The 57671-nt window shown below is 38.9% G+C and carries 61 protein-coding genes and 3 pseudogenes; 14 read left to right on the forward strand and 50 right to left on the reverse strand.

The genetic code is table 11. The features are described 5' to 3' along the window. Window positions 1-175: 175 nt before the first annotated feature. From recD2 to LI091_RS10830, 6 genes and pseudogenes are all read right to left on the reverse strand, one after another. Window positions 176-2806 (reverse strand): SF1B family DNA helicase RecD2, encoded by a 2631-nt coding sequence (recD2, locus tag LI091_RS10805; RefSeq protein WP_021652512.1) that lies wholly within the window; start codon window positions 2804-2806, stop codon window positions 176-178. A 15-nt stretch (window positions 2807-2821) separates the two neighbouring features. Beyond that, a complete protein-coding gene (locus LI091_RS10810) occupies window positions 2822-3511 on the reverse strand; it encodes an MBL fold metallo-hydrolase (RefSeq protein WP_021652513.1) in 690 nt (229 codons plus the stop codon). A gap of 258 nt (window positions 3512-3769) precedes the next feature. Further along, window positions 3770-4438, reverse strand: coding sequence for a deoxyribose-phosphate aldolase (gene deoC, locus LI091_RS10815; RefSeq protein ID WP_021652514.1), 669 nt, complete (start codon window positions 4436-4438; stop codon window positions 3770-3772). A gap of 12 nt (window positions 4439-4450) precedes the next feature. Continuing rightward, window positions 4451-5641 carry a phosphopentomutase gene (locus LI091_RS10820; protein ID WP_015526454.1) on the reverse strand — a complete coding sequence of 397 codons (1191 nt, stop codon included), beginning with the start codon at window positions 5639-5641 and terminating at the stop codon, window positions 4451-4453. A 37-nt stretch (window positions 5642-5678) separates the two neighbouring features. After that, entirely contained in the window at window positions 5679-6491 is an 813-nt protein-coding gene (locus LI091_RS10825; protein WP_022427082.1) for a purine-nucleoside phosphorylase, read from the reverse strand. Window positions 6492-6651: 160 nt separating this feature from the next. Beyond that, a pseudogene (locus tag LI091_RS10830) lies at window positions 6652-6975 on the reverse strand (GNAT family N-acetyltransferase); the annotation flags it as partial. Between the two features lie 479 nt (window positions 6976-7454). Between LI091_RS10830 and LI091_RS10835 the strand changes: the two are divergent. The 3 genes from LI091_RS10835 to LI091_RS10845 all read left to right on the forward strand — a co-directional run bounded on the left by LI091_RS10835 (window position 7455) and on the right by LI091_RS10845 (window position 8774). Then, the gene (locus LI091_RS10835) at window positions 7455-7970 is read left to right on the forward strand and encodes a helix-turn-helix domain-containing protein (protein ID WP_015526458.1); all 516 of its coding nucleotides are present in this window, start codon (window positions 7455-7457) and stop codon (window positions 7968-7970) included. A 137-nt stretch (window positions 7971-8107) separates the two neighbouring features. Then, window positions 8108-8389 carry a nucleotidyltransferase family protein gene (locus LI091_RS10840; RefSeq protein ID WP_021652517.1) on the forward strand — a complete coding sequence of 94 codons (282 nt, stop codon included), beginning with the start codon at window positions 8108-8110 and terminating at the stop codon, window positions 8387-8389. Then, window positions 8370-8774: an HI0074 family nucleotidyltransferase substrate-binding subunit gene (locus tag LI091_RS10845; protein WP_021652518.1), complete on the forward strand. Its 405-nt coding sequence runs from the start codon at window positions 8370-8372 to the stop codon at window positions 8772-8774. The genes LI091_RS10840 and LI091_RS10845 overlap by 20 nt, the downstream gene beginning before the upstream one ends. 96 nt (window positions 8775-8870) lie before the next feature. On the opposite strand, the gene LI091_RS10850 is transcribed toward LI091_RS10845, so the two are convergent. The 10 genes from LI091_RS10850 to LI091_RS10895 form a co-directional block, all read right to left on the reverse strand. After that, on the reverse strand, window positions 8871-9068 hold the full coding sequence (locus LI091_RS10850) for a ThiF family adenylyltransferase (RefSeq protein WP_227588502.1): 198 nt from the start codon (window positions 9066-9068) through the stop codon (window positions 8871-8873). 463 nt (window positions 9069-9531) lie between these two features. After that, window positions 9532-10614: a Gfo/Idh/MocA family protein gene (locus LI091_RS10855; RefSeq protein ID WP_021652523.1), complete on the reverse strand. Its 1083-nt coding sequence runs from the start codon at window positions 10612-10614 to the stop codon at window positions 9532-9534. Between the two features lie 4 nt (window positions 10615-10618). Continuing rightward, entirely contained in the window at window positions 10619-11470 is an 852-nt protein-coding gene (locus LI091_RS10860; RefSeq protein WP_021652524.1) for a carbohydrate ABC transporter permease, read from the reverse strand. A gap of 13 nt (window positions 11471-11483) precedes the next feature. Beyond that, complete coding sequence (locus LI091_RS10865) at window positions 11484-12365, reverse strand: carbohydrate ABC transporter permease (RefSeq protein ID WP_021652525.1); 882 nt, start codon at window positions 12363-12365, stop codon at window positions 11484-11486. A gap of 2 nt (window positions 12366-12367) precedes the next feature. Next, window positions 12368-13642 (reverse strand): ABC transporter substrate-binding protein, encoded by a 1275-nt coding sequence (locus tag LI091_RS10870; RefSeq protein WP_021652526.1) that lies wholly within the window; start codon window positions 13640-13642, stop codon window positions 12368-12370. Between the two features lie 229 nt (window positions 13643-13871). Further along, window positions 13872-15461, reverse strand: a complete 1590-nt coding sequence (locus tag LI091_RS10875; protein ID WP_021652527.1) for a response regulator transcription factor — start codon at window positions 15459-15461, stop codon at window positions 13872-13874. 2 nt (window positions 15462-15463) lie between these two features. Beyond that, window positions 15464-17227 (reverse strand): cache domain-containing sensor histidine kinase, encoded by a 1764-nt coding sequence (locus LI091_RS10880; protein ID WP_129975847.1) that lies wholly within the window; start codon window positions 17225-17227, stop codon window positions 15464-15466. Between the two features lie 6 nt (window positions 17228-17233). Then, window positions 17234-17980 (reverse strand): amidohydrolase family protein, encoded by a 747-nt coding sequence (locus tag LI091_RS10885; RefSeq protein WP_021650083.1) that lies wholly within the window; start codon window positions 17978-17980, stop codon window positions 17234-17236. Between the two features lie 27 nt (window positions 17981-18007). Further along, window positions 18008-19105: a sugar kinase gene (locus LI091_RS10890; protein ID WP_044960363.1), complete on the reverse strand. Its 1098-nt coding sequence runs from the start codon at window positions 19103-19105 to the stop codon at window positions 18008-18010. Between the two features lie 7 nt (window positions 19106-19112). After that, the gene (locus LI091_RS10895; protein ID WP_044960365.1) at window positions 19113-19775 is read right to left on the reverse strand and encodes a bifunctional 4-hydroxy-2-oxoglutarate aldolase/2-dehydro-3-deoxy-phosphogluconate aldolase; all 663 of its coding nucleotides are present in this window, start codon (window positions 19773-19775) and stop codon (window positions 19113-19115) included. A gap of 294 nt (window positions 19776-20069) precedes the next feature. On the opposite strand from LI091_RS10895, the pseudogene LI091_RS10900 reads away from it, so the two are divergent. Then, a pseudogene (locus LI091_RS10900) lies at window positions 20070-21188 on the forward strand (IS110 family transposase). Between the two features lie 143 nt (window positions 21189-21331). On the opposite strand, the gene ilvD reads toward LI091_RS10900, so the two are convergent. The 5 genes from ilvD to LI091_RS10925 form a co-directional block, all read right to left on the reverse strand. Further along, the gene (gene ilvD / locus LI091_RS10905; protein WP_265191162.1) at window positions 21332-23014 is read right to left on the reverse strand and encodes a dihydroxy-acid dehydratase; all 1683 of its coding nucleotides are present in this window, start codon (window positions 23012-23014) and stop codon (window positions 21332-21334) included. A 129-nt stretch (window positions 23015-23143) separates the two neighbouring features. Next, window positions 23144-25708 carry an alpha-L-rhamnosidase gene (locus LI091_RS10910; RefSeq protein ID WP_044960367.1) on the reverse strand — a complete coding sequence of 855 codons (2565 nt, stop codon included), beginning with the start codon at window positions 25706-25708 and terminating at the stop codon, window positions 23144-23146. 1 nt (window position 25709) lies between these two features. Further along, a complete protein-coding gene (locus LI091_RS10915) occupies window positions 25710-26714 on the reverse strand; it encodes a zinc-binding dehydrogenase (RefSeq protein ID WP_161206385.1) in 1005 nt (334 codons plus the stop codon). 595 nt (window positions 26715-27309) lie between these two features. Beyond that, the gene (locus LI091_RS10920) at window positions 27310-27939 is read right to left on the reverse strand and encodes a sugar O-acetyltransferase (RefSeq protein WP_021650092.1); all 630 of its coding nucleotides are present in this window, start codon (window positions 27937-27939) and stop codon (window positions 27310-27312) included. A 3-nt stretch (window positions 27940-27942) separates the two neighbouring features. Then, the gene (locus LI091_RS10925; RefSeq protein WP_144093841.1) at window positions 27943-29286 is read right to left on the reverse strand and encodes an MATE family efflux transporter; all 1344 of its coding nucleotides are present in this window, start codon (window positions 29284-29286) and stop codon (window positions 27943-27945) included. Between the two features lie 110 nt (window positions 29287-29396). Between LI091_RS10925 and LI091_RS10930 the strand changes: the two genes are divergently transcribed. Continuing rightward, window positions 29397-30278: an AraC family transcriptional regulator gene (locus LI091_RS10930; RefSeq protein ID WP_021650094.1), complete on the forward strand. Its 882-nt coding sequence runs from the start codon at window positions 29397-29399 to the stop codon at window positions 30276-30278. A 116-nt stretch (window positions 30279-30394) separates the two neighbouring features. Here LI091_RS10930 and LI091_RS10935 read toward each other — a convergent pair whose 3' ends face one another. The 10 genes from LI091_RS10935 to LI091_RS10980 all read right to left on the reverse strand — a co-directional run bounded on the left by LI091_RS10935 (window position 30395) and on the right by LI091_RS10980 (window position 36059). Next, window positions 30395-30814 (reverse strand): hypothetical protein, encoded by a 420-nt coding sequence (locus tag LI091_RS10935; RefSeq protein ID WP_021650095.1) that lies wholly within the window; start codon window positions 30812-30814, stop codon window positions 30395-30397. 15 nt (window positions 30815-30829) lie between these two features. Continuing rightward, window positions 30830-32356 carry a Y-family DNA polymerase gene (locus LI091_RS10940; RefSeq protein ID WP_044960399.1) on the reverse strand — a complete coding sequence of 509 codons (1527 nt, stop codon included), beginning with the start codon at window positions 32354-32356 and terminating at the stop codon, window positions 30830-30832. Between the two features lie 42 nt (window positions 32357-32398). Continuing rightward, entirely contained in the window at window positions 32399-32608 is a 210-nt protein-coding gene (locus LI091_RS10945; RefSeq protein ID WP_021650097.1) for a DHHA1 domain-containing protein, read from the reverse strand. Window positions 32609-32626: 18 nt separating this feature from the next. Next, window positions 32627-32968, reverse strand: a complete 342-nt coding sequence (locus tag LI091_RS10950) for an arsenate reductase family protein (protein WP_021650098.1) — start codon at window positions 32966-32968, stop codon at window positions 32627-32629. Between the two features lies 1 nt (window position 32969). After that, entirely contained in the window at window positions 32970-33425 is a 456-nt protein-coding gene (locus LI091_RS10955) for a YaiI/YqxD family protein (RefSeq protein WP_173746534.1), read from the reverse strand. A gap of 10 nt (window positions 33426-33435) precedes the next feature. Continuing rightward, window positions 33436-33804, reverse strand: coding sequence for a VOC family protein (locus tag LI091_RS10960; RefSeq protein ID WP_021650100.1), 369 nt, complete (start codon window positions 33802-33804; stop codon window positions 33436-33438). A 56-nt stretch (window positions 33805-33860) separates the two neighbouring features. After that, entirely contained in the window at window positions 33861-34271 is a 411-nt protein-coding gene (locus LI091_RS10965) for a peptide deformylase (protein ID WP_015526465.1), read from the reverse strand. A gap of 967 nt (window positions 34272-35238) precedes the next feature. Next, a complete protein-coding gene (locus tag LI091_RS10970; protein ID WP_021650102.1) occupies window positions 35239-35655 on the reverse strand; it encodes a hypothetical protein in 417 nt (138 codons plus the stop codon). Window positions 35656-35676: 21 nt separating this feature from the next. Then, window positions 35677-35892, reverse strand: coding sequence for a hypothetical protein (locus LI091_RS10975; RefSeq protein WP_015526469.1), 216 nt, complete (start codon window positions 35890-35892; stop codon window positions 35677-35679). Between the two features lie 38 nt (window positions 35893-35930). Further along, window positions 35931-36059 (reverse strand): hypothetical protein, encoded by a 129-nt coding sequence (locus tag LI091_RS10980; RefSeq protein WP_021650104.1) that lies wholly within the window; start codon window positions 36057-36059, stop codon window positions 35931-35933. A gap of 227 nt (window positions 36060-36286) precedes the next feature. Between LI091_RS10980 and LI091_RS10985 the strand changes: the two genes are divergently transcribed. Continuing rightward, on the forward strand, window positions 36287-37123 hold the full coding sequence (locus tag LI091_RS10985; RefSeq protein WP_021650106.1) for an AIM24 family protein: 837 nt from the start codon (window positions 36287-36289) through the stop codon (window positions 37121-37123). A 129-nt stretch (window positions 37124-37252) separates the two neighbouring features. On the opposite strand, the gene LI091_RS10990 is transcribed toward LI091_RS10985, so the two are convergent. The 3 genes from LI091_RS10990 to LI091_RS11000 form a co-directional block, all read right to left on the reverse strand. Further along, window positions 37253-37870 carry a sugar O-acetyltransferase gene (locus LI091_RS10990; protein WP_173775582.1) on the reverse strand — a complete coding sequence of 206 codons (618 nt, stop codon included), beginning with the start codon at window positions 37868-37870 and terminating at the stop codon, window positions 37253-37255. Window positions 37871-37937: 67 nt separating this feature from the next. Continuing rightward, window positions 37938-38207, reverse strand: a complete 270-nt coding sequence (locus LI091_RS10995; protein WP_173775583.1) for an AAA family ATPase — start codon at window positions 38205-38207, stop codon at window positions 37938-37940. 18 nt (window positions 38208-38225) lie between these two features. After that, window positions 38226-38597: a TetR-like C-terminal domain-containing protein gene (locus LI091_RS11000; RefSeq protein WP_173775584.1), complete on the reverse strand. Its 372-nt coding sequence runs from the start codon at window positions 38595-38597 to the stop codon at window positions 38226-38228. Window positions 38598-38779: 182 nt separating this feature from the next. Here LI091_RS11000 and LI091_RS11005 point away from each other — a divergent pair, with 182 nt between their 5' ends. Next, the gene (locus tag LI091_RS11005) at window positions 38780-39169 is read left to right on the forward strand and encodes a TSUP family transporter (RefSeq protein WP_173775585.1); all 390 of its coding nucleotides are present in this window, start codon (window positions 38780-38782) and stop codon (window positions 39167-39169) included. Here LI091_RS11005 and LI091_RS11010 read toward each other — a convergent pair. From LI091_RS11010 to LI091_RS11020, 3 genes are all read right to left on the reverse strand, one after another. After that, window positions 39161-40240, reverse strand: coding sequence for a hypothetical protein (locus LI091_RS11010; RefSeq protein WP_173775586.1), 1080 nt, complete (start codon window positions 40238-40240; stop codon window positions 39161-39163). The two genes, LI091_RS11005 and LI091_RS11010, sit on opposite strands and share 9 nt — an antisense overlap. Window positions 40241-40390: 150 nt before the next feature. Beyond that, complete coding sequence (locus LI091_RS11015) at window positions 40391-40864, reverse strand: transposase (protein WP_173775587.1); 474 nt, start codon at window positions 40862-40864, stop codon at window positions 40391-40393. Continuing rightward, on the reverse strand, window positions 40791-41228 hold the full coding sequence (locus LI091_RS11020; RefSeq protein ID WP_173775588.1) for an IS630 transposase-related protein: 438 nt from the start codon (window positions 41226-41228) through the stop codon (window positions 40791-40793). Before LI091_RS11020 ends, LI091_RS11015 begins: the two co-directional genes overlap by 74 nt. A 125-nt stretch (window positions 41229-41353) precedes the next feature. Here LI091_RS11020 and LI091_RS11025 point away from each other — a divergent pair, with 125 nt between their 5' ends. Both LI091_RS11025 and LI091_RS11030 read left to right on the forward strand, forming a co-directional pair. Then, window positions 41354-41878: an ImmA/IrrE family metallo-endopeptidase gene (locus tag LI091_RS11025; protein ID WP_265191163.1), complete on the forward strand. Its 525-nt coding sequence runs from the start codon at window positions 41354-41356 to the stop codon at window positions 41876-41878. 65 nt (window positions 41879-41943) lie between these two features. Further along, a complete protein-coding gene (locus LI091_RS11030) occupies window positions 41944-42591 on the forward strand; it encodes a CpXC domain-containing protein (RefSeq protein ID WP_173775589.1) in 648 nt (215 codons plus the stop codon). A 105-nt stretch (window positions 42592-42696) separates the two neighbouring features. Here LI091_RS11030 and LI091_RS11035 read toward each other — a convergent pair whose 3' ends face one another. The 6 genes from LI091_RS11035 to LI091_RS11060 all read right to left on the reverse strand — a co-directional run bounded on the left by LI091_RS11035 (window position 42697) and on the right by LI091_RS11060 (window position 47242). Next, entirely contained in the window at window positions 42697-42906 is a 210-nt protein-coding gene (locus LI091_RS11035) for a DUF6219 family protein (RefSeq protein ID WP_008392833.1), read from the reverse strand. A 63-nt stretch (window positions 42907-42969) separates the two neighbouring features. Further along, window positions 42970-43878, reverse strand: a complete 909-nt coding sequence (locus tag LI091_RS11040; RefSeq protein WP_256163884.1) for a radical SAM mobile pair protein B — start codon at window positions 43876-43878, stop codon at window positions 42970-42972. Then, a complete protein-coding gene (locus tag LI091_RS11045) occupies window positions 43866-44555 on the reverse strand; it encodes a radical SAM mobile pair protein A (RefSeq protein ID WP_265191164.1) in 690 nt (229 codons plus the stop codon). The genes LI091_RS11040 and LI091_RS11045 overlap by 13 nt, the downstream gene beginning before the upstream one ends. Continuing rightward, entirely contained in the window at window positions 44552-44989 is a 438-nt protein-coding gene (locus LI091_RS11050; RefSeq protein ID WP_005608550.1) for a radical SAM mobile pair system MarR family transcriptional regulator, read from the reverse strand. Before LI091_RS11050 ends, LI091_RS11045 begins: the two co-directional genes overlap by 4 nt. A 241-nt stretch (window positions 44990-45230) precedes the next feature. Beyond that, complete coding sequence (locus LI091_RS11055; RefSeq protein ID WP_265191165.1) at window positions 45231-46526, reverse strand: tyrosine-type recombinase/integrase; 1296 nt, start codon at window positions 46524-46526, stop codon at window positions 45231-45233. Window positions 46527-46612: 86 nt separating this feature from the next. Beyond that, window positions 46613-47242, reverse strand: a complete 630-nt coding sequence (locus LI091_RS11060; protein WP_015530715.1) for a helix-turn-helix domain-containing protein — start codon at window positions 47240-47242, stop codon at window positions 46613-46615. A gap of 171 nt (window positions 47243-47413) precedes the next feature. On the opposite strand from LI091_RS11060, the gene LI091_RS11065 reads away from it, so the two are divergent. The 4 genes from LI091_RS11065 (at window position 47414) to LI091_RS11085 (ending at window position 50833) form a co-directional block, all read left to right on the forward strand. Then, window positions 47414-47644 (forward strand): helix-turn-helix domain-containing protein, encoded by a 231-nt coding sequence (locus LI091_RS11065; RefSeq protein WP_004843519.1) that lies wholly within the window; start codon window positions 47414-47416, stop codon window positions 47642-47644. A 140-nt stretch (window positions 47645-47784) separates the two neighbouring features. Further along, the gene (locus tag LI091_RS11070) at window positions 47785-48099 is read left to right on the forward strand and encodes a hypothetical protein (protein WP_008394181.1); all 315 of its coding nucleotides are present in this window, start codon (window positions 47785-47787) and stop codon (window positions 48097-48099) included. A 327-nt stretch (window positions 48100-48426) separates the two neighbouring features. Next, window positions 48427-50148, forward strand: a complete 1722-nt coding sequence (locus LI091_RS11080) for a MobA/MobL family protein (RefSeq protein WP_156724234.1) — start codon at window positions 48427-48429, stop codon at window positions 50146-50148. Further along, window positions 50126-50833, forward strand: a complete 708-nt coding sequence (locus LI091_RS11085; RefSeq protein WP_008394183.1) for a DUF6040 family protein — start codon at window positions 50126-50128, stop codon at window positions 50831-50833. Before LI091_RS11080 ends, LI091_RS11085 begins: the two co-directional genes overlap by 23 nt. 195 nt (window positions 50834-51028) lie before the next feature. On the opposite strand, the gene LI091_RS11090 is transcribed toward LI091_RS11085, so the two are convergent. The 6 genes and pseudogenes from LI091_RS11090 to LI091_RS18640 all read right to left on the reverse strand — a co-directional run. Continuing rightward, on the reverse strand, window positions 51029-53356 hold the full coding sequence (locus tag LI091_RS11090; RefSeq protein ID WP_006859032.1) for an ABC transporter permease: 2328 nt from the start codon (window positions 53354-53356) through the stop codon (window positions 51029-51031). A 14-nt stretch (window positions 53357-53370) separates the two neighbouring features. Continuing rightward, on the reverse strand, window positions 53371-54036 hold the full coding sequence (locus LI091_RS11095) for an ABC transporter ATP-binding protein (RefSeq protein WP_006859033.1): 666 nt from the start codon (window positions 54034-54036) through the stop codon (window positions 53371-53373). A gap of 151 nt (window positions 54037-54187) precedes the next feature. Further along, window positions 54188-55219: a sensor histidine kinase gene (locus tag LI091_RS11100; protein WP_006859034.1), complete on the reverse strand. Its 1032-nt coding sequence runs from the start codon at window positions 55217-55219 to the stop codon at window positions 54188-54190. After that, window positions 55216-55905, reverse strand: a complete 690-nt coding sequence (locus LI091_RS11105; protein WP_009265522.1) for a response regulator transcription factor — start codon at window positions 55903-55905, stop codon at window positions 55216-55218. Before LI091_RS11105 ends, LI091_RS11100 begins: the two co-directional genes overlap by 4 nt. Window positions 55906-56154: 249 nt before the next feature. Next, on the reverse strand, window positions 56155-56394 hold the full coding sequence (locus LI091_RS11110; RefSeq protein WP_006859036.1) for a DUF6061 family protein: 240 nt from the start codon (window positions 56392-56394) through the stop codon (window positions 56155-56157). Window positions 56395-56700: 306 nt separating this feature from the next. Then, window positions 56701-56769 (reverse strand): annotated as a pseudogene (locus LI091_RS18640) (LPS biosynthesis protein); the annotation flags it as partial. 177 nt (window positions 56770-56946) lie between these two features. Between LI091_RS18640 and LI091_RS11115 the strand changes: the two are divergent. Beyond that, window positions 56947-57150: a hypothetical protein gene (locus tag LI091_RS11115; RefSeq protein WP_044960377.1), complete on the forward strand. Its 204-nt coding sequence runs from the start codon at window positions 56947-56949 to the stop codon at window positions 57148-57150. A gap of 30 nt (window positions 57151-57180) precedes the next feature. On the opposite strand, the gene LI091_RS11120 is transcribed toward LI091_RS11115, so the two are convergent. Then, window positions 57181-57423: a cation-transporting P-type ATPase gene (locus tag LI091_RS11120; protein ID WP_015526489.1), complete on the reverse strand. Its 243-nt coding sequence runs from the start codon at window positions 57421-57423 to the stop codon at window positions 57181-57183. Between the last annotated feature and the right edge of the window lie 248 nt (window positions 57424-57671).

A 57671-nucleotide genomic window follows, 5' to 3' on the forward strand; every position in this document is an offset into this window, starting at 1 on the left:
TCAGGGAAGGGAGAACAAGTGTTTCTTTTATACTATAGAGATTTTTTTGAGCAGATATGCTCAGATGTGCAATTCATCTCCCCACCTGAAGAGGTGGGAGAATTCTTGCTACATTTGTTAAAGATATTAAAGGGTTGCGGCTATAGAAATCAGGCCCCAAAGCTGAGACATTCTCTCAATGAATTTCCCGACCGATCCATTCCATGATCACATTTACAATATATTCCTGCTCCGCTTCTGTCAATTCCCGTCCTTTCGGAATATGATGCCATTTTTCCAGACATCCCCTGCAACAGGTAGCTGTGGCATGCTGGGCTACAAAAACCGGATGCCCTCTCATCGGTGTCTGTTTTCCATCATTTGGTATTTCTGCCGGTGCAAGACGCTTTCTGATAAAATCACAGGCATGCTCACGTACTTTCTCCATTCCCTTTTCTGATACATAACTCCGATCGTTTGCCTTCAGGGAAAAACTGCTTCTGAACTTTGACTGCGACAGACGTTTCCAGAGATTTCCCTCATAAACTGCCGGTGTCTCACATACCATAGAAGGCTGGATGCTGCCCTTATAGACGATCATCTTCTTACTGTCACTTCCGTTCTCATTTGCGGTCTCGTCTACTGCTTCTTTCAAAAGCTGTGCCTTCACTTCCTGTGCTTCTTTGCTGTCCGGCTGCAGACGTCTTGCCAGACATGTATTTCTGCCAGTTGTCGTTTCATTTTTTATCGCATAATACACAGCTTTCTTCTCTCCGACAAGTACCAGGATCTTTTTCGCCCTGGTCACACCCGTATAAAGGAGATTTCTCTGCAGCATGACAAAATGACTCATGGTAAATGGCATGACAACGATTGGATATTCGCTTCCCTGGGATTTGTGGATCGTCACTGCATAGGCAAGCGCCAGTTCGTCCAGCTCTGTCACATCATAGACTACTTTCCGTTCATCAAACAGAACTGTCAGTTCCCGTTCTTCCACGTCAACTTTTGTGACAGTCCCAATATCTCCGTTAAATACTTCCTTATCGTAATCATTCCGGATCTGCATCACCTTATCCTTCAGCCGGTACTGTGTGCCGCCTCTCCGCAGAAAGATCTTTGACGGATTCATGGCTTCCTGCAGCACCTGGTTCAGATTTACTGCCCCACATTCGCCTCTCTGCATCGGAGTCAGCACCTGAATATCCTGCAGTGGATCTACATGGTAGTATCTCGGCAGGTTCGTCTTACAATATTGGACGATAGTATCCACCACTTCCTGATTACTCTCTTTGGTGGCAAAGAAAAAGTCGGCATCTTTCCCGCCTCTCATATCAATGCCTTCCCCTTTATTGATCCGGTGTGCATTCATGATGATCCGACTTCCCTGTGCCTGACGGAAAATCCGTGTCAGACGAACTACCGGAACACATCCGGAATCAATGATATCTCTGAGAACATTGCCCGCTCCGACACTTGGCAGCTGATCAATGTCGCCTACCAGAATCAGAGACATCTGCTGCGGCAATGCTTTTAAAAGATTATACATCAGCATAATATCGATCATGGAACATTCATCCAGTATCAGCACATCTCCTTCCAGCGGATGCTCTTCATTTTTCTGATAGCCTTCCGGAGGTTTATATTCCAATAACCGGTGAATCGTTTTTGCTTCCATTCCAGTTGCTTCTGACATTCTCTTTGCTGCTCTTCCAGTCGGTGCAGCAAGAATGATCTGACATCCAGCCTGCTTATATGCAGAAATAATTCCCAGAGTTGTTGTAGTCTTTCCGGTTCCAGGTCCACCGGTCAGCACCATGACCTTAGAAGAAACTGCTGTCTTTACCGCCTGCCACTGAATCTCGTCATAAGTAATTTCTGATGAAGCTGCTACTTTCTCCAATATTTCTTCCGTATCCTCAGATTTCTTCTTTCCACAGGACATCAACCGAAGCAGCCGCTTTGCACAGCCACTTTCTGAAAAATAATATGGGGGCAGATAGATTGCTTCCCGATCTTCTGCTTCATCTCTGATCACATCATTCGTGCGGATCATCTCATCCAAGGTGATCTCCAGCTCCGGTTCTTCCACTTCCAGAAGTTCCTTTGCCCTTCCAGTCAGCTGTTCTCTTGTTGTATAACAATGACCTGCTTCTGCCAGCTTATTCAATGTATAAAAAATACCACTGCGCAGACGGACAAATTTGCCTTTGTCAATCCCCATCTTCTGTGCAATGGAATCCGCTGTCTTAAATCCAATTCCCCAGATGTCATCTGCAAGCCGGTATGGGTTCTCCTTTACGATTGCAATGCTCTCACTTCCATACGTCTTGAAAATCTTTGTCGCATGAGAGGTGCTGACCTCATGACTCTGCAGAAAAAGCATGATATTCTTGATCTCTTTCTGCTCCTGCCAGCTTGTTTTGATCCGGTCTACACGTACTTTTCCTATACCTGATACTTTGAGCAGTTCATCTGGTGTCTCTTCAATAACATCCAGTGTATCCTTCCCGAATTTTTCCACAATTCTTTTTGCAAACTTTGGACCAACGCCCTTCACCAGACCGGAACCAAGATATTTTTCGATTCCATATACTGTGGCAGGAAGTGTCTCTTCAAATTTCTCCACCAAAAACTGCCGCCCATATTTGGCATCCATCTTCCACATACCTTCCAGAGACAGCACAGAACCAACATGGGTATCCGGCATCGTGCCAACTACTGTGACAAGATCACTGTAATTCTTCACCGCACATTTCAGAACCGTGTAGCCATTGTCGGCATTCTGATATGTAATTCTCTCAACTACACAACGTAAGTGCTCCATGCCCGTCTCCTTCTCTCATGAAATTTCTTCTCCTTTTGTACATTCTGTGTTTCTAATGCGTGACTTATATTGCGGATATTCAGTAATAAACCGCTTAATTACATTGGCATCATTCCAGTAATGCATTGGAAAAATGACATTGCAATCTACATTTTTAAGGAAATACAGGATCCCGTCAGCATAGTGATCTCCCTGTCTCGGATCCAAAGGAACAAATGCAGCGTCAAAATGCATACCCTTGATTTTCCTGATCGCCGCGCGATATGCTGAAGTAAGTCTCTGGTTATCAGCTTTCGACCCACCATCCCAATACCAGTCGTTTAAATCACCGGCATGATAAATGGTACCTTCCTTTGTTTTGACAATAAATGCGACACCACTATCGTTAGATAGCAATGTATCAACTTTGGTTTCATTATCCAAACTATAAGCTTGATCATGATAAACATATGTGATCTTCATATCCGACAAATGATTCCTTTTTCGTATATCATTCGCCAGGATTGCCTGATAAGTCATTCCCATATCATCAAGGATCCCAAAAATTTGTGGGTTAAAATGATCCTTATGGAAGTGACTGCAAAAAACGATCACTTCTTTCTCCTTGTCAAGATTCGGTAATTCACCCTTGTAATAATCAAAAATATAGTAGCAGTCTCTGGTCTCAACCAAAAATCCACTGTGGTTAATGTAAGTAATTTTCATAATATCACCTATATAAATTAACGCCGGTACCGGATAGCAAATCTTTCTTTGCCATGTTTATTTTTCCTTTTTCGAGCGTTTGTAAATTTCACGACAACAGCATTTCTAATGCAGATTTTATCGTATTTTTTAGATTCCGTCCATCCTTTATCCACAGCTGGTAGAAAAATGTGAAATGATACTTTTACAAATTCTATTACTTGTTGTTAGTTCATAATTTATGTATAATCCTGTCTTTGACAGTCCTCTTTCACAGTGTTAATATCCTGCACCAGTGTCCGTATTTTTCAGGATCTTAATAAGACGGCTTGTTCCAAGACGCTCTGCGCCAAGACTGATAAATTTTTCTGCATCATCGAAGGATGAAATTCCACCTGCTGCCTTAACTTTTACATTTTTTCCAATATATTTCTTCATCAGCTCTACATCTGCAAAAGTTGCTCCCGCTGTAGAAAATCCGGTAGAAGTTTTGATAAATTCTGCTCCTGCATTTGTAACGATCTCACACATTTTAATTTTCTCTTCTTCGGTAAGAAGACATGTCTCAATGATAACTTTGAGGATTCTTCCATCACAAGCTTCATGGATCGCACGAATCTCATTCTCTACTTCCTCATATCTTCCATCCTTTAAAAATCCGATGTTAATAACCATATCGATTTCTGAAGCACCATTTGCAATGGCATCTTTCGTCTCAAATACCTTTACAGCAGTTGTATTATATCCGTTCGGAAAACCGATCACTGTACAAATCGGAAGTTTTCCCGCTACATATTCCGCTGCCTGTTTTACGTAAGCAGCCGGAATACATGCAGATGCAGCCTCATATTTCATGGCATCATCCAGGATTCCTCGAATATCATCCCATGTTGCAGTCTGTCCAAGTAATGTGTGATCCACCTTTTTTAATATATCTTTTTTATCCATTTTACGTTCCTTTTACTTCAGTTCATCCAGAAGAGAACTTCCAATTGTTCCCTCCGGCATCTTAACTTCAAAATTATCTGCGATCGTTGCACCGATTACTGCAAAAGTATTCTGATCTTCCAGTTTTCCGTATCCCTCCATAGATGGGGAATAAGCAAAAAATGGTACTTTTTCTCTTGTGTGATCAGTTCCTGTATGCGTCGGATCATTTCCGTGGTCAGCTGTAATGATCAGAAGGTCATCCTCACGAAGCTCATCAAGAAGTTCACCAAGTTTTACATCAAATCTTTCAAGTTCCTCTGCATATCCCTTTACATTGCGTCGATGTCCCCAAAGAGCATCGAAATCTACAAGATTTACAAAACAAAGCCCCTCAAACTCTCTTTTCGCAATGTCAATTGTCTGCTCCATTCCATGAACAGAGCTTTTTGACTTATTAGACTCTGTCAGTCCCTCGCCGTCAAAAATATCAAAAATCTTTCCAACGGAGATCACATCATAACCTGCATCCTTCAATGCATTAAGCGCAGTTTTTCCGTAAGGCTTCAGTGCATAATCATGGCGGTTGCTGGTACGTTTGAACTCACCTTTTTTCTTGCCAAGGTAAGGTCTTGCAATAACACGTCCGACTTTCCACTCATCCCTCATGGTGATATCACGAGCGATCTCACAGCAGCGATACAATTCATCCAGTCCGAAAGTCTCCTCATTTCCGCAGATCTGCAATACAGAATCAGCAGATGTGTAAACGATCATATGACCGGTAGCGATTTCTTCCTCAGCCAGTTCATCCAGGATCTCTGTTCCGCTGGAGCTCTTGTTTCCAATTACTTTATGTCCCGTTCTCTTCTCAAGCTCATCAATCAGCTCTTTTGGAAATCCGGTCTCTGTAAAAGTCTTAAACGGTTTTGTGATGTGAAGCCCCATCATTTCCCAGTGTCCTGTCATAGTATCTTTTCCGGTACTGGCTTCTTTTAAAAATGTATAATAACCCATTGGTCGCTCCACTGCTGCAACCTGTTTCAACGGATGAAGATTTGCAATTCCAAGCTTCTGAAGGTTTGGAATCGTAAATTCATCTACATTCTGGGAAATATGTCCCATAGTATCTGTTCCTTCATCCCCGTACTGGGCTGCGTCCGGCATTTCTCCTGCCCCAAAGGAGTCTATTACAATAGTAAATATTCTCTTATATTTCTTCATAATTTTTGTCTCCTTTCTGATGTCTTACTTATGGATCTTACATATTTACAACAACTTTTGTTACTAATTCCTTGAAGGATTTCGCTACGCGGTCTGCTGTTTCCTGCACTTCTTTATGGTTAAGCTCTTTTTGGGAAATTCCTGCTGCCATATTTGTGATGCAGGAAATTCCACAGATTTCCATTCCCATGTGCCGGGCAGCCATAGCTTCGCATGCGGTGCTCATTCCAACTGCATCTCCACCCCATCTCTGTGCAAGTCTTACTTCTGCAGGAGTCTCATAATTTGGTCCTGTAAACTGTACATAAACACCTTCCTGAAGTTTGATGTCACATTCTTTTGCACATTTGCGGATCACATCCTGAAGACGGCGGCTGTATACCTCACTCATATCCGGAAATCTGGTTCCCAGCTCATCCATGTTCGGTCCTATCAGAGGGCTTGGAACTCCCGTTGTAATGTGATCTGTGATCATCATGAAATCTCCCGGTTTATAGGAAGGATTAGCTCCTCCTGCTGCATTAGTGAGAAGGATTTTTTTCGCACCGAGCATTCCCATAAGACGCGTTGGAAGAACAACATCTGACATTGCGTATCCTTCATAATAATGAACACGTCCCTGCATGATTACAACCGGTGTTTTCTCCACATACCCAAACACAAAACGTCCCTTATGTCCTTTTACAGTAGAAACCGGAAATCCCTCGATGTCCGTATAGTCGATGGTCTGTTCAATCTGAATTCCATCTGCAAAATCTCCAAGTCCGGATCCAAGGATCAGTGCAACTTCTGGTTTGAAATCAATTTTCTTTCTTACGCTTTCCAGGCATGTCATTAATTTTTTATACATGATTACTTCTTCCTTTCTTTTGGGTGTTGTCATTATATTTATGCTTTTTTCATAAAGGCAATTCCTCTGCAATGGTCTTTCCAATGCCCTGCGCGCCTCCCGTCACAATCACTACCTTATTGTTAAACTCCATATAAAATCCTCCCCAAAAATCCGCTTTCTATTTCTGTTGCCACAACATTGTGTATTCTTTTTCACCAGTAGCATCATCGAATCCTTCACATTGAATATCGAACCCTTCTCTTTGATAAAAAGAGAGGGCTCTGGCATTCTTCTGGTATACGTTTAATCGCAATCTAACTTTTTTATTCTTGATATAGTCTAATAAAAGCTTACCTATACCACATGACTGCATTTCATCAGAAACAAAAATACCTTCCATGTATTCGTTACTTAATCCGACAAACCCCTGAATCATTTTATCATCTTCATACACATAGACTTCCGCCTGTAACATCATTTCTTTCACTAATTCATAATTACTTGTGCTTCAAGTACATCCTTCATATAAGAACTATCCAGGCCTTTCCCAATCTGAGAATCCCATTTGAAAATCAGATCATCCTCAAAAGCATCCGGCTGAATACTCTGCTTTATTATACCTTATGGGAGAGGGTTTGTCATTGAAATCTCCAGGAAGCAAGCGTGGCAAAGACACCCGAAAGTAACGATAGCAACAAAAAAACAGTTCCGGACATACTGAGGTTAATCAGTGTATCTGAACCTGTCTTTTCTATGGTCTTTCCAATGAATAGCTGGGCTGGCTTTTCCTTGGAATGGATTATTTAATTGTAAAAAATTCCCGTGAAATGCTTTATAAAATAGGTAATTTTACAAAGTCTATTACTTGTTGTTAATTCATAATTTATGTATAATAAAATTAATATAAGAAATACACGCTCAGCATGCGGCCTGGAACATAAATAATCCGCGAGTTTAGCGATATACGAGGAGGAAATTCTCATGGGTAAACAATCCACCAGGGAAAACAAAACAATTTACCAGCTTTGCCGAGAAGCGGCAGGACTTACAAGAGCAGAAGCCAGTGAAAAAATGGATGCTGTCTCTGATTCAAAAATTGAAAAATTTGAATATGAAACACAAGAACCTACGCCTTATGATATCCTCCAGATGGCAGATGCCTATAAAAGACCAGATCTTTGCAATTATTATTGCTCTCACAAATGCGAAATCGGCTATCGTTATGTTCCAGAAATAGAAATGACCGATCTGTCAAATATCATTTTGGAGACAATTGCCAGTTTAAATGAAATCAATCCTCTTACCGGTCGTCTGATCCAAATTGCCCGTGACGGTAAGATCAGTGATGATGAAATGAAAGATTTTGCTTATATCAGTAAAAAACTTGATGAAATTTCTTTAGCCATAGACTCTTTGAATCTTTGGGTAGATAAAACAGCTGGAGAACAAGGGCTCAATCTTGAACTCTTAAATGCCGAAAAAGAAAAATTAAAATAATCCATAACGCCACGAAAGGATTACGACTATAGAATAACACCAACCGCAGTCAGTGTCTTTAAAGTTGAATTAATCTATAGAAACTGCTATCATATTTTTATCAGAATTTTCCAAGTAAAGGAGGACATGAGTGGATCATGAACGTAATGCCAATTTCCGAAATCATCGAAAAAGTAACCATGATTTGCAAAAAAAATAATGTAAAGCGCCTTGATTTATTCGGTTCCTTCGCCACAGGCACTGCGACCCCCACCAGTGATATTGATTTTGTAGTATACGGCTGTGATAATCTAATGCAGTTAGAAGATGATCTTCTGCAGATTGAAACGCTAAGGAAAATTGATATTTTTGACTTTGACAGTATAAAAAATGAGTATTTATTGGAGGATATAAAAAAATATGGAAAACAAATTTATTAACCTCTATAACACTTTCTGTAAAAGTCTCTCCAATCTTGCAAAAAGCAAAACAGCCGACCCCAAGACCGATTTTGTTCTCGAAGGAACTGTTCTCAATTTCAGTCTTACTTTCGACATCTCCTGGAAAGTTATGAAAGATATTCTGATCAAAAAAATGGGAATTCTTGATTTTGCAGTTGGCTCTCCACGCGAAACTCTGCAGCAGGCATTTACCAATGGTATTATTGATGATGACACCTGGCTGCAAATGCTGAAATCCAGAAATCATTTGTCTCATGATTACGATGGTACTTTCGCCGCAGAGAAATTTCAGGATATTATAAATATTTATTATCCTCTTTTTGAAAAATTCAAAAACGATGTTGCGAAATACTATAAACAGTAAACTGTGTTTTGTAGAAGAATGTTAAAACTGGCGGTCATGATTATATATCTTACCATGACCGCATAAAACAATATATATTAGTTAAATAAGAATTATTCAGCATACGATCGGATAGTCCGCAAATAATTCTCTGACATTTTCAGGCGTTACTTTTTCGCATCTCGACTCACAGACCAGATATGGATTTATCCGATACAGCACCTCCGGCAAAGCCTCTGCCTTTGGTTTTCCAAGCTGTGAAACAAAATACATCTGACGATTCAGATTCGTCACATCCACCACGTAGAAATCCACCAGCAAAAGAGAAGATTTCTTCCGTCAAGCTGTTTTTCTTCTCCGTTGATCTTTACCATAGCCAAGCTCTCCTTTCCAGGACACCTGTGATTCAAAAAAATTTCTTCATGATACAAAAAACACCGGACGATACAATATCTGTATCATCCGGCGCCTGTCTGCATCTGTGAAAAGTGGTGCCCCCAGTTCACATAAAAAACAGGGAGCACGGACACAAAATCCAATCATTTCCGACATGTATTTCCCTACGTTGGCGTTATCCGAATCAGGTTTCAGGTCAAGACTATAACGTCTACTCTCAGCCCATCCATTTGAGTTCCCCATTTCGACTCGTTATATCGCATCTGATCCCTGTTTGCAAGTACCAGTACGACCGTTTTGTAAAGAACTTGTCGGGCGCATCCATCGAAAAACTGAATATCTTTGTAGCATAATCTAAAAATTGTTGTAACTGTTACTACTATTAAAACCACACGGTCTCATTTTTAGCCGCTGATTCATAAATTGCATCCAATACCTGTGTCACAACCAATGACTGTTCTGGTCGTACAAGTGGATCCCTGTCTTCCAAAATGGCAGTCAACCATTCCTTAGCCTCCAGATACGGCGCATCATACCGTGTTCCAAAAAAGTCATGTGGCTCTCCCGGTGTAAGCACTTCTTCTGTCAGCCGACCGTATTTTCCACGATTATAAATCACTTCTTTTTGATTTCTAAGTTCCGCTCCTGCTTTCGTTCCACAAAGTGTAACCTCTGCTTCACGCGCTTCCAGTATATTTAAAGCCCAACTGGATTCCAGAACAACCAGTGCTCCACTTTTCATTTTTATGTAACCAATCGCAGAATCTTCTACATCATATTTTGATGTATCCCATGCTCCCCATAAGTTCCCATCTGTGGCCTGCGGCAGTTTTCCCAGTTTTTTAAATACTGTCCCGGTCACAGATTCCACATCATAGTTGTCCATCAACCACAACGCAAGATCAAGCGAATGTGTTCCGATATCAATTAACGGTCCACCACCCTGCTGACTTCCCTGTATAAAACTTCCCCAGGTCGGAACTCCCCTTCTGCGAATTGCATATGCTTTCGCATAGTATATCTCACCCAAATCACCATTCTGGCACGCGCTGCGGAGATGACGGACATCCGCACGATAACGATTCTGGTATCCGATAGAAAATTTTTTACCAGACTCTTTCCAGGCGGTCATCATTTTTTCCGCCTCTGCAGTATTAATTGCCATCGGCTTTTCACACATCACATGCTTTCCCGCATGAAAAGCGTCTACTGCAATTGGGCTATGGCTAATGTTTGGCGTTAAGACATATACAACATCCACATTCGGATTCGCCAGCAGCTCATTATAATTCTGGCAAACCTGTGCATTTTCTACTCCATACTCCTGTGCCGCCTTTTTTGCTCTGTCAAGTATGCCATCACAAAATGCTACTACTTCACACAAATCACCATTTGATTTTAATGCTGATAAATGCTTTCCTGTCGCGATTCCTCCACATCCAATAATTCCTATTCTTAATTTCATGTTCTCATCCTTTCACTGCGCCCATAATAAGCGCATTTTGTACCTGTCTGTTCAGCAACAAATAAATAATCAGAACAGGTGCTGTTGCTACTACCATTCCTGCACCAATTGGCCCCCATTCCGTATAAAACATTCCTGAAAGACTCTGTAATCCGATCGTCAATGTCTTCCACTTGGGTTCACTTATAAACGTCATTGCGAACATCAGCTCATTCCATGATGATAAGAATGTAAATAACGCAATTGCCGCTACCGTTGGCTTTACAAGCGGAAACATAATTTTCCAAAATAACTGATATATATTGCATCCATCTATACAGGCTGATTCTTCCATCTCTATAGGAAGAGACGCATAGGCATTTGTCAAAATCAAAATTCCTGTCGGTAATGCAAATACAATATACGGGATCAAAATTGACAGAGGATTATTAATGATATGCATCTTTCGGAAAAGTAAAAACAACGGCAGAAGTGTTGCATGAAGCGGGATTGTCATTCCTGAAATAAAAATCCAGTAAACTATTTTCTTTAATTTCCATCTCATTCTGCTTAGTGCATATGCCGATGTTGCAATTAAAATACACGCAACAATAACAACAGCCATAGACACCCAAACGCTATTAAAAAGATAGCGAAAAACATTTCCACCCATTAACGCATTTTTATAATTTTCAACTTTCCATACAAGCGGAGGCCCGGCAATATTTCCTCCAAAAATTTCTTCATTGCTTTTGAAGGAAAAGAAAACAAGCCATATAAGCGGATAAATCTGCACAGCGGCCCAAAAAACCAAAAAAGCCGTAATGATAAGCCGTATTAAAAGATTTCCTTTTCTTGAATGAAGTTTGGCATACATCTTCTTTCCCTCCTCAAGCCGATTCCTCTTTCACGAGAAATACTTTCTGCAAAATAACTGCCATAACAATACATTCAACAACGATAAATATAGAAATAGCACTTCCATAGCCATATTTATTAAGATTGAATATACTGCTAAACATTAAGGAGCTTGGAACTTCTGTCATATGAGCCGGTCCACCATTTGTTAATACATAAATCATGTCAAACGCCTTTAAAGATCCAATTACCACAAAAATCGCACATGTTCTGAGCATTGGTTTCACTAATGGAATCGTAATATACCGCGCTGCCTTAACTCCACTTGCTCCATCCAATTTTGCTGCTTCCAATATATCTTTTGATATAGAATTAATAGATGTATAAAGCAGCAACATATGGTATCCGACATTCTGCCATATAATTGGAACAAAAGCGCTAAATAAAGCTGTATTTACATCACCTAACCAGCTTCTTTGTAAGCTTTCCAGTCCCAATACTCCCAACAGAGTATTCAGTACTCCATAATTCGGGTTATAAATTTTCAACCACAGCTGTCCAATTACAACCGAAGATAATGTCATCGGGATAAAAAACACTGTCCTGTAAAATCCTTCTCCCTTAATGCCGCTGGTGAGCAGCAACGCCAGCAAAAGCGCCAGCGGCAGCTGCGTAACCAGTGTCACAAATCCGAGTAGCAGTGAATTAACAGCGGATCTTAAAAACACCTTATCCTGAAACATTTTCGCGTAATTGGAAAACCCAACAAAGATTCCTTCTCCAAATCCATTCCAGTCAAGCAAACTATACCGGAAAGACATAATAATCGAATAAAAGATAATGCCACCGAACAGAATGAGGGAAGGTGCCACAAATGCAGCAATCGCTGTTTTATTTCCCAATATCTTATTCATACTTACCTCGTAGCTGCCATAGCTTCAACATAATCATCTGCTGTCATCTGCTGTGCATAAATTCCCTGCAGTGACGTAGAATGAACATCTGCTGTTTCCGGATCCAGCAATGTATCCCATGCAAGGCAGAACCCATCTGCACCCTGCATCAAATCCAGTAATGTCTGCTGAAATGGTTTCAATTCCATATCGCCACTATATTTCCATGTCGGAAGGATCGCTCCTTCTTCATATGCGTAATTGGAAAAATGCTCACTCATAAATGTCATAAATTCAACTGCTTCTTTTTTATGAGCGCTCGTCGCTGATGCTACAAGCGTTGCACTTGCGCCTCCGACAAATGAATTCTGGTCTCCGTCTGCACCAGAAACTGCCGGCCAGTTTACCATGGTTAATTTGCCCTCAAGCGGAGATCCTTCTTCGCAAAGTAAATCTACCTTCCAGTTTCCGCTATACCACATAGCCGCTCTTCCCTGACGGAATTCCTCTGTTGCCTCATCATCTGTAAGAGCAACACTGTCCGAAGCAAATACACCTTCATCAACCATCTTCTGAAGTTCTTCCGCAGTTTTCTGCACAAATTCCTGATCAAAGTTTCCTTCGCCATTCAACATCGTTATTGTTTTTTCTACACCGCCATATCGAAGTGCCAATGCACCAAATGGAAACAGTCCCGGCCACTTATCTTTTTCCCCCATCGCAATTGGCGTAATTCCATTTTCATTAAAGGTGGCGGACACGGCATATAAATCATCCATTGTTTTTGGTATTTCAAGACCATATTCATCAAACAGAGACTGATTGCACATCAGCACTCCTATGAAGCTATCCAATGGAAGGCCGTACAATGAGCCATCATAATAAAAGTTGTTACAAATATCCGGCATCATAGCATCCAGATCAATCGTTCCATCTTCCACGTACGGATCAAGATTTTCTACCATTCCTGCTTCTACAAATGGCTTTGTAAAGCCACCTCCCCAAGCATAAAATACATCTGGAACTGCACCTGCTGCAAGCTGCGTCTTCAGCTTAGTTTTATATGCATCATTGTCTGCAGTGTCTTCTACAATCGTAATATTGGGATGAGATTCCTTATATTCATCCAATGCCTTATACCATCCTCTGCACTGCCCATCTGTCTGATCCACGAAGATATGGGACACGTTTAATGTGATCTGCTCTGCATCCTCTGCAAAAGCCGTGGTTGTAAATGCTCCTGCAACCATTCCCGTACATGCCAATACTGTTGCAGCCTTTTTTAAATGCTTTTTCATTTGCCTTTTGTTATTATTCTTCACATGAATAATAACTTCTCCTTTCCTTTGTTTTTGATGGTTTTATTATAACAAAAGCTTATCTCTTCCAATCTCACACTTTTTACATTTTTCAACACTTATTTTACCTGTTAGCTGTTTTTGATATTTTTTTGCTTTATATTCTATGTTTATTAGTTATTTTTCCTTTTATTTTTTCCATTTTTCCATTTCCTGTATCTGTTTTGCACTATTTTTCGTATTGTTTTCTGTACTCAGCTGGCGTTACGCCCACTTTCTTTTTAAATAAAATCCCAAAATAATTTGCATTATAAATTCCCACTTTTTCGCCCACTTCGTAAATCTTAAAGTTCCCATATTGCAAAAGCTGCTTTGCTTTATCAATACGTTGTTCTGTCAAATACTCTACAAATGAGCTTTTTACCTTCTCTTTAAAAAAACGGCTTAAATAGCTGCTATTCATATAATATGCCTTTGCCAATGCGCCTAATGAAAAATCCGGGTCATCTAAGTTTTCTTTTATGTATTGTTTCATAGAATAAATGAGTTTGTAACTGTCTGCCGCTGTCTCCCTCCCCCTTAACATCTCCTGCAGTGCCTGACATCCTATTAAAAATGCATTTTTTAACTCAAGTATATTCTCCGCATGTTTTACATTTTCATAAAAATTCATATATTGCATTGCAACTGCATCAATGCAACGATCTCCAAATGAAGTGTAAAAATAAAAATAGATATTCAATAATTGCACCTGCAACAGTTCCATATCATCTAACGTAACATCTTTCCATTTCAGAAAATAACTATCAATTACTTTTTCTACTTCTTCTAAATCCTCTGCCTCAACACAATATTGCAGCCTTTTCAACTCGTTGAGATCCCATAACTGCTTAGTTTCTTTTTTTTGCTGTTTCCATCTCCATATATCTTCTGGTTTATTTTCTCCATTAACCAATTCGATATTTAATTGATTAACCGCCTCTATATAGCCCTCATGAATACTCTTTTCCTGATTATATATAACCTCTGTCCCGTAATACAACGGACACTCAAATTCCTTTTTCCATTCCTCTTGCAGCTGCTTTAATATTGTCTCAGGCATGATATCTTTTTCAGGATCAAGAATAATCAACCTATTAGCCGTTCCATGAACCCAAACCATTTTTTTTAATTTTTCTTTACAATAATTGACAATCCACATCTCACAATCTAAAAGTTCTTCATTCCCAGTCCTTTTGGCAATCAGGTTTGTTTTCCATTGAAAAACAACTATCCATACCATTGGGCTTGTTTCCAAAGCCAATTCCTCCATCAACTGGCTATTCACAATTTTTTCCGGCACATCTGATTCCAGAAGCTTTGTCAAATAATAATTTTTAACGATTTCCTCTGCTTCTCTTTTAAATATCGAAAGAGTTTCTATTTCATTTCTCTTTCTGTTTTCTTCCAGAATTTTTTTCTTGATCTTAACAATACATTCTGTAAGTTCTTCCTCATTGATCGGCTTTAAAATATAGCCGTCCAACCCTATGCAAATTCCCCTTTTCGCATATTCGAAATTATCATAGCCGGTAATTGCGATCACTTTTGTGTCTGGATTTCTACCTTTTATTTTTTCTGCAAAAGTCAGACCATCTATATCTGGCATACAGATATCCGTCAAAATGATATCCGGCTTTAAAGACTCAAGCTGCCGCATTGCCAGCTCTGCTGATGCCATTTCTCCTACGACTTCAATATCTAATGCTTTCCAATCGATTATATTTCTGATTAATTGTCTAAGTAAATATTCATCATCTACAATAATCAGCCTTAGCATATTCAACACTCCTCCACTTCAATTTTCATTATAATTGTAGTACCACCATTTTCTTCCGACTCAATACTCCACCAAATTCGATCACCATAACAATACTGAAGTCGATGAAGCGTTGCAAATAATCCGAAAGATTTGCCATTTCTTCCCTCTTCTCCTGAAATAGCTTTTTTCAGAGCTTCTTTAGACATTCCGCGTCCATTATCCATTAATGTGATTTTAAGACTCTTTTCTCCTGTCCGGACTATATCAAGATTAATAATCCCTTCTGTCGTAAACCCATGTATGCCATGATTAATTGCGTTTTCCACCAACGGCTGTAAAGCAAATTTCAAAATTTTCCACTGCATAATTTCCGGATCAACCGAGTATATGTATTCAAACTCTCCACCAAAACGCATTTGTTGAATATCAATATAGCTTTTTAACATCACCAGGTTTTTCTCTATTGTTATAAAATCATCTCCTTTGCTGAGATTAATTTTATAAAATCTGGAGAGCGCATCTATCATTGCATATGCATCATCATATCGTTTCAAAACAAACAACGCTTTTATGGAGTCAAATGTATTATATAAAAAATGAGGATTTATCTGTGCAGTAAGCACTTTTAAATCTGCTTTTCCCTTTAATCGTTCTGCCTCCTTTGTTTTTTCCAGCAATTCATTGATTTTTTTTACCATTTCATTGTAAACATGTATTAGTTCCTGTATTTCGTAATGAGCAGAATTCATTTTCACTGGCTGAAATACACCGTTTTGCAGACAGCGCATCGCAATCATCAGCTCCTTTATCGGTCGTGTATATAGTTTAGAAATCATAACAATGCAAACCAGGGTGAGCATAGCCTGTAAAATAATCAATGCAATATCCACTAAACTTTTCTCTCGATTTCTTTGATAGGCATCCTCTACCGAAATAGCATCCATATAATATCCTTCCTCCGATTTCAAAATACAAAACATATATTTTTCATCAAACATATTCCGGAGCACCATTGCTTTTTCATTCTGAATCATGTCTTTTCCGATTTTCTGCATTTCGTCCATATACACATTATCAGAGATCACAATTACAGATTCCTCATTATTCAAAAGACAAAATACCCTTTCATATTTGTCCGCATTATCCGCCACTAAAAAATCCTTTAATACATCGGAAGAGACCGTCATAATCATATAACCGATTTTTTTAAAATTAGTCGTACTTCTTACTGCTCTTCTGAAACTAATCTCCGGCATATCACCTTTTCTGTAAAAATCATCGCTCGAAAAATCAACATGATATTCCCCATATTCCTCTTCATCATACCATTCATAATCTTTAATACAACGATATCGTGGATAATGCAGCTCCTGCCTATCTGCTGAGGCTACCAGTCCATTATTACTATACAAATAAATAGATTCTATCTGCTTTACATTTACAACCAGTTCCCACAGATAATTATTAACATTGTCCTGCAATGAAAAATCAACCTGCCCACTCGAATTTTTATCCAGTAACTCCTGAACTCCTGCATTGGAAAAACAAATTCTTGAATAACCATCCAAAGTGTCTACTAAATTTTCCATCATCCTATCTATACTATCCAAATATGTCAAAGACGCATTTTCAAGTTTTTGATACACGAAAAATGAATTATAATATCTGTTTACGCCAAGAAAGACCGTGAGGATTAAAACAATCGACACGGTCATAACAATTGACATTTTGCTGGAAATACTTACTCTGCTTACTTTCTCTTTCATTAATTTACGTATATTCATATCCCTCTATAACGTGATTTTATACACACTTTCTGCTGTTTTATATAACACTTGTTCCATTTCTTTTTCTGGCACAACGGTTTTTATTGTTTCATATTGCACAGTAACATTGTTTACGTGGTCTGAAGAAAACATTATCTTCCCTGCCCCCAGTTCCTTATAAATCATGCCCATATCTGCAACACCGGTCCAAGTCGGTTCAAGATACACATTTTCACAAATCTGCGCCAAAATAACCGCTTCTCTGGCCATCACTCCCATTCCCGCATGTGCCACTACAATTTTTAATTCAGGATACTCTTTTGCAGCTTTCAAAATATGCATCGGACTTGAAAATGGTATTCCTGATCCGGTATGAACCATCATCGGCACACCCAACTCAGCTGCCACAGAAAAAGCATACATGCCATCCTCTGATTCAGGATCACAGGCGTGACCAATTGGTGTTAATTTCAATCCTACAAAACCAAGCTCTTTTACGCACCGAATAGCTTCTTCTCTATATTCTTCCTGTGTAAAATGCGGATAAATAGATGCCATCCCCCAGATTTTCATTTTATCACACTTCGAAAATTCAAAAATTCTATCATGGATTTCTTTATTTGCCTTTAATGAAAAACGTGGTAACGATGGCTGTACAATTGCTCCCTGTACGATCGTATCCTTATAGCCATCCAGTAAATTTTCCTCTGTAATTACATGTCCAAACACAACATCTTTGCCCAAATGAGCATGTACATCCAGTGCTCTCATATTTTACCCTTGCTCCTTCCTGTCATTTTATCGCTTCACTCGTGCGCCAGCCCCCCGCATAACCGCCTCAACCTCTTTTCGGTTTGCCATACTCGTATCTCCAGGTGTTGTCATTGCAAGCGCTCCATGTGCCACTCCTAATTCAAGTGCTGTTTCCGGATCTCCTGTCGTCAACATCCCATAAATCAGACCAGATGCAAAAGAATCTCCACCGCCTACGCGATCTAAAATCTCAAGATTCTCATACCTTTTTGAATTATAAATTCGACCTTCTGCCCAGCAAATAGCACCCCAATCATTCACAGTGGCCGTCTTTACCTCTCTAAGCGTCGTTGCCACCATTTTCAGATTTGGATATTTCTCTACTACATTATTAATCATGCGCTCGTATCCTTCAAGATTTAATTTCTTTAATTCATTATCATTACCATCTACATCAAATCCCAAACACGCAGTAAAATCTTCTTCATTTCCAATCATTACATCTACATATTTTGCCACTTCTTTATTTACTTCCTGCGCTTTCTCAATACCACCAATTGCAGACCACATAGATGGGCGATAATTTAAATCATACGAAACAATTGTACCATATTTTTTGGCAATTTTTATTGCATCCACTACCGTTTCACATGATTTTTCTGAAAGTGCTGCATAAATTCCTCCTGTATGAAACCAGCGTACACCAAGCTTTCCAAAAATATATTCAAAATCAAAATCTGCCGAAGTTGCCTTGGAAATTGCAGTATTCGCACGATCCGAGCATCCTAACGCTCCGCGGATTCCAAATCCTCGTTCTGTAAAATTCAGGCCATTTCTGCATACCCGTCCTATTCCATCAGTATCTGCCCACTTAATCAATGATGTATCTACTTTTCCCTGACAGATCAGATCTTCTAACAACATTCCCACTTCATTTTTGGCAAATGCAGAAATAACTGCTGTATCTAACCCAAAGCACTTACTCAGGCCTCGAATCACATTATATTCTCCGCCGCCTTCCCAAACTCGAAATGAACGCGCAGTGCGAATTCTTCCTTCACCCGGATCCAGTCGCAGCATTACTTCGCCAAGTGAAACTGCATCATATTTACATTCACACGATTCCTTTAGATGTAAATCCATTTTTTCATTATCTCCTTTTTTCGTTTCTATTTTCTGACCTGATTTCACCTTTTAATTTTGCAGCTTCTATTACCAGACTTCGGATTCTGTCAAATTCACCGTTCTGAATCCATTCCCTTTTTACCATCCAGCTCCCCCCGCAAGCTGCTACTGCCTTATACGAAAGAAACTCTTTTAAATTCTCTTTATTTACTCCACCGGTCGGCACAAATTTCATTTCATTATACGGTGCTGCCAACGCTTTAATCATTGCCACCCCACCAAACTGAACCGCCGGGAAAAATTTCACCATTTTTAAACCACAGGCGATCGCCTGCATTATTTCAGATGGTGTAACGCATCCAGGTAAAACTGGAATTTTTCGTTCCAGGCAATAGTCAACCACTTTTGAATCAAACCCGGGACAAACAATAAATCGTGCACCTGCATTCATCGCACGTTCAACCTGTTCTACATTTAAAACAGTCCCAGCTCCAACTATCATCTCGGGATACTTTTGCGTCATAATGCGGATACTTTCTTCCGCAGCCTGTGTTCGAAATGTAATTTCCGCACACGGAAGCCCACCCGCCACTAATGCTTCTGCAAGCGGTTCTGCATTTTTTGCTTCATCGATTACGATAACCGGAATAACTCCTATTTTTTCAATTTTTTCCTGAAAATCCTTCATACTAATCTCCATTCCGCCGCCTTCGGCTGGCGGCGCAAATAGTAATGAAAGTGTTCCAACTCTCTACACTGTGCTGTAAAATAGTTTGCAAGAAGCTACACTACAAAGCACGGGAGGAGGAGTTGTAATAACTTTCTTCGTTTTAGACAGCATACTAATCAGTGTAAGTTCTGCCTTTTCAAGCACAAATAAGTGACATCATGAATCCGTACACTAAGAATTGTTTAAGCCTTTCGTTTAATTGTGTGGCAGTTCAGTCAATGGCTTCTTATCATTCACGAAAGGAGTCTGACTATGAAAGTTACTTATCAAACCTGTTGTGGTGTCGATGTCCACAAATCTTTTCTCGTTGCCACAATTGTAAAAACCACTGGTGGCATTGAGCCTTCTTACCAAAAGAAGCGCTTTTCCACCTTTAACAATTCAATTCTTGAATTCAAGCAATGGCTTCTCGACAATGATTGCCATAATGTCTGCATGGAATCCACAGGTAAATACTGAGTTCCTGTCTTTAATCTTCTGGAAGATGATATCAATGTTGTCATTGCCAATCCTAAATGGGTAAAGGCGGTGAAAGGCAACAAAGATGATACAAAAGATTCTAAATGGATTGGAGATTTGTTCCGCCTTGGACTTGTCAAAGGCAATTATATTACTTGCAAGAAAGTCCGTATTCTTAGGGAATACACTCGCTATCGTTACAAGCTTGTTTCCTGCCGTTCAAGTGAAAAGAATAGATATCAGAATGCTCTTACCGTTTGTAATGTTGCATTAGATTCTGTTGTTTCCGATATCTTTGGGAAGTCATCCACATCCATTATCGACTATCTGCTTGAACAATCGGGTACATCTATTAACCACGAAGAAATCGCATCTAAGCTTCTTAGGAGGCTCAAATCCAAAGAAGATGCTGTCCAGTTTCTCTGTACCATTCCGGGTGTCAAACGTGATAGTGCAATCACTGTCATCTCCGAAATCGGTACTGACATGTCTCAGTTCTCAAGTTCTAAACGTTTGTGTTGCTGGGCTGGTTTAACGCCAGGCAGCAATGAGTCTGCTGGTAAGAAGAAGTCTGTTCGGATTACACGTGCCGGTATCTACCTCAAACCTGCATTAGTACAGTGTGCTCATGCAGCCGTAAAATCTGACAAATCTCCTTACTACAAAAAGAAATATGATTCTCTTGTCAAACGCCGTGGCAAGAAAAGAGCCATTATCGCTATTGCCCGTATGATTCTTACTGCTATCTATCAGATGCTGTCTACTGGTGAGCAGTGGAATCCGAGCGATCTTTACAAAATCGATATGCCTGTAGCTCTTGTTGAAAAACAAAAAGCAAAAGCTATCAAGCAAGCCAAGAAACTATTACAACGAGAGGGATTATTTCCTCCTGATGAACCATTAGCTTCTTGATTTAATTTTCTAACTCTATAACACTTTAAAAAGTTGCCTGCCTTAGACAGCTTATTCAAGTGCGTCAATTTATGGTCTTCCTCTACTTTCTTTCACACTACACTACTGCCTCTTTCCCTCAATTATTAACGATGCTGCATCTATCATTCGTTCTCATAAGTGGGAATCACTGCTCCTTTTGATGCAGATGTCACATTTTTTGCATACTGGTACAAATATCCTTCTACCTTTTGATGACATATGTATTTCTTTTTCCTTCGTTCTTCAAAATCTACATCTATTGCATCAATTTTTCCATTTTCCACATCGACTGATATCATATCCCCATCCTGTAAATATGCAATCGCTCCATCGTCTGCAGCTTCAGGACAAATATGCCCCACAAAGCACCCGTTGTTTGATCCTGAAAATCTGCCATCTGTAATCAGACATACCTTCGATCCCAAGCCTAAGCCAACTAACAGCTTCATAGCTTTATACATTTCCGGCATCCCTGGTCCACCTTTGGGTCCTTCATTTCGAATCACAACAACTTCCCCACCTTGTACTTCTCCATTCCGAATTCCTGTCAACGCCGATTCTTCACTTTCATAAATCTTTGCTTTTCCACAAAAGTGTACTGCCTCTTCTGGAATTGCTGACGGCTTCGTTACCGCACCGTCGGGTGCTATATTTCCATACAGGATCTTAATACCTGCTCGCTTATGTACTGGATTTTGAATTGCATGAATTACTTCCCGAGATCTATTCTCTGCATGCATCAAATTCTCATATAATGTATCTCCTGTACATGTTAATGCATCCACATACAGTTTTTCTTCCATCTCTTTCATCAAAGCCTGTACGCCGCCAGCTTCAAAGAAATCAAACAATGTATATTTTCCAGCCGGAATCATAGCCACCAAATGCTGAATCCCACTGCTGATCGTTTCAAAATCATCTATTGTTAAATTAATTTTTCCGCTATGTGCAATTGCCAGCAAATGCAATACAGCGTTTGTTGACCCTCCCATCGCTGAATTTACCATTATTGCATTTGCCAGCGCCCTTTTTGTAATAATATCCTGAATCCTTATATTCTTATGTACCAAATCAACGATTGCTTTTCCACTATTGTAAGCGGCGGCCATACGTTTACTATATACTGCCGGAATCGTAGCTGAACCTGGCAGCATGATTCCCATAGCTTCTGCAAGGCATCCCATTGTATTTGCTGTACCAAGCATCGCGCAGGATCCAACTGTCGGCATTGCATTATCCTCTATCCACTTAAACTCTTTTTCTGTAATCTTTTCTGCCTGTAAAGCTCCTTCCGACTGCTGAATACAGGAATGGTCGATCCACTCTCCTCCATAGGGATTTCCATCTGCCATATGTCCCGGAAGACTTGGTCCTCCATTAATAAAAATTGCAGACAAATTTACCCTCATTGCTCCTATCAACATTCCCGGAATAATTTTGTCACAGCTTCCCAGTAATACAATGCCGTCTAAACGATGAGCCTGCACCATTGCCTCCACATCATTTGCAATCATTTCTCTTGCCGGAAGGATATAACGCATGCCCTCGTGTCCCATTGCAATTCCATCACAGGCACCAATTGTTCCAAATTCAATTGGCATCCCCCCTGCCGCCTGAATTCCTTCACGAATTCTTTCTGCCATCTGGCGCAGGACAATATGACCCGGACAAATCGAATTATATGCATTTGCAATCCCAATGATTGGGCGTTTCAGTTCCTCTTCTGCATATCCGTCTGCTTTATATAAAGCTCTTACATTTGCATACCCGGGACCCTGTAAAATTTCATGACTTCTGTAAGACATTTTTTATCACCCTTCCATAAATTATAATCTCTCACAATCTTCATACTGATAAACTTAAAACTTTTATCGTGTTAACTCCAGTTTTTCATAGTCATACAGCCTGCTAAAAAAGGCAAGCTGTATTTCTTATTATTTCTCACATGCAACATATCTAAACTGATAGTTACCAGATCCAATTTCTTTTCTTTCTTGTCCTGGAATCAGCAAAACTGCTTCCGTATTTGGCGGAATTACCACAGACACTAAAATTTCGTCTTCGTTTCTCTCCCAATCTATGCAGACTTCTCCATACGGTGTCTTTACACTGGATGATACAAATCTGAGATCTCCTATCATTGCCGGCTTAATTTCAATTTTCTTGTATGCCGGCTTTAATGGCTTAATTCCAGCCAGCTTTTCGTAAAAGAAGCTGCTTATACTGCCGAACATCGGCTGATTATGATTCGCAGGACACTGATAAAATCCATACTCTTTTTCCCAGTATTCCCATAATGTAGTGGCTCCATTTGTAATCATATATCCATAGCTTGGATACGTTACGCTAGTAATCATATGATAGGCTACTTCACCAAGGCCAAATTCAACAAGTGTTTCAAATAATAATGGTGTCCCAAAAATTCCTGTATCTAAGTTTCCTTCGCACTCCTTGGTAATATGTTTCTCCAAATACTGTTTTACTTCGCAAAGTTCTCTTTCTCTGATAGCACCCAACTTATTCGCAAATGCTTCCGTTCCCTGTGCCCCAATACTGTACCTACCATTTTTAGAATCATAAAACTCGTTTCTAAAGCTAAGCACTGTTTCATTATACTGATTCTGAAAATACTCTGCATCTGCTGACCGGCCAAGCACCTCTGCCAATTCTGTCATAAGTTTCGCATTATATGCATAGAAAAAAGTATTAACAAATCGCGGAGGTATTAAAATTTCTCCAGGTGTCGACCATTCTCCAAGACAGTCCTTATCTGTACCTTCACCCTCAACAATTCCTTTTTCCATTCCGGTCTGCAGGAATTGCATCCAATGAATCATATTATCAAAATACTCTTCTGCACTCTTCGTGTCTCCGTAGTAACGGTACATAAGCCATGTGATAATAATCAAAGCACTGCCCCAGGCCGGACCACCACCGCCGTCCTGACATGGTACTGTGTGTGGCAAAAATCCTGTTGTCTTGTCCTGTGCATCTATAAAGTCATCCATCCAGTCGGAATAGAATTCGTGCATGTCATAGCTATACATCATAGCTTTTGCTGTAATCAATGCATCCCCTCCATACCCCTGCCGTTCTCTGTGAGGAGAATCAAGTGGAATGCCTCCATGTAAACCACTCTCCATCGACCACAGACTTGCTTTCTGAATCTGATTGATCAATGCGTTAGAGCATATAAATTTACCTGACCGTTCGACACCTGCCCGAATATGCACCGCCACAAAGTCTTCCCTCTTTGGGATTCCCGGATATCCCTGTACCTCTACATATCGAAATCCATGCCACGTAAATGCCGGTTCATAATATTCTTCTTTTTTTCCACTTAAAATATAAATATCTTTTTGCTGTTTCCACCCGCTTCCAGTACTATAATAATTTATTTTCCCATCCGGCCATAGTTCTTCACCAAACCGTAACTGAACCTTATCTCCCTCTTTGCCAGATACCCTCATTTTAACCCAGCCAGTCATATTCTGACCAAAATCAATCACATACATTCCGGGCGTTACTTCACTGATCTTCTTTGGAAAAAGTTCGCAAATCTTTTGATCTGACGGAGCTTTCTGTTTGGTTAATTCTCCGCCTGGTTTCTCTGCTTTACCTGCAAATTTCCAATCCAGGTCTTCGAAATCTTTTTCTCGCCAGCCTATACTCTCCTTACGTGCATCATATATTTCTCCAAAATAAATATTATTATAAATTCTAGGGCTTTCATGCCATTTCGTATTTTCATCGCTTATAAATACATCTTTGTCTCCATCTGCATATTCTATTTCAATCTGGAACAAAAGCTTTGGATATCCATACCATAATTTTTTTTCGTTAATTTTATCTTTTTGGTTATACCATCCATTACCAAGCTCAACACCAAAAACATTTTCTCCGTGAACAACCGCAGTTGTTATATCATATGTATGGTAAAAAACTCGTTCCGTATAATGCGTTCGATTCGGCGTGAGAACATCTTCCCCACATTTTTTTCCGTTAAGATAAGCTTCGTAATACCCTAACCCGGAAATATACAACCGCCCGGATTTCGGCTGCTTCTCTATATTGCAGACTTTTCTAAAATAAACCGCTGCTGCCTTCTCTGGCGCACAAATCCACTCTGCTTCCCAATCCGTCTTATTTAATAAACCGGCTTCAAAAAAAGCCTCCTCACTCCATTCAGAAACATTTTCCTTTTCATCCCATATACGAACTTTCCAATAAACCCTCTCTCTGGATGCAAGCTGCTTTCCTTTATACGGAATGTTCACAGATTCGCCGGAATAAACTTTTTCGCTATCCCAGACAAGAACTTCCTTAATATCCGACTCCTTTTTAAATACCTGAATCTGGTAGGCACTCTGTTTGCGGTTTTTTCCATACGCCGTCATTCTCCAGGATAAGCGTGGAGCTACATTGTGAATTCCTATCGGATTTACTTTATAATCGCTACGTAAATCGATTGCCTTAATTTCTTCTTTACTACCCTTCATCTTATCTCCAATCCAGAACAACACCCATTGCCTGCGTGCGATCCTTTAACAGCATCTGATACATCTGCGGTGCCTCTTTATAGCTTACACGATGTGTAATCATTTCTGACATATCTACCTGTTTGTTGTAAATCAACTTAAAAAATGTTTCACTATTTCTTTCACATGTCCACGGATTGTCATAAGTTTTTACCGGTGCCTGTGAAGATGTATGTGCGCCAATAATGTTTACACTTACTGCATTACAACAATCATGAAAATCAATTAAGGTCTTTTTCTTAGGTGAACTCAACATACAAAGCTTTCCCTGCTGGTGCAAAGCTAAAAATTCTTCCGGAATCGCATCTGCATTTCCCGTTGTTTCAATAACAATATCTGCCATATCCCCATATGTATATTCTTTTATAATCGAGATTGGATCTTCTTTTGTGGAGCAAATCGGAATAATTGCCCTCTGATCAGGTAAATGCTTCAGTCTTGCTTCACTCCTGTTTACCACAAAAATTTCTGTACATCCTCCTGCAAGTAAAAACCTGGCCGCCAGTTGACCTACAATACCAGCTCCATATACTACAACCCTGTTTCCTAATTCGATACCAGTTCTTCGAATTCCATTGATCGTTGTTTCTGCAAGTGCAAAAAATGTTGCTTCTTCTGGTTTAATTTCATAATTAATCATACGAAGCTCATTTACATTCACAATGACATACTGTGAATGTCCACTGAAACTTGCTACACGTTTTCCAATTAAATCCTTTGAAACACCTTCACCTACTTCTTCAATAATACCCACATTTGAGTAACCACTCTTTTGCGGATAGTGAATATATTCTGACCATTTTGATTTTTCCGGACATTCCCCAGTCAAGAAAGTTAATTCCGTTCCTGTGCTAATTAAGGTTTGTTCCGTTCGAATCAAAACCTCTGATTTTCCTGGCTTAGGGCAATCAATTTCTTGTATTTCAGCCTTATATGGTTCAGTAAAAATAACAGTATTACTTTTCATTTTCCCTTCCTCCATTCATTAAATTGTTTGTTTTCTGTTTATTTTTTTGTATTTTTTAGTAACTTTATTATACATTTGTTCTTTCTATTTTCTTCTCAGTATTTTTACCTGTTTTGTATATTTTTTTGTCTTTCATAATCTGATATTCTACACATTTAAAAAACTGCATTATTTAAAATACAGTTTTAGACAAAAAACATCATTGCAATTCCTCTTTTATGGGCAGTAAAGTTTTGATTAACCAATAGAAAAAAATCCATCGAGTCATGCATTTATCGAACTCGATGGATTTTTATTCTGATTTTTTATGTTTTTTTGTTAAAGGAACCATGAAGTTATGAAGAAAAAGACTGATCAAAATCTTATAATTCATAAGGCATTTTACAGACTCAATTGGCTTTAGGGAGATATGATACGATGAGAACAATATTTGCAAAATATAACCCGCAATACAACAGCATTGATGTTTATACCCAAAAAAACTCCCGAATTAAACTGAATCATTCCTTTTTTACAGTTTATCCGATCTTCCGGAAGCCCTTCACAATAATCTGCTGATAATTATCCGGCTGCAATCCGTTCTCTCATGATCATATTATTTTTCCGCCTGTGCACATATCATATCCCATGCTTCATCATCAATTTCTTCATTGTGAAACAATTTTCTCCTGTCCTCATCTGTTATTTTTCTAATCACACGACATGGATTTCCAGCTGCAATGGACCAGTCCGGAATGTCTTTTGTTACAACACTTCCTGCACCAATTACCACATTGTCTCCAATATGTACTCCCGGACACACTACTGTATTTCCTCCCAACCATACATTATCCCCGATGGTAACCTCTTTTCCGTATTCAAAAGCAGAATTGCGCGTATCTGGATAAATTGGATGTCCTGCCGTATAAATAGATACATTGGGTGCCATCTGACAGTTATCACCGATTTTTACCTTTGCCACATCTATAATTGTACAGTTATAATTTGCAAAGAAATTTTTACCTACTTCTATATGCGAACCATAATCGCAGTAAAAAGGTGGGTTAATCCATGCACCTTCCGATTTTCCCAAAAGTTCTTTTACTATTTCTGCAATCCCATCAAAATCCGACCGATCTGCAAAATTAAGTTTTTGCAGAATTTTTCTACCTATCCTCTGTTCTTCCATAACCGCTTCATCTGAAATGTAAGCAAGCTGCATATCTCTTCTTTTTTTCATATCCATAATTTAATTCTCCATTTCTGTTAAATTTTTTAACCATTTATATTGTTTATAATGTTTAAATACTGCCGGAAGTTTTACCAGTTCATCCAGATTTAAGACAAAATACACCATCATTACTGGCAATTTAAATACAAATGCTGCGATACATCCCAGTGGAACTGCAAAGCACCACATGGTAACCACATCACATATTAATCCAAATTTTGTATCTCCCCCTGCTGGAAAAATACCACCTATTGTCATAGAATTAATTGATTTTCCTATTACATAATAGCTGCTTATAAACAGCATATTCTTTAAATATCCTGTTGCTATATCAGTCAGATTCGTAAAATGCAGGATTACAGGTGTCGCAAGAAAAATCACTCCAGCCGTCACCACGCCCAAAAATACCGAAGTTTTGCATAAAATATTTCCGTTTTTCTTTGCTTCAGATAAGTTCCCTTTACCAAGCAGATTTCCGACAATAATACTTCCACCATATCCAAAACCGGTACAACCACAGATTAAAAGATTCTTGGTTATATTTGCAATAGAATTGGCTGCGATAGCATCGGAACCAAGATGTCCAAGTATGACAGAATACATCGTAAATCCACCGCCCCAGGCAAGTTCATTAAAAAGTACCGGATAGACATGTTTCCAGAATTTCCTCGTTATATGGACTTCCCTGCTTTTTATGTCTTTTACTCCAATCCAAAATTCCTTTTTCAGGTGCAAAATATAAATCGTAATAACCAGACCAAGTCCATTTGCAATGACAGTAGCCAGTGCCGCACCTGCAATCTCCATTCTTGGAAAGCCCATGTATCCGTAAATCAGAATAACATTCAGTATAATATTAACACAGACAACAACTGCACTTATTATGGTACATCTACCTGCATAACCACAATTTTTCAAGATTCCCTGCAAAACCTGCAGAACCCCTGAAAAGATATAGGATAATCCAATCACTTTCAAATACTTAATACCATAATCAATCAATATAGTATCGTTTGTAAACAGTCGCATGAGCATTTCAGGAATAAAGAATGTTGCAAGCAGAAAGAGAATGGAAATTATGAATACATATCTTAATACAAGTCCTGCTGATGTCCGTAATCCATCAAAATCTCTTTTTCCATAATACTGTGCAACAAACATATTTTCCCCTATTGTAAGTGCTGTTAAAATCAAATTAAAAACAAAGGTGATCTGCGAAGCCAGCGAAATTGCTGACAGAGAGTTCTGATTTAATCCTCCCAACATAAAAGCATCGCATGCACTTACAAGTGCTAACATAAATTGTTGTGCTGTAATGGGCAGAGCAAGTTTCAAAATCTTATTTGTGAATTCGTTTCCCATCTACAATTTTTCCTTTCTGTGCACAATATAAAAATAAACCAATTTTATTGATTTTTATACCATAATCAGCTATAATAATATAACAAACGTTCGAAAAGGAGATTATTTTGATGGAAGTATGTCCAAGCATTGTTTTAAATTCAGATGCATCTGAAAATGTTGCCTATAACAATCCAGACTTTCCTGCATATATAAAAAAGGGACAGCTTTCACGCTATCCTGATTTTCGTGCAGTCAGTCATTGGCATGACGATCTGGAATTTATTCTGATTTTAGAGGGACAGATGTTTTATGATGTGAATGGTCAGAAGATTTCTTTGCAAGCAGGTGAAGGAATTTTTGTAAACAGCCGCTGCTTTCATTATGGCTATTCCGATACTCATACAGAATGTCTCTTTACCTGTATTATGTTATCTCCGCAGTTGCTTTCTGTAAATACTTATTTTGTGGAAAAATGTCTAAATCCCCTGATACAGAATATTCATTTTCCCTATCAGCCACTGAATCCGTCTATCCTGTGGCAGAATTCTATTCTTCGTGACCTTGAAATGCTTTACAAAAAAAATGTGGATGAAATACAGCCATTTATTACGCTGGAAAAAACCGTTCATATTTTTCGCCTCCTTGCTGAAAATATGAACTATTTTCCAGATTATGATAAAGATACAGAGGATACTCTGGCTCTTACTACAATGATCGGATATGTGCAAAAAAATTATTCCCAAAAAATTATGCTTAAAGATATTTCATCCTCAGGAAATTGCTGCAAGACAAAATGCACTTCCCTTTTTCAGAAATATTTGAATACTTCCCCAATGGTATATCTAAATCGCTATCGTTTGGAAAAATCTGTTTTTCTTCTTCAAAATACTACAATGTCTGTTACTGAGATAGCATATACCTGCGGGTTTTCAAATAGCAGTTATTTTTGTGAACTTTTTCATAAGTATTATAATACCACCCCTGGGAAGTTTCGAAACAGTAATAGATAAGCACTATTCATATTCTTTGGCTTATAATTATAATGGGTATTTTTTAACAGTATCCCTGTTTTTCCAGCCAGTCTTTCACATAACATCGGAATGCGATACTTTCCGCCATCCAACTCTCAGATTTGCCACTCTTCACATTTAATATCACTTATCTGCTCGATTGGAATAACCGTTTGATCCGTCATAATGATGGTATGCTCGTATTCGTCTATCTTTTTTACAATACCAGAGCACGTAACATAGGAGCCGCCTGCTTTTTTTGCATCGGGAATAAAATAAGTTATCGATACTTTCTGTTCTATACCGATATTATTTCTGATTATATTGATTTTTTCATTCAGCTGAGCAATCGCTTCCTCGCTCAGTTCCAATCTTTCATCGGTTAATCTTGCCGTTTCCTTTATCGCAGCATCATGTCCGGTCAGGGCTGCAAAAGGAGCAAATTGCGCTGCCCGATCCCGAAGTGGCATTTGCGGATGATTCTTAGAGACCGGATGCGGTAAATTAATGATATCGTCATAAGAATTATTTTTCATCCTCTTTCAACTCCTTTACGCCTTATGACCGCCAATCTGTTCATTTCTGTCCCTGGCGGTTGCACCTTCCTGAAGATTCATCCCCTTCAGTACAGCGTTTTTTCCAAATTTCTTTTTGATACTGAGCATTGCTTCCTGCATACGTTTTTCGCGATCCAGCGCAGCCTCTTCCTCTTCCTGCTTTTTCCTTTGCGCCTCATAATCCGTAAAAAGATCCAGCTGCTCATATACTTCTTCTTTCTTGACAGAACTTTCATCCACAAGCCTGTTCGCTGTGATATTGATTCTTCTGACAAGCAGGTTTCTGTCAACGATCCTGTCATATAACTCTATTACTGCATCCGTTATCATCTTGGTTGAGGAAGTCTGCCGTTTCAGATTAGTCGTTCCATGTGCATGTTTCGGAATTCTTCTTCCATAACGGTCGATCGTAACCTCTCCATGATACTGTTTTCTCCTGTCGGCATTGTTCAGATTCTCAATATCATAACCAACCGTCAACACGATCTGATCCGTTACAAGCTTCTTATCCACCAAATCCAAAACCATCTGGTCTGTCATCTCTTTAACGACTAATTTTGCTTTTTCAAAATCATAAGGGCAATGAAGTACCTGCCCGGAACAAACACTGTTCGTTTCCGGCTTATAAGCCTTGACCATTTCCATGGTACAGGGCTCATATCCCCAGGCATGGTCAATCAGCAGCTCTGCATTAACACCAAACGACCTATATAACAGGTCTTCATTATATAACTCATTTTCTTTTCCGATGGAACATCTGGCAATATCTCCCATTGTATAAAGCCCGTATTCTTCCAGCTTCTTTGCATATCCTTTTCCTACTCTCCAAAAATCAGTAAGTGGTCTGTGACCCCAGAGTTTCCTTCGGTATGACATTTCATCCAGTTCTGCAATTCGTACACCATCTTTATCTGCTTTAATGTGCTTCGCCACGATATCCATCGCAATCTTACACAGATACATATTCGTTCCGATTCCAGCAGTTGCCGTTATACCTGTCGTTTTCAGCACATCCTGTATCATGGTCATTGCAAGTTCTCTTGCTGTCATATTATAAGTATGCAGATAATCCGTTACATCCATAAATACTTCGTCGATCGAATACGGGAAAATATCTTCCGGCGCAATATATTTCAGATAAATACTGTAAATTCTGGTGCTGTATTCCAGATAGAGAGCCATCCGGGGAGGAGCAACAATATAATCAATCTCCAGTTCCGGATTGGTATCTAATTCTGTGCTGTCATCAGAGGCTCCGATAAAAGTTCTGTTCGGCACTTTCCACCTGCGGGCGCTGTTGGCTTCTTTTACTTTTTGAACAACCTCAAATAAACGAGCCCTTCCTGGTATCCCATAACACTTTAAAGCTGGAGATACCGCAAGACAAATTGTCTTTTCTGTTCTGCTTTTATCTGCAACCACAAGATTGGTTGTCAAAGGATCCCTATTTCGTTCTTTACATTCCACAGACGCATAGAATGACTTAAGATCGATTGCAATATAGGTTCTTTCCTTTTCCATCATTCTACACCTCACGATTCTCCTGTGTTCTGTTTCTAATTCTTATTTATCCTGCCCGAAAAACTTTCTCATCATAACAATCCGCTCAAGGATTTCCTGCCTGAATTTTTCAACATCATTCGTCCGTTTGCGCACACCAGCTGCTGCAGCATCTCCACCTCCGCCAAATGTCTGCAGGAGTTCATTTACATTGATCCATTTTCCATCAGACCGGAAGGAACAACGCCAGCGATTTTCTTCTTCCTCATACATGGTAAAACATCCTGTTTCTTACTTCCACGCTTTCCAGATATCCGGCTGATATCCAAGAGTGGATTGTTTTCCATTACGAACTACGGGTGTCTTAATCACCTGCGGGTTTTCCAACACCTTCTTAAGTTTATCTTCCTCTGCAATGTACTTAATGAGCGCAAGCAGATCCTTATCCTTGCCCTCCCAGTTGATCATATTTTCCAGTCCACCATTTGCCTGGGCAACCGAATTGAATTCACCCTTACTCATGCCTTTTTCTTTCATATCAATAAACTGAAACTTGATCCCACGTTCCTTAAAGAAACGTTCTGCTTTCTTTGTATCATTGCACTTCTTTGTTCCAAAAATCTGTACGTTCAAATCAATTCTCCTTATCCATTGCCATATGTATCATTTTCTCAAAGGATTCTCTAAAATGCTCATCATCCTCCGATGTTCGTTTTCGTGGGCCTCTTAAGTGCTTCTTTCCGGATGCCCTTCGTGCTTTCTTATTCAGATGCCGCTCCATAAGCATCTGGTCAATATTTTCATTGGTATACCATTTCCCAGATTGATGAATCGCATACGCATTTTTTCCAAGTGCCATTGCCGCAACTCCATAATCCTGTGATACAACAATATCGCCCCTATGACAAATGCTGATCAGTTTATAATCCACGGCATCTGCTCCGGCTCCAACTACGATCACTTCACTGTAATCAGAAGATAACACATGATTGGTATCACACAACAACGTTACCGGAATACTGTGCTCTTTTGCAACTTTTTCAACAATACCAATTACCGGACAGGCATCTGCATCAACAAAAATCTGCATATCTTCTCCTTTAATTACACATAAATGGCGTACGAACCTCGATGAGATTACCACTCGGATCATACAGCCTTACAAGCTTCTGCCCACCTGCAAGTTCTGTTAGTTCAGTGGCATATCGGACGAAATACTTACCGGATTCATATTTTACAAGCAATCCATCTATATCAAAATCCTCGAAATACAGTTCCATCATGTTATTGAATGGCGTAGAAGTTTCATTCAATGTTTTCCCCCATACGTCGGCATCCTGCAAAACAAGTCCCTCCGATAAGATCACATTGCCTTCATTCTTAAGAATCACTTGCAGTCCAAATAAGTCCCTATAAAACTCTATGGATTTTTCTATATCATCCACCACGATCAGTACGTTTTTCAGCATATCCGTCACCTCACAATCCGCTTTGAGTCAAGCGAATATTCGCAATCCGCATGCGGTTAAATAATCTTTCCAGACAAATGATCAATTTCATGCTGGCAGATCTGTGCTGTCCATCCTGACAATTTCTGGCGCTGTTTTTTCCATTTGAAGTCATAATACTCTACTTCTATTTCCTGGTACCTGGTCGTCTTGCGAACACCATCCAGCGACAGACAGCCTTCTTCTGTCTCATACATGTCACGTTTTGAAACAATCACCGGATTGAACATCACAACATTTATGAATCCCATATTCACAATGATGATATTCTTCTTTACACCAATCATGTTCGCCGCCATACCAACACAACGTTCTCTGTTCGCCTGCAGCGTATCCTGCAGATCCTTTCCAACCTGGATGTCAGCTTTCGTGGCCGGTTCAGATGGCTGGCCTAAGAAGAAAACATCTCTTACTATTTGTTTTACCATTTACTTTCTCCTGTACTCTAATTCTTATCTATCTTGACCAGAAATCTTTCTCGTCATAACAATTCGCTCAAATATTTCCTGTTCCTCTTTCATTGTTCCAATATTTTATTATCTAACACCACTTTACAACTTTTTCATAAAAAAATATCGTACAGGACTTTCTGATGTATAATGAATTTGACCCAAAACATTACAAAGGAAAGTGACCTTGTACGACAAAAACATTATACAACGAAAAAACACTGATTGATAGACTTCATCAATATTTTTTGATTTATTTTGAAACTTTTTCTGTTCCGACAGCAGATACCTTATTTCTGCTGATATTATCTATACTGACCTTGTGTTATAACCTTTCATCTGCCAGTCCTCCTTGGATTTTTCTTCTTTTTTGATGTTATCATCTTACAATAAATGGCTGTGCGAAAATCCCGACAACCAACTGGTTCTATGGCGGAGATAATTGGGCTCTATGGCAGATTAAACGCTGATTAAAGGCCTTTAATTGCCAACTAAACTACAAAGAATTCCAAAATCATGTTGCAGATTTGGAGGCTTCCATTCATGCCACCGATAATAAGATTCAGCAAACGAGACTGGCAATTCAAAATCAACAAGTAATTCAGAAACACTGTGAAGTCTATCGGGCCTGTCGTGACATCATACGTGCTCAGAATTTGGTATTCACAAACTTCCGTCGGCTGAAAAACTGTAGCGCCAACAGATGGAACTGGAAGAAGAACTGTCCTCAGCAAAAAAAGAAAAGCAGGATCTCCAGAAGCAACAGAATACCCTGCATATAATTGAAAAAAATTTTGATGCTATGATCCGCAAAGCTGGTATCAAGGTTCCGGAGAAAGCACCTTCACCAAGAATCTTGAGCTCTTAAATGCCAAAAAAGAAAAATTAAAATAAGCCATAACGCGACGAAAGGCAATGAACCATTTCTGACTCATTGCCTTTTCCTTTACATACGCTGTAATTGATTGACTATACTTTCTGTTCTTCGAATTGCTTCTTCTACCCGTCTTTGTGCATTATTGATTCGATCCTGGACCACCCAGTCCACAACAAATCCATCAAAAAAATAATCCGCAAAAGAAAGAAAATCTCCAGTATCGATATTCAAGTTACATACCATATTTACATCATTTAATTCTCTACTGAAATTACGAAGATCATACTTTGCCTGTTCCATATTCCGTTTGGCCTGATCAATTCTAGAATGTTTTAGCATCGTAGTGAAAAAACCACCGCCAAACATATCTACCAGTCCCCAGTTCTTTGCACTGTTTAAATTTTCTTTTGCTGCCTGAAGACTGTTCAAAGCTCTACGTCCAGCTTCAATTGCTTCTCTTTTTTCTTTTTCAATATCATATCCCATACGTTTTCTCCTCCTGATCGATTATGAATGTGACGTCACCAATGCTATAATGCCACCGACAATCAACAATGGAAAAGCAATGTACATCAGTCCACCTACAACCATACCAATCAATATCACCGGGAAGAAAATAACTGTGCAAAGTAATTTCATAATTCCCCAGGATGCTCTTAACCCAAAAACAAAAAATTTTCCAACAAACCAAATCATACAAATTGCAAATAATAACGATAACATTTTTTACTCCTTCTGAAACTCATTCTGATATGTGTCTTTCATTTTTTCTGTTCTTTTTCTGCTAAATATTCAGATGTGTTCTTTATGCCAAGCTTATTACTGAATGCCGGATTTTTCTCCATCTTTTCTATTATCCGGATTAATCGAATTCTCTGTGCCACTTCCATCTGATCACCCCATTTATATTCTGTTTTTTTGTTGATATTGTCACTATAACAAATTTATTTTTCATAATACACAGCCACCATGAAGAATTGCATCTTTATATTTCTCGAATTTTGAGAATTCTGTCTTTATATTTCTCTGCACGAATTGTTTCCTATCTATGCTGCCTCTTTTATAATAAGCATATCCGAGCAACATCATAAATTATTATTAAAAGGGAGATTATGCTATGCGAATTGAAAACTTGCAAAATGAAAACAGAAAATATGCGAAAAGTATCGAAAACTTCCACGTGCTTGAATATGTGCAGGATGCCAGCGTTTCACCTATGAATGCAATGAATGAGTATTTCATGAGTAAAATGCATGTCAGAAGAAGACAGGTTGTTATTGATATTGATAAAGACCATTCAGCTGTTATCCAGGCTGGTGCCATGCAATGGATGGGTGGTAATGTACAAGCCACATCTGGTGTAAAAGGTATCGGAGATTTCCTTGGAAAGGCATTCAAGGGTGCGGTTACAAAAGAAACCGCAGTTAAACCGGAATATGTTGGTGAAGGCTGTCTGGTATTAGAACCGACATACAAATATATTATCCTTACAGACATTGGCAAATGGGGACCAGCCGGAATGACAATTGAAGATGGCATGTTCCTGGCTTGTGATGCAAATGTAAAAAGTAAAGTTGTAGCCAGAAAGAACCTTTCATCAGCAGTATTAGGTAGCGAAGGTCTGTTTAATCTGAGTTTGCAGGGAAATGGTGTAGCTGCACTGGAGTCTAATGTTCCCGAAGATGAATTGATTGAAGTCATATTGGAAAATGATGAACTGAAAATTGATGGAAACCTTGCTGTATGCTGGTCATCAAATCTTGAATTTACCGTAGAAAGATCTACAAAAACACTTGTCGGATCTGCAGTTAGCGGAGAGGGTCTGGTAAATGTTTATCGTGGAACAGGACGGGTACTGATGTGTCCGGTCGCACCGACAACTTCCTTGTTTGAGTCCACTAACACCATGGCAGCTAAAGCTGCTGCTAAATCCAGCAATACATTTGGAAAATAAGTGTAAAATACATTCTCTTATAACCAACAAACGCCGATATAGGATTATAAAAATCCTGCATCGGCGTTATTAATTGTGATCATTTTATTTTCTTTATTCAGATGAACTGCTTATCATCAATGCAAATTTTTAATTCTTTTCAATTCCATCTGGCATATGATCTTTCTCAGTTATTTTTCGAATGACCCGGCATGGATTTCCAACTGCCAAACTATACGGCGGAATATCTTTTGTTACAACACTCCCTGCACCAATTACACACCCTTCTCCTATGGTGACACCACCGCAAACAACCACATTGGATGCCAGCCAGCAATTATCCTTTATAGTTATTGGCTTCGCATATTCAAGATTATAGAAACTTCCATCTTCTCTTTTCCTAATATTGCGTTCTTCAGGTAATAATGGATGCATAGGAGTTGCCAATGTAACATTTGGACCAATCATCACATTATCGCCTATATGTATTTCACATACATCTAAACATGTAAAGTTAAAATTAGCAGAGCTGAATCTTCCAAAGAACGTATTACATCCGTAATCAAAATAAACAGGCGCCTGTAAATAGGGGAGTTCCTCTGTTGCTGGCAATAATTTCCTCAATATCTGTGCTTGTTCTTCTTGATCATCTTCATCTGTCGAATTGTATTTTCTTGCTAATTTACGTGCATTCACGCGTAATTGCTCCAATTCTTTATCCGTTGGATCGTACAACTCTCCACTTAGCATTTTTTCTCTTTCAGTCATTTCCGATAACCTCCAAATTCAAAGTTATAAATATCAGTTTCCCCACTCTCTCATGGTCTGCAATATTTTATCTAATGCTTTTGCACTTTCCGTCATCAAATACGGACATAGCCATAACCATATTATCTACTTTTAGATCACCGGAAAAAATATCCATCGCAGAAGGTATCTGTTTAAAATTAATTTCAACAATTTCTTCATAGTTCTCTTCTGCAAATCTTTCAACTATATATGTTTTTCCTGTTTGTCTGGCTCCCTGAATTACAAGACATTTTTTGTTTTTTGAATCTACCCATTTTTTATGTAATGCGTCACTTTTCTTTTTAACATAAAACATCTCCTGTTAGTTATCAAGTTAATCCACATTGAGAAAATGGTACATCAGTACGGCTACTTCCTGTGGTGTTTTATTGATTGGCTCTGTAATCCACTGTCTTAGGATATAATAAATACCACCTGCATGATAAAAAGTACCAAGTCTCATCGTATCATCATCAACATCAGTAAAATATCCTTTATTTATCAGATTCGGATACTGCTCATTAAATCTCTCATTTAAAAACAATACAAAATCATCATCTGTCCTGTACCGAAAAAGAATTTTTAATATATCAGAATGCTCGTAAAAGTAGCAACATGCAAGTTCCAGCCATTTCCTCGTGTCACCCTTAAATGCAGCTTTTTCCGCAAATGCTGCAACTTCCTGAAATATTTCATACTTAATCATAATGACGATAAAAGGTCGCTCTATTGATACCGGACTCTATACACAATTGAGTTACTGATATTTTATTTAGATCAGTTTTGCTGAGCAAACGTAAAAGTCCCTCACGCAAAAGCCTCTTTGTCAATGCAATTCTCTGATCATCCTTCATTGCTACATCCCTCTTAATCCTTTTTTGATTTTTCATGCGACAAAACAAAGGTAACTGTTTCATAATATGTTTTCTTGCTGGAGCCGGAGCAGGCATCGGAACCGGATTTACTGGTATGAGTGCAGCTGCAGTTATTGGGCCTATGCTGGCTTCTTTCTTAGGTGTCCCAGCATATGAAGCAGTCGGAATAGGTCTGATTAGCGATGTACTGGCCAGCGCTGTCAGTGCTTACACCTACAAAAAGAGCGGAAATCTGGACGTCAAAAACAGTTTACCCATGATGATTAGCGTTTTAATCGTAACAGTCATCGGTAGTTTTGTTGCAAGTTTTCTACCTGAAAGAGCGATGGGCAGTACCATGCAGATTGCCCTGATCATCCTCGGGCTACGCTTTATCCTAAATTATTTTCCAAAATTACAATAAATGGCATTGTGCCATACTGTCCCTTGCCCTCTTCAACATTTCTAAATATTCCTCTATACTATAAGCATTTTTATTACTTATTAATAAATCAATGCTATCTTTTAAGTTCTCCCAACAAGATAATTGATACACATATTGATCAAATATTTTATTATGTTTCTTTTGCTTTCTTTTTAGCTTTTTAAATTTCTTTATTTTGCGATTACAGTCTTTTAATATATAGTTTGCCATAAAATTCATTTTTCCTATAAACTTATATTCATTTTTTTCTTGTTCTTCAAAATAATCAATCTGTATATTTATGGAATTATATGCATATCTAATCTGATACTGCTTTTTCTCATCCTTTTTGTCACCCAGAATCTGCATAACTGTATCAAAAATAATAAATGTCATCATGCTTTCTTTAAAAGCATCTATATAATAAACTTTTGCCTCTTCCATATTTTGATATGTAAAAATACTTGACTGCATTTTTGCCAAAATATTTATGGCATTCGTAACAAGATAATCTGATAAACCACCTGAAAAAATAGATGCCATTACTAATAAATATGTGATACCGGCTATGACATAAAATGTTTTTCTATACTTAAATACCCCAACCGTAATAACACACATTAATAAAAACACTAGATATATATCCATCTGCAAAATTTTATCATCCATGAATGCCATTTTCTGTATGTACTTCGTAGCATTTTCTATAGATGTATTATTTTTCTCCAAGTAATATACATAATTTTCATTCTCATTCATTATATTGACAACTTTATCAATATTCTCATACATGCATTTATATATTGCCTGTTTAGACGAACTTTGAGGTAATTCTATTATTTCATCAATCTGATTTATTTCCGAAACAATACCTGTTTTTTCTTCTACATCCTCATTAAAGTATACTGGCCAATCAAACTGATTTTCTGTTGCATATCTATTATATATTGAGACATCAACATTATTTATCAATTGATAGAAACCAAAATAGATTCCATAAAATCCGATATATAATACAATCAATATACTAAGTGCCCATTTTCCAAATTTAATAACTGTCTCGTCACACATGATCCTTCATTTCTCCTTTCCTATCTTTCAATTTTATCATTTCTATTATAGCTATCCTCTTAATTAACGCAAATTCCAGATGCGCGGAACCACCCTTTGCAATCGTTCATACTTATTGTTTTTAAGGCCTCTTTTACAGCCTCAGGTAGTTCAGCAGCAACATGGACTTTCCTCTTTCTGAGAAAGGATTTCATTTTTGACCACATTTTCAATAGGGTTCAAATCTGGACTGTATGGTGGCAAATATAGATAGGAGATCCCTGCCTTGTCTAAAAGTTCCGTCACTATTTTGGCATGATGAGAACGCATGTTATCCATGATTACAACATCGTCTTTCTCAAGGCTCGGTATCAATTGTTTCCCCATATATTCACGAAATCGCTGTGCAGTTGTTCCACCTTGGTACGTAGTATATACCAGACTGCCGTTAAGCCGGATGGATGACAAAACAGTTGTTCCGGCAGGCGTGTTGATCGGAGTAGCATCCATGGCACGTTTCCCATGTACTGCATGTGCATAGTGTCTTGTGAGATTTGTATTAATACCGCTTTCATCGAGATATATTTGATGTTCTGCATTTGCACCAGATATAGTTTCTATCCATTGACTGCGTTTTCTCTGCACATCGGGGACGCTCCTGTTCTTTCGCATGCAAAGACTTTTTCTTATAAGTGTAACCTTGTTTTATCAGAAAACGCCTGACGGCTTCATCGCCTACAGGTAAATGAAGCGTTTCGACAATCTCCTTCATTGTGATATCCGGTTGTTCTTGCACAAGTTCCAGAATATCGTGGTGCTGTTTTTCTGTAAGAATTGTTTTCCGGCCTCTCATCTGCGTTCTGGTCTCATAACTGCTAGTGCGTGCACGCTCTTCTACAAGGCGGTATACGGTGCTTTCATTTACTGAAAAATATTTTGCAATTTCCCTGGCATTGTGAGTTTTATCCCAGGCTTCCAATACTAATTTTCTAGCTTCATTGTGTAGCATACTATCATCTCCTACACTATATTTTATCACCGCTGTAAAGGAACTGCATTATTTAAGAGGTTTGCTATAATCTGTTACCTTATAGTTACAAGGATATTTCTGCCCTTTTATTTTTTACTTTTGAGGTGATTTATTTGAGAAACACTTACATATATACAGAAACAAAGAAATTAATCAAGAAATATGGAACCCGAGATCCATTTGAGATCATGGATCAGATGAACATTGTTGTCGGGGAAACTTCCAAATATAAGACACTGAAAGGATATTGTTTTATGAGCTGCAAGACGATCTATGTCATGATCAGCAGTTTCCTTTCAGAAGAAGAAAAGATGATCGTTGCCGCCCATGAATTAGAGCATATCATCCTGCATCGTTCCCAGCTGAAAATGGCTCCGATGCAAGATGATACACTCTACAATATGACGGATAATACAGAATACCAGGCCAATCTGTTTGCTGCCGATCTTCTTATTGAAGATAAAGACATTGAAGAGATGGTTCAGAACGAGGACCTGGATTATTTCGGACTCTGCAGCTCTTTGAATGCGACTCCGGAACTCATGAGTTTTAAACTATACAGCCTGACAAAACGAGGCCAGGCTTATCATATGCCGATGGAGATACAGAGTAATTTTCTGGCGAAATAATAAAGGATAAGATTGTTCAATAATAAGAAAACTATCGATTTATCTCACTGAAAGGGGGATCATTTATGTCAAGACATCATATGGAAAAGGTAACCTGCCCTTCCTGTCATCATGAGGGAGATTTTGAACTCTGGGACAGCATTAATACTACACTGGATCCTGAAATGAAAGAGAAGGTACTTAATCAATCTATTTTCCTTTATACCTGCCCGAGCTGTGGAAAGACCTTTCGTTTAGACTACTCTACACTCTATCACCAGATGGAAGATCTTATCATGATTTATCTGGTTTCTGAATCAGAAATAGAGAAGACATATGAAATGTTTTATGGTGAAAATGCTTTGTTTGATTTTCGTACTAAAAAATATTTAGCCCGAATCGTAACATCACCAAATCAGCTCGTTGAAAAGATACAGATTTTTGATGCAGGTAAAGATGACAGGATAATGGAACTTGTTAAATTACTTGTGACAGATTCTCTTCACGAGAATAATCCTGATAAAGAATTTGATGAACTGCGCTTTGCTGTCGACGACGGAACAAATATTCTTATAATCATTAATAAGGGTGAGATCACTGGTGCAGTTGACATTGACAATATGTATGAATTTGCTTCTTCACACTGCGATGATTTCAAAGATTTCCGCGATGATGAGGATATTGTTATCAATAGGGAGTGGATCCTTAACAAACTTACCGAAGAAGAAAATTAATAATATATTTGGTGGCTACACCCCCAAGCCCCTGTAGAATAAATAACGCCAGTACTGGATATCAAAAATCCCGCACCGGCGTTATTTATTAAAATATTTTGTTTTTTAATCTTCAACACTCTCTACTGAAACTTCTTTTTTCTTCCTACTTTTACCAGAAATCATCTTGTGTCCTGTATAAATAGCCATAATCATGCAAAGCAAAGAACTTGCTGCAAAGTACTTATGGCCTTCTTTTGATCCCTTATAACCTGTATAAAAAGTTCCAAGCATTGTAATCAGTGCACCGATAGACCAATATTTATGTGATTTCATTCAGATACCTCCTGCCGTTTTTCTTAATCATATACCTTTTAAAAGATATATACAAACTGGAAGTTAGCGATTTCTTTTTCCGGTATTCTCTGTCCCACGGATTTCCTCATGATAGAAATAATCTACGATCACCGGATGTCCCTGCGGGACTCTGCCATAAGGCATTTCATTATCCACAAAGGCACAATCATACTTCTTAGCCATTTTCTCAGCTTTTACTTCAAGTGCTTCAAAGTAGCTGCGGTTATGCTTGTTATAGATCTCGTCGTAAAGTGGTACAAGATCAGGATATTTTCCGGCGATATAATTCATAATTGTCTTTTTGAAACCGCCTCGAAGATTGAGATTTTCGAGCCAGAACAGATCGCACTGATCCTTTACCCGCTCAAAGATTGCTTCAAAATCCGTGATACCGGGAAATACCGGGGATACGAAACAGACTGTACGGATACCTGCCTCATATACCTGCTTCATAGCAGCGATACGGTGCTCAATGCTCGAAGCAGAGTCCATATCGTTCTTGAATTTTTCATCTAGTGTGTTGATCGACCATGAAACGGTTACACGTCCAAGCTTCTTCAGTAAATCAATATCTCGTACCACAAGATCCGACTTTGTGCAGATCAGAATATCTGCGTCACTGCCGATCAGCTGCTCCAGAAGTTTTCTGGTATTCCCGAATTGCTCCTCCTGTGGATTGTAGCCATCTGTCACAGAACCGATGACCACCCGCTGTCCGGCATATTTCTTCGGATTTTTAATTTCCGTCCAATGCTTCACATCAAGGAAAGTGCCCCATTCCTCCTTGTGCCCGGTAAAGCGCTTCATAAAAGAAGCATAGCAATACTTGCAGGCATGTGTACAGCCCACATAGGGATTGACCGAGTAACCGCCTACCGGCAGACTAGACTTAGTCATGATGTTCTTTGTTTCCACCTCACGAATGAGGATTCCATTTATTACTTCTTCCATGATTTCTGTACCGCTAACACTTTATTAAATTCTTCCGGCATTTCCTGAATCATATTTTCATCCCCTATGATAGGGACAAGGTCTTCCTTCATAAACACCGGAATGCCGAGCTTATGTGCCTGGTCCGCCAGAGACCATGCCCATTCCGGCTCCGTATGAATCTTCCTGCTCTGAGCTCCGGTCATGGTGCCCACAACGATCCAATTGATTCCGGAAAGGTCAACTGTGCCGGGATCGTCGAATAACGGCTCAAAGGTAACATGGTAATGTTTTGCTCTGACGTTTTTCCGAAGGGCGTCGATACGCCACAGTTCTGCTTTCCTCGTCACCGTAACGCCAAACCATGCGTTTTCCAAATCGGTATCAAAATCCAGCAAATCAGGTCGCTTGGTAAGGAACAGGAACTGATGCTGTGGATTTTCACGGATCTTTGCAAATACCTCGTCTCTCCATTCCGGCTTCCATCCGGAGAGATCGCTCATCCCGGTAAGAAGAAAGTTCTGCGGACGTTTCTTTTCCATCATCTTGAGCTTACCCGGAAAGAATTCAGGGTCAGCGAAGTCATCAATCATATGCCAGCGTTTCACGTTGTTGCGGGCATAGCAATATGTACACCCCACTGTGCAGCCAATGACGATATTCATGTTCTGAATCTGATCTTTGATACAAATACTCATGACTTCTGCCACTCCTCAAGATTCTTTCTGATGCGGTCGAGACATTTCTCAAACCGGGTAATTTCTTCCTCTGAAAAACCTTTGTAGTAAATACTGCCCATCTCATCAGATACAGAATCGTACTCGCCCTTTAAGGCATGTGCTTTCTCAGTCAGAAACAGGAGTGTTTTCCTTTTGTCCGTTTCAGACTGAACACGGCTTATCAGCCCTTGATTTTCCATTCTTTCCAGCATCGTAGTAAGAGATGTTATCGCTAATCCGCATTTAGTCGAGAGTGACCTGATTGAGATACCATCCTCCTGCCACAGCACATAAAGAATACGTCCCTGGGCTCCATTAAACGCATCAATATTCTTTTCACTGAGAATCTTCTCAAAAATCCGGTCTCCAAGCTGTTTTATTTTTGTGACAAGAAATCCTCCATTCATTTCCATGCAAAATCTCCTATATAGTAGTTTATTAAAAACATACTATATAGGAGCTTTATTGTCAAGAGTTTATATGTCTTAATAGGTAAATTCCATTTTTTCAATTCTCCAAACTGGAATTTATATAATTATCTCTCTAACTTTCCCCATTTTATAGGCTTTCCCGCCTGTCCATTAGTGAAATGATATGTAGTTTCCCTTATTTTTACCCTTATGAGATAATCACAAGGGAAATAAGGGAATTTTTTTAATCATTGCCTACCACTTTATCAAGAAGCCTAACTGATTTTCGTTTAGCATCTCTTGTGGAGTGAGCATAGACATTCATTGTGGTACTTACATCTGAGTGTCCTAACAGTTCCTGCACATCTTTTGGGGCAGCTCCATTTGCTAAAAGGTTGCTTGTATAGGTGTGACGTAACTGGTGGAAATGAAAGCCTTCAAATCCCTCTAATGTTTTTGCTACCTTTCTGCATACCGTTCCCAAAGTAGTCGGAAGTTCCAGACAGCCATCAGGTCTTAAGCAGACGAAAGAAATTTCTTTATAATCTGCCGGGACTTCCTCTGTTCTGTCTAAGCAATAATACTCGTAGTACACTCTGTTTTTCTCTTTGACCTCTTTGTAGTAGTTCGTGTGATAAAGTTCTCCATACTGCATTCGATTTTTTAACTGCTCTTTCCGGGCATTACGGAAAATCTCTACCAGCGTATCTCCAAAATCAACAATCCTCACTTTTTTCCGCTTGGTTGGTCCGATGATATATTTGCGTTTTGAGCCATCATATCGGATGCTGCGTCTTATGGTAAGGCATTGTTCTTCCAGATTTACGTCCTGCCATGCCAAACCACAGGCTTCTCCAATACGAAGCCCGGTATAATAGGCTATCTGGATTGGAAGTATTGCGGCTGGGTTCTTTTTTTGAAGATACGTAAGCAGTCTTTCATAATCTTCTCGTGAAATTGGTTGGATATTTCCGTCCATGTCCTCGTCTGAAAACAAATCAACTTCATCCGTCTGATACCGCAGTTTAATATACTGCATGGGATTAAACGTAATATACTGTTTTGGAAATACTGCAAAGCGGAAGGACTGCTGCATGACTGCGGAAAAAGAATGGATGTAATCTTTGCTGTAACCCTTTTTCTCTTTTCCATCGGGATGAACTCCCCCAAAGGAAAGCAAATCAAAGAAGGATTGCAAATGCTCAGAGGTTACATTTTTTAATTTCCGTTCTGCCAATGGGTGTTTCTTGATATTTCGGATTGTTCCGAGGTAATTCTCCACAGTACCATTGCTGAGCGTACCTGTTTTTAATTCCTCCTCTGCCCACACATCCAGAAGTTGTCCGACTGTGAGATTTTCCGCTTTGGCAACAAATTTCTTTTTTTCATAATCATCCATTGCCTGACGGAGCAGCTTTTCAGTTTCACTTTTGCTTTCTGTTCCAACGCATTCTTTTTGAACAAGATTGCCGCTTGCGTCCTCTACATAGAAGCGGTAGTACCATTTCTTTCCTTTTTTTCTTACAGATCCTTTTGCCATAATCGTATATCTCCTTTCGATATTAGACAATCGGAACTGATGAAATGCTTCGTGCGTGTAAGTATATCATAACTCCGGTTGTCTTACTATACCGATTCGGAATCTTCGTATAAGACTTCTGATAAAAGATTTGCAAGCCTTTGTTCTGCTGTTTTTGGTTTCTTGGAATAGAGCCTTACAACGTCTGCCATCTCATTAAGAGCATTGATGGTAGGAGTGATTTCCCTTAAGAACATAATCTCATTATATTCCTCATTCGATTCAAACCCTATTGTTTTGGCAATATCCGTCTGACCAGCATTCCCCTTGAAATTTTTGCAGGCGAACTGGAAGGAATCCAAAAACAGACCATATTGTTTTAACATCAGCAGTAATAAATCTTTTGAAAAAGCATCTTCTTCTTTGGTAAGGGCAAGCGGTAACTGTTCCAGAATATCTCCCATCGCATCACGAATCTGTAACTCTCTCTTATCCGTAATGTCGGTTTCATATTCATCTGTTTCCCCTTTGAGCCATTCCACAGATACATGGAGTGCTTCCGAAAGACCTTCCAGCACCATTTTTTTCGTATTGTCAATCGAACCATTCTCATAACGCAGGATTGTAGAAGCGGTAACCCCCATCTTTTCTGCGACATAAGGCTGTGTCAGATTCAATTCCAGACGGCGCTGTTTTACTCTGCTGCCTATCAGCTTGCGTAGTTCTTTATCTTTCATGCTGACTGCCTCCTTTTTCGGTATGTATGAATTATAGCATTGTTTTTCCAAAATTGCAATATGCAACATATAGTTTGTTTTTGATATTTCGTAACGCTTGACAAAAAGATATGAAAAGGATATACTTACATCACAAGAATTGCATAATGCAATTTATAAGGAGGTGATTATATGACGCAAAGAAAAATTGCATTATCCATCGAAGAAGCTGCTGACTATACGGGAATCGGCAGAAATACCTTAAGACAGCTTGTAGAATGGAAGAAACTTCCAGTATTAAAGGTTGGTCGCAAAGTCCTGATTAAAACCGATATTCTGGAAATGTTTATGGAAGCTAATGAAGGTCGTGATTTGAGGGATAGAGGAAATGTAAAAGCCGTAACAAGAACTGCGGCAAATTAAAAAGGCGGCTTCCGAAGAAACCGCCAAAGGTTCTATCAGACCGAAGCCATGATATACCTACACGCAAGAAGATTATACCATGTGCTTCTTCTGATACGCAACCGAGAACTTATGTTTGTGAAGGAAAGGAGAATGTAAGAATGGCAAAATCAACAAAAAGTTATGAAGAACGAATGCTTGAAATGGAAAAGAAGGAACAGGAAAGCCTTGAAAAAGCAAAACGATATGCAGCACAGAAGAAAGAACTTCTAAAACGAAAGAAAGCCGAAGAAAGTAAAAAACGAACCCATAGGCTCTGTCAGGTTGGCGGTGCGGTGGAATCCGTTCTTGGTGCGACTATTGAGGAGGAAGACATCCCAAAGCTGATTGGTTTTCTGAAAAAGCAGGAAGCCAATGGAAAATTTTTCTCAAAGGCAATGCAGAAAGAAACAAATACCGATATGGAGGAAGTGTAATGGCGGAGGGGATGAGTTTTTCATTCCCTTCATTGCTTTTTCATGAAGGGCGCACTTATGGACAACCAGAGGTCGTCCCAATAAGTTTGCCACAAGTGGCAACCGGTCTGCGCTCACGCTTGCCGGGCTCGTTCCGTCGGCGGGGCTTTCAGCCAGACCTGCTCATGCCACAGGAGGCACTCTTCGCCAGAGAGGCGCATTCCATGCAGGCTGCTATGCGCAGGGCACTCTTACGCAGAGGGTGTTCTGGCAATGCTGCCTTTTCTAAAATCGAAAGCAATGTTGCTGGAAATCTATACCGGATGTGCAGAAAGGAGGAATCCAGATATGGCGATTTTTCATTACACAATCAAAATAGTCGGACGAAGTAAAGGGAAATCTGTTATCTCCGCTTCCGCATATCTCAATGGGGATGTGATGAAAAACGAGGAAACAGGGAGAATCAGTTATTACACTTCTAAAAAAGAAGTGGTCTACACCCGGCTGATGATGTGCGAAAACGCACCTCCTGAATGGCAGATAGTACCAGAAGAAAATATAAAACGCTTTCAAAAATCTGTCCGATACAAAAGGTCAGAAGATAAAGAAGCTGCTTTAAAAAAATTCAAAATCACATTTCAGAAACAGAGGTTATGGAATGAGGTATTGAAGATTGAAAAAAATGCAGATGCCCAACTTGGCAGGTCATTTGAATTTGCCCTCCCCAAAGAATGGAGCAGACAGGAACAAATTCAATATACAACCGACTATATCCAAAAAACTTTTGTAGATAGAGGAATGTGCGCTGATTGGAGTATCCACGACAAAGGGGATGGCAACCCCCATGTCCATCTGCTTCTAACTATGCGTCCTTTTAACCCGGATCATTCTTGGGGAAAGAAAGAAGTCAAGGATTGGGATTTTGTCAGAGATAAAAACGGAAATATCGTGATTGATGAATCCCATCCGAACTGGTGGCAGGATAAGAAAAACCCTGACCGTCATGGAATCCGTATCCCTGTATTAGACGAAAACGGAATTCAGAAGATTGGAGCAAGAAACCGCCTGCAATGGAAACGGGTGCTGACCGATGCTACTGGATGGAACAATCCAAAAAATTGTGAACTGTGGCGGAGTGAATGGGCAAAGGTATGTAATGAACATCTGCCTTTGCATAATCAAGTTGATCATCGTTCTTATGAAAAGCAGGGAAAACTCCAGATTCCTACCATCCATGAAGGAGCTGACGCAAGAAAGATTGAACAAAAGTTTTTTGCCGGGCAGGAAATAAAAGGCTCGTGGAAAGTAGCGGAAAATCAAATCATAAAACAACAAAACACGTTATTGCAAAAGATACTAAACACCTTTGGGAAAGTATCGGGTGCATTATCATTATGGAAGGAGCGATTAAATGACATTAGAAGAAAGCCGGGAAATTATACCCTTAATGGAATCCATGATTGGTCAAATCGAAGAACAGCAGAACCTAATGGCAGAAATGATTCTGGAAATGCAGAACCGGGACACTCAACTCTCTCTTATGCAAAAACAGAATCAGAAATTACAAAAATTAAACAACGAGTTATCCGAGCTGCTCAACATTTTGCCAAATACCGAGGAACTGCTTTCCAAGATGGAAGAACAGAAAACGAAGATAGAGCTTTTGGAAAACGAAAATCAGCAATGGCAGAAATTGGCACAGAAGCTGAACAGCGAAAACAGTTTATTACTGAAACAGAACACCGAATTGCTGAACTGGAACAGCAGATAGAGAAAGGACGTGATATAGATGAACGAATCCAGAGAATCAAAGAACGCCGAACAGTTGGAAGAACTTCTGCTCCTGACCGAGGAGATACAAGAAGAACTAGAACAGAAAGAACAGCTTATCGTGGAACTGAAGACGCAGCTCAGCGAATCTCTGACCTTGAACGAGAAATTAAACAAAGAGAACAGAGCCGGGAATATTCAAGCATTAAAGAACGACTTGAAGCTGGCAGACAGAGCATTGCGGATCGAGAAAGAGAAGTTGCGAAGCGCAAACGTCATGATAGAGGAATGTCAAGATAAAATATGCTATTTAACACAGGAACGGGATTATGCCCGGACACATCAGAAAATCGTAGAAATACCGGTAGAAAAGCCGGTACTCTATGAAAAATGTGAAGCCTGTAACCGGACAGCCTATCAGAATGCAAAAGCAAAATACGAAACACAAAAAGAGCGACTTGCAGGACAGTATAAAGCAAAAACGGTAATGTTCCAAACAACCTTGTTCCTTCTTGCATGGTATTCGTTGACAACCACTCTTTTTCAGGCAGTACAGTCAGATATGTTCCTTGTCGATTGTAAATCATTCTTCAATGATTTAGCATCATTCATACAAACCTTTGTCGGATGGACGATTGATGCCGGGCATTCTGCGGCACAGATTAGTACAAAAATTCCAAATGCTTTTATAGCCGGAATGGTATATTGGTTATTGCTAATATTGATTGTAGGAATATGTATGGCAGGAACAGGGATGCTGGCGATACTGATAGAAATAAAGGTTATAGAATTATATAAGAAAAACTGTTGGGATGTTATTACTCTACTAATGATACTGACAAGTGTTGCTATTGTCATTTATTTTGGAGAATCAATCAAAAAAGTACTGTCAGTAAATCTTCTATTGCTTTTCGTACTTTCGCAGGGCGCATATGTTGGAATTAGATGTTATCTTAAAGTTTGGTTAGAAAAAAGACCATATTAGTATTTTCAACTTACTGTATAGACAGTAAAATTACTCCATACCAGCCTAGTGAAAATTTACTGTATGAAAAGAAGTATTACAGAGAAAAAAGGCTGTAAAAACAGGAACAGCCAGCCCGAAAGAATTTACGGACTGGCTGTATCAGCAGAGTAATGTAATTGTGGAGCTGACCGAGATATGAAAAGCTTTCTATCATCAATTTCGCATTATTGCAATAACAGATTGCTTCTTCCATGAATGAATAAGCAATATTGTCATCAAACTTTCAAGCATAAACATAGCAACAGCAAAAAGAGTAAAAGCAACAACCGGAAATACAAATCCCGTAGACATGCCTGCATTTTTCAAAAATATACCGATTGCATATCCGCCGGGGATTCCAACAACAGCAGTTATAAGCAATGCAATCAAAGTAGTAAAAAGACCTTCCATCATAAATGCTTGCTTCAACTGCTTATTTGTCATACCAATAGATTTTAGTGTGCCCATTTCCTGTTTCTGTGATAAAAGATTTGTCACAGTAAGATTGATTTGATTGATGACCGCAAATATCCACAAGATGGCTGCAATCGCATAAGCTAATGTAAAACCTGCACGATTGTCTGATTGGTGTTCTACAATAAAATCTTGAAGGGTTTGTAAGCGAACATCCCTATTGTCAGAAACGAGTAATTTGAGTTCTTGCTCGATTATCTCCTGATATTCAGCTTCTGCTTGTATTTCGATTGCGTATGTACAGTCATAACCTGCAAGTTCTTTGAGCATATTTTCCGGCATTCTGAAAATATAGCCACCCATTCCATCATTGCTGGAAGTGATTGCACCAATTTTGAATGCTTTTGTTATTGTTTTACCACTATGATTTTTGAAATTAAAGGTCACAGTATCCCCAATTTGAGGTTTCCAATGGTAAACATCATAAATACGTTCGGGATCACTTACAACTAATTCTGTATCATCAGTAATATTTCCAGACAAAACCGCTGCATTTAGCGACGCCAAATCCTTTTCATTATAGCCGAGCATCAAGGTGCTATCTGAAATATCATTGTCTGTTGAGAAATCAACTGGTACGGTAGCATAAGTAAATATATTGCTAACTCCCTCTATATCTCCAACACGCTTTACATAATCAGAAAAATATTCTTTCTGCAAGAGAGCATCCAAATTTTCACTTTCGTTTTCTAAATCAATGCTGATTTTGAAATCTCCGTACTTCATATCCCAATAACGAGCCATACTCTCGGCATTAAAAGAACTCTGATAACTTGCTGCAAGGAAAAATATAACTCCGCACAGTCCCAATGATAAAATGGTCAATAGAGATTTTTTTCTGTTTCTGGAAAAGCTGATTTTCGCTAAATATACAGGCGTAATACGATGTCTTTTGTGAGTGCGGTAATTTACAATTCCCACTGGATTTTTCAGGGCGGAAATTGGAGAAGTATTCGCTGCAATTTTTGCTGGTTTACGAACACTAATATAAACAAGCAGTATTCCAAAAAGGCATGCGCCACATAGAGAAACAATAAATGCAAATACTGACCAGCCTTTTGATTGCAGACAATAGCTGATGATCGTTCCCATGATACTACCAATTAAAATCCCCGGAACTGCAAGCATATAACCCTGTTTAAGAACTATTTTATAAATTTGCTTTTTACTTGCCCCTATTGTCCGAAGCTGTCCGAACTCAGCAACTTTTTGTCCAACCGAAATATAGAAAATGCTGTAAATTACAAGTGCGGCAGCTAAAAACAAAATGGCAGCAACTACACCATATACCGCATAATTACTGAAGGACAAAGTTGTATTTACATAATCATAGTAACTGCTGACTGTCCAATTATTCAGTCCAGTCTCCTCTGAAATTTGAGATAATATTTCTGTTGCTTCGTCTTTTGTAAGGGTATCTGCATTTTCAAGCCAAACATATCCATTAAGCAGGTTATTTCCACGTAATTCCCGGCATTTTTCAAGTGAAACAAAAACAGGATAAGCGGTAGAAGTTTTATCATGATAAATACCAACAATAGTATAATTCTTCAAAGTACCATCCAGATTCAACTGAACTATGGCGTTGATTTCCGGAGACTTATTTTCACTGGCAAAAAAGGCATCTGTAACAGCAATTTCACTTGCTTTCTCTGGATATTTTCCGTCAAAGGCAGGAATCAAACTAAGCATGTCATCATCATAATAAATCAGAGACAGTTCTTTAGAATTTTCTTTCACTGTTTTGATATTACAGGAAAGTCCTACACTTTTTACTTCTTCGTTTGCTAACAACTTTTCTTTACTGTCCTGCGTAATGTCAAAGAAAATCCCTTGATGTAATCCTTCGATTTCTTTCTGATTTTGATAAATGATATTTTGCACTGTGAGCAACGACATCATTATCATAGCAACGGCTACAATAATTGCCGAAAGGCAAAATAAGTTTTTCTTCTTATCAAAACGCACACTTTTTCGTGCTAATTTTTTAATTACTGCACTGGTATCATTTTCAAAAGGATAATTCATAATTCCCACCTCCTTTAGCCAACAATTTTACCATCTTCAATCCGTACAATGCGGTCTGCGAGTTGAGCGATCTCGTTGTTGTGAGTAATCATTACAATGGTCTGATTAAATTCTCCGCTGGTATGCTTCAAAAGCCCTAACACATCTGCACTGGTCTTGCTATCAAGATTTCCGGTCGGTTCATCAGCAAGGATAATCGCAGGCTTCGTAATTAAAGCTCGTGCAATCGCTACACGTTGCTGTTGACCGCCTGAAAGATTGTTCGGCATATTTTCCAGTTTATCTTCTAAAGCCAACATATACACAACTTCGTCCATAAATTTCTGGTCTACTGTATCGCCATCCAGTTCCACAGGCAGGACGATATTTTCATATACATTCAAAATCGGAACCAGATTATAATTTTGGAAGATAAATCCGATGTTACGACGGCGGAAAATTGTCAATTCATCATCATTCTTTTTTGCGAGTTCTTCTCCCCGTACAATCACGCTGCCGGAAGTGGGGGTATCAAGTCCTCCCATCATGTGAAGCAATGTAGACTTACCGCTGCCGGAAGTTCCAACTACGGCAACAAATTCTCCCTGTTCCACAGTAAAATTTACACCATTAAGGGCACGAGTAATATTTGGTTCTGTGCCGTAATACTTCTTTAAGTCGATTGTTTGTAAAATGCTCATATTCAAATGCTCCTTTCAAGGCTTTCTATCTGTTGATAAAGCCATTGTAAACCACAAATGTTACACAAATGTCCGAGATAGAAAAAATTTTTATCGAAAATCAGAGTGAAATGTTACAACGCTCGGACATTTCAAAAAAAGTGGTTATATCTTACCTTACAGGAAGCATAATAGAAAATTCTGAGCCTTGCCTCAGCTCTGAAACAACCTTGATATAGCCCCCTTGCCTTGTTACAATCTCACGAGCCAAATACAAACCTATTCCCACACCCTGTTGATCGTGTACTTCTTCCTCACGATAGAAGCGCCGGAAGATGGCAGCCTGATTGCTTTCTGAAATGCCCTTGCCGGTGTCGGTCACTTTGACCTCTACGTACATTTCCCACTGAACCACTGATACAGAAATCTTTCCACCTGACGGAGTGTATTTTACTGCATTGTCCAGCAGATTGAAAAGGGCTTCGCTTGTCCACTTGCTGTCATGGGAGATTATCAAATTTTCCGGGCAATCCACGGATACAGCAATTTCTTTTTTCTCTGCGGCATATACAATACTGCTCATGGCTTGTGCAAGCGTATGGAATAAGCTGCTGTCTTTCTTTTCTAATCGTATTGCTCCGGTTTCCAACCGGGACGTTTTAACCAGTGCTTGGAACAGAAAATCCAGTTTATCAGTCTGACTACGTATGCCTTGTAAAAAGTCCATCCGTTCTTCTTCTGAAACAGGCTTTGTTAAAAGTGTGTCCGTTACCATTTGCAAATTGCTGACAGGCGTTTTAACTTGATGTGAAATATCAGAAATCAGCATTTGAAGCTCCTGTCGTTCCATGTCTACCTTGTGCCGGTTTTTCTGCATAATCTCATACAACCGAATTAAGCGGTGGTTGATACGGGCAAAAAGAGTTTCACTATCATTTGACTTTTGTAATTCCTCGTTTCCATCAATCATGTTGTCCAGCGTCCGGCACAAATTAGAAGTAAAATGAGAAAGGCGTTTTCCAAAAATCAGCACCAATAGCCAAATCCAGAAAAACGCACAGAGTGTCAATGTTCCACCCACTATAAAAATTCGTATATCCTGCATTATACCGCCGAAAATACCGGTAATTACCAGCATAGAGAAAACCATGCCAGCACTAACCAGTCTACAAATTTTCTTAGCAGAAAGGTTATTCAGATTCATTTCTTTTCGCCTCCTGTCCATTGATACCCCATACCATAAACCGTTTTGATATATGTGTCGCCATCCGCTTCAATCTTACTGCGAATACGGCTGATAGAAGTAGTAAGGGTATGTTCATCTACATATTTTTCATCAACATCCCACAGTTTTTCTAAAAATTGTTGGCGAGTAAGTACCTGCTTCGGATTTTTAAGAAATAGGTTCAACATTTTATATTCCATCGCAGAAAGTGCTAATGGTTTCCCGTTCAAACTTGCAAATTGTTCCGAAAAATCCAGAAACAAGCTACCATCCTCGTAAATATCCTTAGCTGGTTTGTGATGCTCCAACATAGCGAACATGGCTTTGATTTTTCGCTGCAAAGCACTAATCGAAAAAGGTTTCGTGATATAATCCACTGCACCAGCTTCATATCCCCGTATCTGATTGCTTTCCTGATCGTTGGCAGTTAGAAATATAACTACTGTATCAGGATGCTCTGGCTTGATAAGACGGCATAGGTCATAACCATTTCCGTCTGGTAAATTTATATCCAGCAATACCAAATCAAAAATGTTTGTTTTTAATGATTCAGCGGCTGTCCTTGCATTCAGAACAGAAGTTATTGTGTAACCGTCCAATTCCAAATTATAAGTAAGCGTTTTATTCAAAAGATTATCATCTTCGACAATTAAAATATGCTTCATATTATCACTTCCTTTTCTTTTTGCAGATAGTATAACAGGCAAATGTCCGAGAATTGTTACAAGGACAAATATATTTTTCATTTTACAGCTTTTTTCTGTGTACTGCAATTTTATAAAAGAAAGGACAGCAGTGTCAAATTGCTGTCCTTTCTTTTATCATAGCTGGTAGTGTAGAAGCGTGGGTTCATCATATCGGGTGTGGTATCTTTAACTACAGGAAACTCCCTACAACACTATCTCACTTCTTGCTTAATAAAGTTCTAATGAATCTTCTGTATCCACCCACATCTGTAAATTGCCATCAAGATATAATCTTGCATATTCCAAAGGCTCATCCACAGCCAATGAAGTAAGCGCACATTCTGATCCATATGTGGTTTTTAAATTTTTTTCAGCTTCCCAGCAATCAATGCGAAGCATATATCCAGCACTTGTGTAAACATCAATACTATCGTGGTTTATATTATATTCTGCATAAATTGTTCTCATCGTATCTTATCTCCATTTTCTTTTGATAATCAGTTACAGAGTTAAATATCGAAAACATTTCAATCAGTTCACCATGTCGTTATTGTTATATGTTATATTGTGTTATGAAATTTTCTTTCCCTTAATTTTTCCCATATTAAGGTTCATGAAAAGCAATGGGAAAATGTAACACAAGGGAAAGAGTAAGGGAAAGTTCACTTGCTACAAACTTAGTATTTTCAAGGGTTTGCGAAGAATTTGATAATCAAATATAACAGTTATTAAATTTCCTAAAATATGTGAAATATCAACTGGAATTTGACTTGCCTATTTTCTTAAAATCTCATGTGGAGCTTCTATTTCATTTGCCAAGGTATGCTCTGTTAACTCTGACATTCCATTGTGCATTGTTGATTTCAAAACATTGGAAATTTACTCACTACATGATTACTGGAGATCATATTTTGTCCGAGATTATTATGTAGAAATGGATTTTGATGATAATATAGTAAGAACAGAAGTATTTTATTTGCCAGAACGTCAATAACAAATATGGGAAAGAGATGGTACTACATGGGAATAATTAAATATTTTAGAAAAAAGTACTGGGAAGCAGCCATTTTCAGAGGTGGGCGACGTATACCATTTACCTGTGATGGATTAACAGCTGTTCCTGATAGCGCCTATGCATTGTTTACTGAAAAAGAGTTAGAAAAAATTTACGAAGAAAGAGATATTTTTCATGAGCGGCTAATGCATATGATTGATTCTTTTTAATCACATGTACATCAGAGTTTTATATATTACTTATGATATTGTGCCGGCTTTGTCGCTTTGTATCAGCCGAATGAATACAAGAAAAGGAGCTGTCGGGAAATAGACAGCTCCTTCAAAGAAAATCTGCAGGATACCTTTCTTCTTTCCTTCTGTAAGTTCATTCCACCCACACTTTTCTCTGGATCTTTTCACCTGTTCACTTGTAAGCCCAGATTTCTTGCCATTCACCCTTTCAAGAACCTCTTCTACCGTCTGCTGATAAATTTCCTTCATCACTTCCGCCTCATCGTTTCTAAGTATTTACTACCTGAATTTCTTATGCAATGAAAGACCTCTTTGAAAAAAATATAAAAAAAAAAGACCTTCATTGCATAATAAAAAATGCAATAAAAGTCTCACCATTTCCTTATGATACCGGATGCTTCCACCGTACTGACAACATCACAAACGCAATTTGTTAAGCGCAGGTTACTCCCCTTTATTGGATCAAATCATATACCCAAAGTAACATGATTGTCAAG

It is taken from the genome of Blautia sp. MSK20_18, from assembly GCF_020553125.1.
Taxonomy (GTDB): Bacteria; Bacillota; Clostridia; order Lachnospirales; family Lachnospiraceae; genus Blautia_A; species Blautia_A fusiformis.

Coding starts and splice junctions, on each gene's coding strand:
- LI091_RS10985 (WP_021650106.1), top strand. CDS start 36,287: ATGCGAATTGAAAACTTGCAAAATGAAAACAGAAAATATGCGAAAAGT.
- LI091_RS10920 (WP_021650092.1), bottom strand. CDS start 27,939: ATGGATATGAAAAAAAGAAGAGATATGCAGCTTGCTTACATTTCAGAT.
- LI091_RS11105 (WP_009265522.1), bottom strand. CDS start 55,905: ATGAAGCATATTTTAATTGTCGAAGATGATAATCTTTTGAATAAAACG.
- LI091_RS11100 (WP_006859034.1), bottom strand. CDS start 55,219: ATGAATCTGAATAACCTTTCTGCTAAGAAAATTTGTAGACTGGTTAGT.
- ilvD (WP_265191162.1), bottom strand. CDS start 23,014: ATGTCTTACAGAAGTCATGAAATTTTACAGGGTCCCGGGTATGCAAAT.
- LI091_RS10910 (WP_044960367.1), bottom strand. CDS start 25,708: ATGAAGGGTAGTAAAGAAGAAATTAAGGCAATCGATTTACGTAGCGAT.
- LI091_RS10975 (WP_015526469.1), bottom strand. CDS start 35,892: ATGTTATCGTTATTATTTGCAATTTGTATGATTTGGTTTGTTGGAAAA.
- LI091_RS10945 (WP_021650097.1), bottom strand. CDS start 32,608: ATGTATGAGGAAGAAGAAAATCGCTGGCGTTGTTCCTTCCGGTCTGAT.
- LI091_RS11035 (WP_008392833.1), bottom strand. CDS start 42,906: ATGAAATCACATAAATATTGGTCTATCGGTGCACTGATTACAATGCTT.
- LI091_RS10935 (WP_021650095.1), bottom strand. CDS start 30,814: ATGAAAAATAATTCTTATGACGATATCATTAATTTACCGCATCCGGTC.
- LI091_RS11085 (WP_008394183.1), top strand. CDS start 50,126: ATGATAGAGGAATGTCAAGATAAAATATGCTATTTAACACAGGAACGG.
- LI091_RS10855 (WP_021652523.1), bottom strand. CDS start 10,614: ATGAAATTAAGAATAGGAATTATTGGATGTGGAGGAATCGCGACAGGA.
- LI091_RS10835 (WP_015526458.1), top strand. CDS start 7,455: ATGGGTAAACAATCCACCAGGGAAAACAAAACAATTTACCAGCTTTGC.
- LI091_RS11080 (WP_156724234.1), top strand. CDS start 48,427: ATGGCGATTTTTCATTACACAATCAAAATAGTCGGACGAAGTAAAGGG.
- LI091_RS10955 (WP_173746534.1), bottom strand. CDS start 33,425: ATGCAGATTTTTGTTGATGCAGATGCCTGTCCGGTAATTGGTATTGTT.
- deoC (WP_021652514.1), bottom strand. CDS start 4,438: ATGGATAAAAAAGATATATTAAAAAAGGTGGATCACACATTACTTGGA.
- LI091_RS11120 (WP_015526489.1), bottom strand. CDS start 57,423: ATGAAGGAAATTTATCAGCAGACGGTAGAAGAGGTTCTTGAAAGGGTG.
- LI091_RS10840 (WP_021652517.1), top strand. CDS start 8,108: ATGAACGTAATGCCAATTTCCGAAATCATCGAAAAAGTAACCATGATT.
- LI091_RS11070 (WP_008394181.1), top strand. CDS start 47,785: ATGGCAAAATCAACAAAAAGTTATGAAGAACGAATGCTTGAAATGGAA.
- LI091_RS11005 (WP_173775585.1), top strand. CDS start 38,780: ATGCGACAAAACAAAGGTAACTGTTTCATAATATGTTTTCTTGCTGGA.
- LI091_RS10960 (WP_021650100.1), bottom strand. CDS start 33,804: ATGCTGAAAAACGTACTGATCGTGGTGGATGATATAGAAAAATCCATA.
- LI091_RS10820 (WP_015526454.1), bottom strand. CDS start 5,641: ATGAAGAAATATAAGAGAATATTTACTATTGTAATAGACTCCTTTGGG.
- LI091_RS11050 (WP_005608550.1), bottom strand. CDS start 44,989: ATGGAAATGAATGGAGGATTTCTTGTCACAAAAATAAAACAGCTTGGA.
- LI091_RS10995 (WP_173775583.1), bottom strand. CDS start 38,207: ATGTTTTATGTTAAAAAGAAAAGTGACGCATTACATAAAAAATGGGTA.
- LI091_RS11000 (WP_173775584.1), bottom strand. CDS start 38,597: ATGATTAAGTATGAAATATTTCAGGAAGTTGCAGCATTTGCGGAAAAA.
- LI091_RS11060 (WP_015530715.1), bottom strand. CDS start 47,242: ATGAAAGATAAAGAACTACGCAAGCTGATAGGCAGCAGAGTAAAACAG.
- LI091_RS10895 (WP_044960365.1), bottom strand. CDS start 19,775: ATGAAGGATTTTCAGGAAAAAATTGAAAAAATAGGAGTTATTCCGGTT.
- LI091_RS10880 (WP_129975847.1), bottom strand. CDS start 17,227: ATGAATATACGTAAATTAATGAAAGAGAAAGTAAGCAGAGTAAGTATT.
- LI091_RS10875 (WP_021652527.1), bottom strand. CDS start 15,461: ATGCTAAGGCTGATTATTGTAGATGATGAATATTTACTTAGACAATTA.
- LI091_RS10965 (WP_015526465.1), bottom strand. CDS start 34,271: ATGGTAAAACAAATAGTAAGAGATGTTTTCTTCTTAGGCCAGCCATCT.
- LI091_RS11045 (WP_265191164.1), bottom strand. CDS start 44,555: ATGAGTATTTGTATCAAAGATCAGATTCAGAACATGAATATCGTCATT.
- LI091_RS10865 (WP_021652525.1), bottom strand. CDS start 12,365: ATGAATAAGATATTGGGAAATAAAACAGCGATTGCTGCATTTGTGGCA.
- LI091_RS11055 (WP_265191165.1), bottom strand. CDS start 46,526: ATGGCAAAAGGATCTGTAAGAAAAAAAGGAAAGAAATGGTACTACCGC.
- LI091_RS10990 (WP_173775582.1), bottom strand. CDS start 37,870: ATGACTGAAAGAGAAAAAATGCTAAGTGGAGAGTTGTACGATCCAACG.
- LI091_RS10885 (WP_021650083.1), bottom strand. CDS start 17,980: ATGAGAGCACTGGATGTACATGCTCATTTGGGCAAAGATGTTGTGTTT.
- LI091_RS10915 (WP_161206385.1), bottom strand. CDS start 26,714: ATGAAAAGTAATACTGTTATTTTTACTGAACCATATAAGGCTGAAATA.
- LI091_RS11010 (WP_173775586.1), bottom strand. CDS start 40,240: ATGTGTGACGAGACAGTTATTAAATTTGGAAAATGGGCACTTAGTATA.
- LI091_RS11030 (WP_173775589.1), top strand. CDS start 41,944: ATGTCAAGACATCATATGGAAAAGGTAACCTGCCCTTCCTGTCATCAT.
- LI091_RS11020 (WP_173775588.1), bottom strand. CDS start 41,228: ATGCTACACAATGAAGCTAGAAAATTAGTATTGGAAGCCTGGGATAAA.
- LI091_RS10930 (WP_021650094.1), top strand. CDS start 29,397: ATGGAAGTATGTCCAAGCATTGTTTTAAATTCAGATGCATCTGAAAAT.
- LI091_RS11065 (WP_004843519.1), top strand. CDS start 47,414: ATGACGCAAAGAAAAATTGCATTATCCATCGAAGAAGCTGCTGACTAT.
- LI091_RS10925 (WP_144093841.1), bottom strand. CDS start 29,286: ATGGGAAACGAATTCACAAATAAGATTTTGAAACTTGCTCTGCCCATT.
- LI091_RS11115 (WP_044960377.1), top strand. CDS start 56,947: ATGGGAATAATTAAATATTTTAGAAAAAAGTACTGGGAAGCAGCCATT.
- LI091_RS10860 (WP_021652524.1), bottom strand. CDS start 11,470: ATGTATGCCAAACTTCATTCAAGAAAAGGAAATCTTTTAATACGGCTT.
- LI091_RS11090 (WP_006859032.1), bottom strand. CDS start 53,356: ATGAATTATCCTTTTGAAAATGATACCAGTGCAGTAATTAAAAAATTA.
- LI091_RS10825 (WP_022427082.1), bottom strand. CDS start 6,491: ATGTATAAAAAATTAATGACATGCCTGGAAAGCGTAAGAAAGAAAATT.
- recD2 (WP_021652512.1), bottom strand. CDS start 2,806: ATGGAGCACTTACGTTGTGTAGTTGAGAGAATTACATATCAGAATGCC.
- LI091_RS10870 (WP_021652526.1), bottom strand. CDS start 13,642: ATGAAAAAGCATTTAAAAAAGGCTGCAACAGTATTGGCATGTACGGGA.
- LI091_RS10970 (WP_021650102.1), bottom strand. CDS start 35,655: ATGGGATATGATATTGAAAAAGAAAAAAGAGAAGCAATTGAAGCTGGA.
- LI091_RS10940 (WP_044960399.1), bottom strand. CDS start 32,356: ATGGAAAAGGAAAGAACCTATATTGCAATCGATCTTAAGTCATTCTAT.
- LI091_RS10890 (WP_044960363.1), bottom strand. CDS start 19,105: ATGGATTTACATCTAAAGGAATCGTGTGAATGTAAATATGATGCAGTT.
- LI091_RS10845 (WP_021652518.1), top strand. CDS start 8,370: ATGGAAAACAAATTTATTAACCTCTATAACACTTTCTGTAAAAGTCTC.
- LI091_RS11095 (WP_006859033.1), bottom strand. CDS start 54,036: ATGAGCATTTTACAAACAATCGACTTAAAGAAGTATTACGGCACAGAA.
- LI091_RS10980 (WP_021650104.1), bottom strand. CDS start 36,059: ATGGAAGTGGCACAGAGAATTCGATTAATCCGGATAATAGAAAAGATG.
- LI091_RS10810 (WP_021652513.1), bottom strand. CDS start 3,511: ATGAAAATTACTTACATTAACCACAGTGGATTTTTGGTTGAGACCAGA.
- LI091_RS11040 (WP_256163884.1), bottom strand. CDS start 43,878: ATGGAAGAAGTAATAAATGGAATCCTCATTCGTGAGGTGGAAACAAAG.
- LI091_RS11110 (WP_006859036.1), bottom strand. CDS start 56,394: ATGAGAACAATTTATGCAGAATATAATATAAACCACGATAGTATTGAT.